Source organism: Alteromonas sp. KUL106 (genome assembly GCF_009811415.1).
GTDB lineage: Bacteria > Pseudomonadota > Gammaproteobacteria > Enterobacterales > Alteromonadaceae > Alteromonas.
In genome coordinates this window covers 57,672-115,342 of the sequence record NZ_BLIG01000047.1, presented here as the reverse complement: position 1 = coordinate 115,342, position 57,671 = coordinate 57,672, and the positions used below count along the sequence as shown (strand labels likewise).

At 45.6% G+C, this 57,671-nt stretch carries 52 protein-coding genes (2 of these 52 cut by a window edge); 22 read left to right on the top strand and 30 right to left on the bottom strand.

Features of this window, described 5'->3' with window-relative positions:
• The 4 genes in view from cyoE to GVO63_RS16485 are tightly spaced (at most 5 nt apart) and all read right to left on the bottom strand, a layout consistent with a single transcriptional unit that may run on beyond the window.
• On the bottom strand, positions 1–178 hold the 5' portion of the coding sequence (gene cyoE / locus GVO63_RS16500; protein WP_159491747.1) for a heme o synthase. Its footprint begins 740 nt before the window's first position; only the first 178 of its 918 coding nucleotides appear in the window; it begins with the start codon at positions 176–178; the stop codon falls past the left edge of the window.
• Positions 171–1,400: a heme A synthase gene (locus tag GVO63_RS16495; protein WP_159581328.1), complete on the bottom strand. Its 1,230-nt coding sequence runs from the start codon at positions 1,398–1,400 to the stop codon at positions 171–173. Before GVO63_RS16495 ends, cyoE begins: the two co-directional genes overlap by 8 nt.
• Before the next feature lie 5 nt (positions 1,401–1,405).
• Positions 1,406–1,945 carry a hypothetical protein gene (locus GVO63_RS16490; RefSeq protein ID WP_159491751.1) on the bottom strand — a complete coding sequence of 180 codons (540 nt, stop codon included), beginning with the start codon at positions 1,943–1,945 and terminating at the stop codon, positions 1,406–1,408.
• The gene (locus GVO63_RS16485) at positions 1,938–2,642 is read right to left on the bottom strand and encodes an SURF1 family protein (RefSeq protein ID WP_159581326.1); all 705 of its coding nucleotides are present in this window, start codon (positions 2,640–2,642) and stop codon (positions 1,938–1,940) included. Before GVO63_RS16485 ends, GVO63_RS16490 begins: the two co-directional genes overlap by 8 nt.
• 45 nt (positions 2,643–2,687) lie before the next feature.
• Here GVO63_RS16485 and GVO63_RS16480 point away from each other — a divergent pair, with 45 nt between their 5' ends.
• Positions 2,688–2,897 (top strand): DUF2909 domain-containing protein, encoded by a 210-nt coding sequence (locus GVO63_RS16480; protein WP_159491885.1) that lies wholly within the window; start codon positions 2,688–2,690, stop codon positions 2,895–2,897.
• A gap of 16 nt (positions 2,898–2,913) precedes the next feature.
• On the opposite strand, the gene GVO63_RS16475 is transcribed toward GVO63_RS16480, so the two are convergent.
• The 6 genes from GVO63_RS16475 to GVO63_RS16450 all read right to left on the bottom strand — a co-directional run bounded on the left by GVO63_RS16475 (position 2,914) and on the right by GVO63_RS16450 (position 10,941).
• On the bottom strand, positions 2,914–3,807 hold the full coding sequence (locus tag GVO63_RS16475) for a cytochrome c oxidase subunit 3 (protein ID WP_159491754.1): 894 nt from the start codon (positions 3,805–3,807) through the stop codon (positions 2,914–2,916).
• A 23-nt stretch (positions 3,808–3,830) separates the two neighbouring features.
• The gene (locus GVO63_RS16470) at positions 3,831–4,418 is read right to left on the bottom strand and encodes a cytochrome c oxidase assembly protein (RefSeq protein WP_159491756.1); all 588 of its coding nucleotides are present in this window, start codon (positions 4,416–4,418) and stop codon (positions 3,831–3,833) included.
• A 147-nt stretch (positions 4,419–4,565) separates the two neighbouring features.
• Positions 4,566–6,194 (bottom strand): cytochrome c oxidase subunit I, encoded by a 1,629-nt coding sequence (gene ctaD, locus GVO63_RS16465; RefSeq protein WP_201281922.1) that lies wholly within the window; start codon positions 6,192–6,194, stop codon positions 4,566–4,568.
• A 9-nt stretch (positions 6,195–6,203) separates the two neighbouring features.
• Positions 6,204–7,367 carry a cytochrome c oxidase subunit II gene (gene coxB / locus GVO63_RS16460; RefSeq protein ID WP_159491758.1) on the bottom strand — a complete coding sequence of 388 codons (1,164 nt, stop codon included), beginning with the start codon at positions 7,365–7,367 and terminating at the stop codon, positions 6,204–6,206.
• A gap of 582 nt (positions 7,368–7,949) precedes the next feature.
• Positions 7,950–8,576 (bottom strand): transcriptional repressor LexA, encoded by a 627-nt coding sequence (gene lexA / locus GVO63_RS16455; RefSeq protein ID WP_159491760.1) that lies wholly within the window; start codon positions 8,574–8,576, stop codon positions 7,950–7,952.
• Positions 8,577–8,655: 79 nt separating this feature from the next.
• Complete coding sequence (locus GVO63_RS16450) at positions 8,656–10,941, bottom strand: diguanylate cyclase (protein WP_159491762.1); 2,286 nt, start codon at positions 10,939–10,941, stop codon at positions 8,656–8,658.
• A 266-nt stretch (positions 10,942–11,207) separates the two neighbouring features.
• Here GVO63_RS16450 and plsB point away from each other — a divergent pair, with 266 nt between their 5' ends.
• Entirely contained in the window at positions 11,208–13,664 is a 2,457-nt protein-coding gene (gene plsB / locus GVO63_RS16445; protein WP_159491764.1) for a glycerol-3-phosphate 1-O-acyltransferase PlsB, read from the top strand.
• Between the two features lie 255 nt (positions 13,665–13,919).
• On the opposite strand, the gene ilvA is transcribed toward plsB, so the two are convergent.
• Both ilvA and ilvD read right to left on the bottom strand, forming a co-directional pair.
• Positions 13,920–15,467, bottom strand: coding sequence for a threonine ammonia-lyase, biosynthetic (ilvA, locus tag GVO63_RS16440; protein WP_159491766.1), 1,548 nt, complete (start codon positions 15,465–15,467; stop codon positions 13,920–13,922).
• Positions 15,467–17,317: a dihydroxy-acid dehydratase gene (ilvD, locus tag GVO63_RS16435; protein WP_159581324.1), complete on the bottom strand. Its 1,851-nt coding sequence runs from the start codon at positions 17,315–17,317 to the stop codon at positions 15,467–15,469. Before ilvD ends, ilvA begins: the two co-directional genes overlap by 1 nt.
• A 405-nt stretch (positions 17,318–17,722) precedes the next feature.
• On the opposite strand from ilvD, the gene GVO63_RS16430 reads away from it, so the two are divergent.
• Entirely contained in the window at positions 17,723–18,340 is a 618-nt protein-coding gene (locus GVO63_RS16430) for a trimeric intracellular cation channel family protein (protein WP_159491770.1), read from the top strand.
• A gap of 197 nt (positions 18,341–18,537) precedes the next feature.
• Positions 18,538–20,064 carry a YifB family Mg chelatase-like AAA ATPase gene (locus tag GVO63_RS16425; RefSeq protein WP_268891656.1) on the top strand — a complete coding sequence of 509 codons (1,527 nt, stop codon included), beginning with the start codon at positions 18,538–18,540 and terminating at the stop codon, positions 20,062–20,064.
• 20 nt (positions 20,065–20,084) lie between these two features.
• On the opposite strand, the gene ilvY is transcribed toward GVO63_RS16425, so the two are convergent.
• Positions 20,085–20,957 carry an HTH-type transcriptional activator IlvY gene (ilvY, locus tag GVO63_RS16420; protein WP_159491891.1) on the bottom strand — a complete coding sequence of 291 codons (873 nt, stop codon included), beginning with the start codon at positions 20,955–20,957 and terminating at the stop codon, positions 20,085–20,087.
• Between the two features lie 157 nt (positions 20,958–21,114).
• Here ilvY and ilvC point away from each other — a divergent pair, with 157 nt between their 5' ends.
• Positions 21,115–22,593, top strand: a complete 1,479-nt coding sequence (gene ilvC / locus GVO63_RS16415; protein WP_159581322.1) for a ketol-acid reductoisomerase — start codon at positions 21,115–21,117, stop codon at positions 22,591–22,593.
• Positions 22,594–22,692: 99 nt separating this feature from the next.
• On the opposite strand, the gene GVO63_RS16410 is transcribed toward ilvC, so the two are convergent.
• Both GVO63_RS16410 and GVO63_RS16405 read right to left on the bottom strand, forming a co-directional pair.
• Positions 22,693–23,940 carry a multidrug effflux MFS transporter gene (locus tag GVO63_RS16410; protein WP_201281921.1) on the bottom strand — a complete coding sequence of 416 codons (1,248 nt, stop codon included), beginning with the start codon at positions 23,938–23,940 and terminating at the stop codon, positions 22,693–22,695.
• A 144-nt stretch (positions 23,941–24,084) separates the two neighbouring features.
• The gene (locus tag GVO63_RS16405; protein ID WP_159581320.1) at positions 24,085–26,073 is read right to left on the bottom strand and encodes a S9 family peptidase; all 1,989 of its coding nucleotides are present in this window, start codon (positions 26,071–26,073) and stop codon (positions 24,085–24,087) included.
• A gap of 287 nt (positions 26,074–26,360) precedes the next feature.
• On the opposite strand from GVO63_RS16405, the gene GVO63_RS16400 reads away from it, so the two are divergent.
• Together GVO63_RS16400 and GVO63_RS16395 are read left to right on the top strand one after the other, a co-directional pair.
• On the top strand, positions 26,361–28,199 hold the full coding sequence (locus tag GVO63_RS16400) for an autotransporter assembly complex family protein (protein ID WP_159581318.1): 1,839 nt from the start codon (positions 26,361–26,363) through the stop codon (positions 28,197–28,199).
• A complete protein-coding gene (locus GVO63_RS16395; protein ID WP_159581316.1) occupies positions 28,196–32,053 on the top strand; it encodes a translocation/assembly module TamB domain-containing protein in 3,858 nt (1,285 codons plus the stop codon). Before GVO63_RS16400 ends, GVO63_RS16395 begins: the two co-directional genes overlap by 4 nt.
• A gap of 84 nt (positions 32,054–32,137) precedes the next feature.
• On the opposite strand, the gene GVO63_RS16390 is transcribed toward GVO63_RS16395, so the two are convergent.
• Positions 32,138–32,758 carry a hypothetical protein gene (locus GVO63_RS16390; RefSeq protein ID WP_159581314.1) on the bottom strand — a complete coding sequence of 207 codons (621 nt, stop codon included), beginning with the start codon at positions 32,756–32,758 and terminating at the stop codon, positions 32,138–32,140.
• On the bottom strand, positions 32,751–33,257 hold the full coding sequence (locus tag GVO63_RS16385; protein WP_159581368.1) for an RNA polymerase sigma factor: 507 nt from the start codon (positions 33,255–33,257) through the stop codon (positions 32,751–32,753). Before GVO63_RS16385 ends, GVO63_RS16390 begins: the two co-directional genes overlap by 8 nt.
• 210 nt (positions 33,258–33,467) lie before the next feature.
• Here GVO63_RS16385 and GVO63_RS16380 point away from each other — a divergent pair, with 210 nt between their 5' ends.
• The gene (locus tag GVO63_RS16380; protein WP_159491782.1) at positions 33,468–33,743 is read left to right on the top strand and encodes a hypothetical protein; all 276 of its coding nucleotides are present in this window, start codon (positions 33,468–33,470) and stop codon (positions 33,741–33,743) included.
• A 57-nt stretch (positions 33,744–33,800) separates the two neighbouring features.
• Here the strand turns inward: GVO63_RS16380 and GVO63_RS16375 are convergent, their stop codons facing one another.
• The 4 genes from GVO63_RS16375 to proB all read right to left on the bottom strand — a co-directional run bounded on the left by GVO63_RS16375 (position 33,801) and on the right by proB (position 37,347).
• Entirely contained in the window at positions 33,801–34,703 is a 903-nt protein-coding gene (locus GVO63_RS16375) for a DMT family transporter (protein ID WP_159491784.1), read from the bottom strand.
• A 9-nt stretch (positions 34,704–34,712) separates the two neighbouring features.
• The gene (locus GVO63_RS16370) at positions 34,713–35,642 is read right to left on the bottom strand and encodes a D-2-hydroxyacid dehydrogenase (RefSeq protein ID WP_159581366.1); all 930 of its coding nucleotides are present in this window, start codon (positions 35,640–35,642) and stop codon (positions 34,713–34,715) included.
• Positions 35,643–35,691: 49 nt separating this feature from the next.
• A complete protein-coding gene (locus GVO63_RS16365) occupies positions 35,692–36,129 on the bottom strand; it encodes a thioesterase family protein (protein ID WP_159491786.1) in 438 nt (145 codons plus the stop codon).
• A 120-nt stretch (positions 36,130–36,249) separates the two neighbouring features.
• Complete coding sequence (gene proB / locus GVO63_RS16360) at positions 36,250–37,347, bottom strand: glutamate 5-kinase (protein WP_159491788.1); 1,098 nt, start codon at positions 37,345–37,347, stop codon at positions 36,250–36,252.
• Between the two features lie 195 nt (positions 37,348–37,542).
• On the opposite strand from proB, the gene GVO63_RS16355 reads away from it, so the two are divergent.
• The 4 genes from GVO63_RS16355 to GVO63_RS16340 all read left to right on the top strand — a co-directional run bounded on the left by GVO63_RS16355 (position 37,543) and on the right by GVO63_RS16340 (position 42,961).
• Positions 37,543–40,005 (top strand): M1 family aminopeptidase, encoded by a 2,463-nt coding sequence (locus GVO63_RS16355; RefSeq protein ID WP_159491790.1) that lies wholly within the window; start codon positions 37,543–37,545, stop codon positions 40,003–40,005.
• The gene (locus GVO63_RS16350; RefSeq protein ID WP_159581312.1) at positions 39,995–40,579 is read left to right on the top strand and encodes a DUF6702 family protein; all 585 of its coding nucleotides are present in this window, start codon (positions 39,995–39,997) and stop codon (positions 40,577–40,579) included. The genes GVO63_RS16355 and GVO63_RS16350 overlap by 11 nt, the downstream gene beginning before the upstream one ends.
• Before the next feature lie 233 nt (positions 40,580–40,812).
• A complete protein-coding gene (locus GVO63_RS16345; protein ID WP_159581310.1) occupies positions 40,813–41,211 on the top strand; it encodes a hypothetical protein in 399 nt (132 codons plus the stop codon).
• A 382-nt stretch (positions 41,212–41,593) separates the two neighbouring features.
• A complete protein-coding gene (locus GVO63_RS16340) occupies positions 41,594–42,961 on the top strand; it encodes an AarF/ABC1/UbiB kinase family protein (protein WP_159581308.1) in 1,368 nt (455 codons plus the stop codon).
• 28 nt (positions 42,962–42,989) lie between these two features.
• Here the strand turns inward: GVO63_RS16340 and GVO63_RS16335 are convergent, their stop codons facing one another.
• Complete coding sequence (locus GVO63_RS16335; RefSeq protein WP_159491796.1) at positions 42,990–43,298, bottom strand: DUF6482 family protein; 309 nt, start codon at positions 43,296–43,298, stop codon at positions 42,990–42,992.
• Positions 43,299–43,420: 122 nt separating this feature from the next.
• On the bottom strand, positions 43,421–43,813 hold the full coding sequence (locus GVO63_RS16330) for a hypothetical protein (protein ID WP_159581306.1): 393 nt from the start codon (positions 43,811–43,813) through the stop codon (positions 43,421–43,423).
• 368 nt (positions 43,814–44,181) lie between these two features.
• Between GVO63_RS16330 and GVO63_RS16325 the strand changes: the two genes are divergently transcribed.
• From GVO63_RS16325 to GVO63_RS19635, 6 genes are all read left to right on the top strand, one after another.
• On the top strand, positions 44,182–45,042 hold the full coding sequence (locus GVO63_RS16325) for a DUF3014 domain-containing protein (RefSeq protein WP_159581304.1): 861 nt from the start codon (positions 44,182–44,184) through the stop codon (positions 45,040–45,042).
• Positions 45,029–45,613, top strand: coding sequence for a DUF1285 domain-containing protein (locus GVO63_RS16320; RefSeq protein WP_159581302.1), 585 nt, complete (start codon positions 45,029–45,031; stop codon positions 45,611–45,613). The genes GVO63_RS16325 and GVO63_RS16320 overlap by 14 nt, the downstream gene beginning before the upstream one ends.
• A 208-nt stretch (positions 45,614–45,821) precedes the next feature.
• The gene (locus tag GVO63_RS16315; RefSeq protein WP_159581300.1) at positions 45,822–47,114 is read left to right on the top strand and encodes an amidohydrolase family protein; all 1,293 of its coding nucleotides are present in this window, start codon (positions 45,822–45,824) and stop codon (positions 47,112–47,114) included.
• Positions 47,115–47,138: 24 nt separating this feature from the next.
• Positions 47,139–47,726, top strand: a complete 588-nt coding sequence (locus GVO63_RS16310) for a YqaA family protein (RefSeq protein ID WP_159491806.1) — start codon at positions 47,139–47,141, stop codon at positions 47,724–47,726.
• 181 nt (positions 47,727–47,907) lie between these two features.
• Positions 47,908–48,369: a hypothetical protein gene (locus GVO63_RS16305; protein ID WP_159491808.1), complete on the top strand. Its 462-nt coding sequence runs from the start codon at positions 47,908–47,910 to the stop codon at positions 48,367–48,369.
• 375 nt (positions 48,370–48,744) lie between these two features.
• The gene (locus GVO63_RS19635; RefSeq protein ID WP_268891655.1) at positions 48,745–48,879 is read left to right on the top strand and encodes a DUF1206 domain-containing protein; all 135 of its coding nucleotides are present in this window, start codon (positions 48,745–48,747) and stop codon (positions 48,877–48,879) included.
• A gap of 126 nt (positions 48,880–49,005) precedes the next feature.
• On the opposite strand, the gene tusA is transcribed toward GVO63_RS19635, so the two are convergent.
• Genes tusA through rph form a run of 3 tightly spaced genes read right to left on the bottom strand, consistent with a single transcriptional unit; the run spans position 49,006 to position 50,670 of the window.
• Positions 49,006–49,266, bottom strand: a complete 261-nt coding sequence (gene tusA, locus GVO63_RS16295; protein WP_159491814.1) for a sulfurtransferase TusA — start codon at positions 49,264–49,266, stop codon at positions 49,006–49,008.
• Positions 49,256–49,897, bottom strand: a complete 642-nt coding sequence (gene pyrE, locus GVO63_RS16290; RefSeq protein ID WP_159491816.1) for an orotate phosphoribosyltransferase — start codon at positions 49,895–49,897, stop codon at positions 49,256–49,258. The genes tusA and pyrE overlap by 11 nt, the downstream gene beginning before the upstream one ends.
• A 59-nt stretch (positions 49,898–49,956) precedes the next feature.
• Positions 49,957–50,670: a ribonuclease PH gene (gene rph / locus GVO63_RS16285; protein WP_071817690.1), complete on the bottom strand. Its 714-nt coding sequence runs from the start codon at positions 50,668–50,670 to the stop codon at positions 49,957–49,959.
• Positions 50,671–50,965: 295 nt separating this feature from the next.
• Here rph and GVO63_RS16280 point away from each other — a divergent pair, with 295 nt between their 5' ends.
• The 3 genes from GVO63_RS16280 to GVO63_RS16270 all read left to right on the top strand — a co-directional run bounded on the left by GVO63_RS16280 (position 50,966) and on the right by GVO63_RS16270 (position 54,085).
• Positions 50,966–51,829: a YicC/YloC family endoribonuclease gene (locus GVO63_RS16280; RefSeq protein WP_159491818.1), complete on the top strand. Its 864-nt coding sequence runs from the start codon at positions 50,966–50,968 to the stop codon at positions 51,827–51,829.
• A gap of 487 nt (positions 51,830–52,316) precedes the next feature.
• Entirely contained in the window at positions 52,317–53,318 is a 1,002-nt protein-coding gene (locus GVO63_RS16275; RefSeq protein WP_159491820.1) for a LacI family DNA-binding transcriptional regulator, read from the top strand.
• A gap of 302 nt (positions 53,319–53,620) precedes the next feature.
• Complete coding sequence (locus GVO63_RS16270; protein WP_159581298.1) at positions 53,621–54,085, top strand: nuclear transport factor 2 family protein; 465 nt, start codon at positions 53,621–53,623, stop codon at positions 54,083–54,085.
• Between the two features lie 52 nt (positions 54,086–54,137).
• Here GVO63_RS16270 and GVO63_RS16265 read toward each other — a convergent pair whose 3' ends face one another.
• From GVO63_RS16265 to GVO63_RS16255, 3 genes are all read right to left on the bottom strand, one after another.
• Positions 54,138–54,779, bottom strand: coding sequence for an OmpA family protein (locus GVO63_RS16265; RefSeq protein ID WP_039221278.1), 642 nt, complete (start codon positions 54,777–54,779; stop codon positions 54,138–54,140).
• A 369-nt stretch (positions 54,780–55,148) separates the two neighbouring features.
• Positions 55,149–56,351 (bottom strand): HD-GYP domain-containing protein, encoded by a 1,203-nt coding sequence (locus GVO63_RS16260; protein WP_159581296.1) that lies wholly within the window; start codon positions 56,349–56,351, stop codon positions 55,149–55,151.
• Between the two features lie 49 nt (positions 56,352–56,400).
• On the bottom strand, positions 56,401–56,739 hold the full coding sequence (locus tag GVO63_RS16255; protein ID WP_159491901.1) for an MGMT family protein: 339 nt from the start codon (positions 56,737–56,739) through the stop codon (positions 56,401–56,403).
• An 83-nt stretch (positions 56,740–56,822) separates the two neighbouring features.
• Here GVO63_RS16255 and GVO63_RS16250 point away from each other — a divergent pair, with 83 nt between their 5' ends.
• On the top strand, positions 56,823–57,407 hold the full coding sequence (locus tag GVO63_RS16250) for a tRNA-uridine aminocarboxypropyltransferase (protein WP_159491828.1): 585 nt from the start codon (positions 56,823–56,825) through the stop codon (positions 57,405–57,407).
• Positions 57,408–57,427: 20 nt separating this feature from the next.
• Here GVO63_RS16250 and GVO63_RS16245 read toward each other — a convergent pair whose 3' ends face one another.
• On the bottom strand, positions 57,428–57,671 hold the final stretch of the coding sequence (locus GVO63_RS16245) for a glutathione S-transferase family protein (RefSeq protein WP_159581294.1). The gene runs 356 nt beyond the window's last position; the window shows 244 of its 600 coding nt (coding positions 357–600); the start codon falls outside the window, past its right edge — the gene reads right to left on this strand; the stop codon is at positions 57,428–57,430.

The following is a 57,671-nucleotide window of genomic DNA, read 5'->3' as shown; positions in this document are numbered from 1 at the left end:
AGCCGCAGATGAGCACGCTTGCGTTTACCCATGTCGGCGTGGCTAAACACATCCCCACTAACGCGGTGAGTAACAACAGCATGACCACATTAGGCTTGGTCATTTCATAGTAATCACGCCATGTTACCGCATTGTGCTGACGCGAGGCGCGTGCATGTAAAGAGACTGACTTAGCCATGGAAACCTCCTGGAGCTTTGGGGAGAATGTGAGAAGACGCAGACCCGGTAAAAGGGTCATGTATAGGATCGTGTAAAGGCTTTTCGTAAGTTTTATAAGCACTTGCACTGTGCAGTGATTTATCACTGGTGATTGTAAAACCCCTTTGCTTTTCCGTATGGGTCACTGGGCCATTTTCTAGCGCCAGAAAAACCGTAAAAATAAGGTTGAGTAACGAAAGCAGCAGCACAGCCGCAACAGCATTATGGAGCACAGCAACGGCCAGTGGCAGCATGAAGACGATATTGCTAAGTCCCAGTGCTACTTGCGTGCACAATGCGAGCAGCATAAATGCCCCCACATATTTTTGTTTCTGTGAAACGTGACGACTTATCAATACGCTTACACCTAGTGCCAGCAAGTATAAAAACGTAACGACTGCGCCGAACCTATGGACAATATGCATGGTGACTCGCTCGCCATAATCGTGCGCACCAAATTCATAATTATCTGCATCAGGTACGCTAAATGCACCCGCTATATCAATTCTTTCCTGCCACCCACTTTCACATACCGGCATTTCCGTGCAAGCCAGCGCCGCATAATTCGCAGACGTCCATCCGCCCAGCGCAATTTGCGTGACAAGCACGCCTAGCCCTATGAAAGCGAAGCGTTTCAGATTTCGCTGAAATCCCATGCTTTGAGGTGAATCGCCTATGACTGAGTCATGCGTAGCGTGAGGAAAGGATGCGTCTCTATTTTCCGGAGCATCATCTGCGGTGTGTCGCAAACGAAGATAAAGAATAAACAGGCAAGAGAGCACAGAAAAGCCTCCCAACAAGTGCCCCATGACGACAACCGGTAGCAGGTTAAGCGTCACGGTCCACATTCCAAGAGCAGCCTGAAAGATGATAAGCCCCAAAAGCAATAAAGGGAGTTTAACGGGCGTACCTTTATGGCGCTGTCTCACTGCAATAATGGCGATCGCTAGCACACACAGCCCTAGTGTTCCCGCAAAATAGCGGTGAATCATTTCATTCCACGCTTTAAATGCCTCTACCGGACGCTCAGGATACGCAGCATTGGCTTGTGCCACCTTTTCCTCGCTTAACGGCACAGTTAAATTTCCGTAACATCCTGGCCAATCCGGGCACCCGAGCCCTGCATCAGTTAGGCGCGTGTACGCCCCTAAAATAATAACAACCGCCGCTAAGAAAAGACTAAATAGAGTTAATTTTTTCATGACTGTTATCCTATGCGTGATAGCTTTAGAAGCTTTCTCATATCGGCCAGCATATTTCGGCTTTCCATCACAGCGTCTTTTCTATCATCCTTAATTTCATAAAAGAGCATGGCGTTATTTTGGGTATCAACAATGTAAACACTGCTAGAAGCGAGTGAGGTGGGTGACATAACTGTTAAGGTTTCTACAAATGGGTAGTCTGCGAGTGCGGCTATCGCGCTTTGGTCGCTTGAGGACGTAGTGACTACCAATGCTTCAGCCCGATCAGATTCTTTACCCAACGCTAGCCAAACTTGGTTAATACTAAAAAGTGCGTTCTCACATACCGAGTCGCATTTATCAGGCATGACATAAAGTAAGCGCCACTTTGGTTCGACGTCCCCCAAAAGGGCACTCATGTCGATTGTCGGAGCGAGCAGCTGACCTTTATTGGTAGCCCCTTTCGTAAACCAGTCGTTATCAAGTGCAAGCTTTGCCAATACAACCGGCAAAACAAACACCGCTACCATAATGATTAATGTTTTTTTCGAAGCAGCATTACTCATAACTACGTCCTTTTTTACTAATTGCAAAGCCACCAATGGCCGCGGCGGCAATGGCTAAGCCAAACCATTGAACGGCATAGCCAAGGTGCTTTTCAGGAGACATTACAACAGCCTGATGCTCGCGAATAAACGCGGGATCAGGCGTGGTAAGGTGAAGAATGAAGGGTAAAAACTTGCGCTCTAAGGCATTGCTTAGTGCTGGAAATTCGATGTGCTGTATCAGCGCTGGGCTCTGAGACAACGTCATGTTGGTTTCTTTAACCAAAGGGTTAATACCCGGCACGTTGATAACGCCAGTGAACTCGCGCATTTCGCTTGTAAAAGTGATCTCCGGTAAGGTGCGCGCTAAGTCTGGTGCAGGTATCCAGCCAAAGTTGACTAATAACCATCCGGCATTGGTAAAAACGGGAGCTATCACGTCGAAACCTACCCGTTGATTGTGAATCTGGTTATCTAAAAGCAGAACATGATTCCCATCTAATGCCCCATTGAATGAAACAGTAATGTCCTGAGGATCATCAACAGACAGAGCCTCTTCCAAACTCAAGGTTCCATTGCGCTCCTTTTGCGCTATGCTAGCTAGACGTTGTTGCTTTTGGACCATGCGATCAAGTTGCCAAAACCCTAAACCGCACATAATCGCCACACTGACACCCGTGAGTAACCAAGGAATAACGAGACGAGTGCGAGACGACATGACTATCTCGCTCCGGGCAAAACTAAAATAAAAACAGAGGTGAGTATGTTGATAAAAATAGTCCTTGTTGCTTTGGTTCTATACATGATTGTGAATTTGTTCATGGCAATGCGCATCATGATGAAAAACGACACGTCAAAGGGACCTATGAGTAAATATATTGGTCGACGTGTGCTCACTTCCGCCATCATCGTTGTTATTATTCTAATCGCTATTGGTACGGGCCTAATTACCCCAAACCCTAGGCCCTATTGAGTTTGGGGTTCTGCGTTTAAAGCACGTATACAAAGAGGTAGAGCATTACCCACACGACATCAACAAAGTGCCAGTACCAGCTACCTGCTTGGAACGCGAAGTGGTTGTCGGGTGTAAAATGACCTTTTAGCACCCTGAAAAACAAAACAATAAGAATAATGGTGCCAAGGGTCACATGCATGCCGTGAAACCCTGTGAGCATAAAGAAGGTATTGCCGTAAATGCCAGACTGAAGAGTTAGGCCTAAGTCGCGATAGGCGTGGATATACTCTTGAACCTGAAGAACCAAAAAGACACACCCAAGTAAAATAGTCACACCAAGCATTGCCGTGAGTTGCTTGCGTTTATTTTGCTCTAAACCCACGTGAGCAAAATGCAGGGTGATAGAAGAAATAAGTAAAATCACCGTATTTATCGTCGGTAGCCCTGCCGCACTCATTTCTTGTGTGGTTATGCCTCCAGGCGTACTTACAAGCGGCCACATAGCTTCAAAGGCCGGCCACAATACCTCGTTAGTCATGGCATTGTTCGATGCGCCGCCAAGCCATGGAACAGAGATAAATCTGGCGTAATATAAAGCGCCAAAGAACGCGGCAAAAAACATGACTTCAGAGAAAATAAACCAGCTCATTCCCTGACGATATGAACGCCCTAATTGATCGCTATAAAGTCCTGCCATTGACTCGTCAATTTGGTTTTTAAACCACCCAACCAACATGACTAATAAAACCGTGAAACCCGCAAGAAGGATATGACCTCCATATCCAGCCTCGCCTTTCGTTGCCTCAACCACAAAATTGCCTGCGCCTACGGCGATTAAAAACAGTGCGACGGCGCCTACAATAGGCCATGGACTTTGTGCGGGTACATAATATTTTTGGTATTCGTGATTCTGTACTTCGGTTTGCATTTTTATCTCCTTACCCCTTCGGTCTATTCGCCAGTTGATGGTGTCGAGGCCATAAAGGGATTCGGTGTTGTCGTTAGGTCACTGGCTCGCGCCGTGACGTCATAGAGTGTGTACTGCAAGGTAAAAAATGTAATTTCTTCAGGTAGCTGGGGGTCTACGTAGAACTGCATAGGCATATAGGCTTCGCTACCTGCGTCTAAAGGCTGCTGATTGAAGCAAAAGCATTCCGTTTTGTTCAAATAAAGGGCTGCCATACCGGGCGATACCGAGGGAATAGCCTGCGCAACTATGTTGCTTGATGCTGGGTTTCTCACATAAAAAGACACCGTATTTAATTCACCAGGGTGCACTTTTACGCGCTTGGTTTCAGCTCGAAACTCCCAAGGCATGCCTGAATTTGTGCGGGTTATAAACTCGACAGTCACTTCTCGCGATTCATCAATCTCAACGGATTGATAAACCGCAGCCGTGCCCTCAGTTTTGCCGTTGATCCCTGTTACGTCACAAAATACGTCATATAGGGGAACAAGGGCGAAACCGAAGCCAAACATGCCAATAACAATGGCAACAAGTTTGATAACCATCTTGTTGTTTGCACTTTGCTGTGACATCACGCGACCTCCAGGTAAATCAAAAGGTAAGGGTTAGTAAGCGCTCATAGCAACTTATCTACCCCACCATTTGTAATGTGTGAATGCCATTCCAATCCCTGTCAATCTGCGGTTAAAGGAACAATCTATTCACAGCTCAACCTATCGTTATTTAACAACGGGCGGTGTTTCAAACGTATGGTAGGGAGCAGGTGATGGAATTTCCCATTCCAAACCTTCTGCACCATCCCAAACCTGTGCTGATACCGCTTCACCCTGCTTCTTGCACGCTTTGATAAGTAGAGCAAGGAAGATGAGCTGAGATAATCCAAAAGCAAAACCACCCACACTTATCCACTTATTAAAATCAGCAAACTGCAATGCGTAGTCGGGGATGCGGCGCGGCATGCCCGCCAAACCAACAAAGTGCATAGGGAAGAACAACACATTTACCGACACGAGTGAGCACCAGAAATGCCATTTCGCCAAGGTTGTGTCGTACATTTTACCCGTCCATTTTGGCAACCAATAATACACCGCTGCCATAATAGAGAAGACCGCTCCAGTCACCAGAACATAGTGGAAATGGGCCACAACAAAGTAAGTATCGTGGTACTGGAAGTCCACAGGCGTAATCGCTAGCATCAGACCAGAGAGTCCGCCAATGGTGAACAGTACGATAAAGGCAATAGCGAACATCATTGGCATTTCAAAGCTCAGTGAGCCTCGCCACATAGTCGCTACCCAGTTAAACACCTTAACTCCGGTTGGCACTGAGATAAGCATCGTGGCAAACATAAAGAACATTTCCATGTACACCGGCATGCCCGTTGTAAACATATGGTGAGCCCATACTACGAAAGACAGCAGCGCGATCGACGCAGTGGCGTACACCATAGAGGCATAACCAAACAGCTGCTTTCTAGAGAAAGTAGGAACAATCTGCGAGATAATGCCAAACGCGGGCAAGATCATAATGTAGACTTCAGGGTGACCAAAGAACCAGAAAATGTGCTGGAACATGACAGGGTCGCCGCCGCCAGCAGCATCAAAGAAGCTCGTACCAAAGAACTTGTCAGTTAGCACCATGGTCACCGCACCGGCAAGTACGGGCATTACCGCAATAAGCAAGAACGCTGTAATAAGCCACGTCCAAACAAACAACGGCATTTTCATCCATGTCATGCCTGGGGCACGCATGTTAAAGATAGTCACTATTACGTTAATCGCGCCCATGATGGATGAAATACCCATGATGTGAACGGAAAACACGAACAGCGCCGTTGAATCGCCGCTATAGGTGGTAGAAAGAGGTGCGTAGAAAGTCCAACCGAAAGCAGGGCCGCCGCCTTCCATAAAGAGTGAACTTAGCAGTATTAAAAAGGCCCCAGGTAAAATCCAAAAACTCCAGTTGTTCATGCGAGGCAACGCCATATCTGGCGCACCTATCATCATTGGAATTAGCCAGTTTGCGAGCCCTGTAAAGGCTGGCATTACGGCACCAAACACCATAATAAGCCCATGTACAGTGGTCATTTGATTGAAAAAATTCGGCTCTACAATTTGCAGGCCTGGCTGGAATAATTCAGCGCGGATCACCATGGCCATCGCGCCACCGACTAAAAACATAATAAAGGCAAACCAAAGATAAAGTGTGCCTATGTCTTTGTGGTTAGTGGTGAACAGCCAGCGCGTGATCCCCTTTGGAATATGGTCGTGGTGCTCATGTTCGTGGTGCGCGTGCTCATCGTGAGGCGCAGTGGTATCTGGCGAAATAACTTCAGTTGCTTTGCTCATTGTCTGCTCCTAATTCCCGTTTGCCACTGCGTTGACGTCTTTGGCCTGAACCATATCGCCAGTGTTGTTGCCCCACGCATTGCGCTCGTAAGTCACTACTGCAGCAATTTCTTTAAGGCTTAGCATTTTGCCAAATGCCTGCATAGCCGTACCTGATTTACCGTGAAGCACGATATCAATATGACCTTGTTGATCTTCGAGTGCCATTTTGCTCCCTTTCAATGCTGGGAATACGCCGGGTAACCCCTCACCGTTTGGCATATGGCACGCTGCACAGGTTGCGTTGTAAACACGCTCACCTTCTTTCATTAATTCGTCCATAGACATATTCATCGACAGCAACCGCTGCTCTTCTTCTTTGGCCTTACGAACTCTTTCTTCTTGTTCGCCCATCCATTTGTCAAACTCTGCAGGCTCTTTCGCAATGACGACTACGGGCATATAGCCATGGTCTTTTCCACAAAGCTCTGCGCATTGACCGCGATAAATACCCGGCTCGTTAACCTTGGCCCAAGATTCATTAATAAATCCCGGATTCGCATCTTTTTTCACTGCAAAGTCTGGTACCCACCAAGAATGGATAACGTCATCAGAGGTAATGAGAAAGCGTACTTTTTTCCCCGTTGGAATGACTAACGGACGGTCAACTTCTAGCAAATAGTTGTCTGTTTTTTGGAATTTGTTTTCTATTTGCTCTCGCTGTGTAGCGAGAAGAGAATAGAACTCTACATCGCTGTCCATGTATTTGTAGTGCCATTTCCATTGCGAACCAGTAACAACTACCGTCATATCAGGCTCTGATGTATCTTCCATGGCGATAAGGGTGTTCGCTGCAGGCACAGCCATAAAAATAAGGATAAGGAAAGGGATAACAGTCCACGCTATTTCCACCTTCACATTTTCGTGGAAGTGAGCAGGCTTGGCGCCACGAGACTTCCTATGCAAATACATTGAGGCGAACATCACGCCAAACACTACAACCGCGATGCCAACACAAATAAAGAACATCAGCATATGCAGATCGTAGACCTGTCCGCTGATGTCGGTGGCACCGCGTCTCAAGTTAAGCGAAGAGGCTTCTTCACTGGCTTCTTGCGCGAGAAGCAAAGGAGAAAGAAGCAAAAATGGTATGGTAGAACACCATTTTGCAAAAACGGTCGTTAGTTGTTTCACTCAGCACCTCCGGAATGGCGAGGCCAAAGACGCAGGTTAGACTGCGCTATGCCCTACCAAATGGTTCGCGAACGATTGGCTCATAACCGCAACTTGTAAAACAAATTTAGAGCCATTGTTATTATTTTGTTAATCTCTGTATAAGAATTGCGCAATAATGTCGTGCCGTCTAGTCTTTTCTATTAAAAATTTAACGAAGTGGTTAATTTTTAATCATTTAGTATGGCAGTCTTGCGTTACACGATCAGTGAAAGCGGTGTTAAATAGGGATGTAAGGTAAGTAAAATTAAACGCGCATTTGGAACACGACCTAGAACGACATGTGTTTTGATTTGGTTATAAAATCAACAGGTAACAACTTGCCGCAATGTATTTTTAAACAAAATATCAAATAATGAGTGCAGATTTGGCGGCTCATTCATCAGCTAAATAGTGTTGTTTTTTTAGTCGACATTTTTTGTATGTCATAGAACTGAGAGACGTACTACTGAAGTCTAACTTAATAAATCTGGCAATAATGAAGCAACAAAAGACATAAAAAAAGCGGCTAATGCGCCGCTTTTCATTGAACATGCTAAAACCTTACATCCAGTCTGCGTTTCTGATAACGCCTACTGCAATACCTTCAATAGCGAAAGGCTCGTTTGCCAAGTCAACACGTATAGGAGCAAACTCTTCATTTTCAGCATGGAGTAGTACTTCACGACCACGCTTTTCCAAACGCTTTACTGTCACATCTTCGTCTACACGCGCCACCACTACCTGACCATTGTGTACGTCTGTAGTGCGATGCACGGCAAGAAGATCTCCATCCAATATTCCGATGTCTTTCATACTCATGCCGTTGACACGCAGTAGAAAATCCGCGCGAGGTTGAAATAAGGCAGGGTCGACTTTGTAGTGTGATTCTACGTGCTCTTGCGCCAAGATGGGCTCTCCGGCCGCAACACGCCCAATTAAAGGAAGACCTTCTTCTTCTTGCACCTCGTCATCAAGGGGGATGTTGAGCTTAATGCCTCGTGACGTACCGGGCAAAATTTCAATCACTCCCTTACGCGCCAGTGCTTTCAAGTGTTCCTCTGCAGCATTAGCAGAACGGAAGCCAAGTTGACGAGCAATTTCCGCACGCGTAGGCGGCATTCCCGTTTCTTGCATGGTTGTCTTGATAAGTTCTAAAACTTCAGTTTGTCGTGCTGTGAGTGGGCGCATAAAAGACCTGTCTGTTCATACAGTTCCTGTAAGTATATACACCTAAAAACAAATAACAAGCACTTCTAGACTTTCGGTCCTAGTTTACCCAAACCACCTTATTTCTTCCGTCTTCTTTTGCCAAATACAAAGACTTATCAGCTTCAGATAAAAGTACACTAAAGTCTGCACCGAAAGTATCTTCAATAAATGCAGCGCCAATGCTGATTGTTAGATTTATTACATCCTTTCCATAAGTGAGCGCACTTTCCTCAACTGCGACGCGGAGTGCCTCTAAATGCACATTGATTTCGTCTTTAGTTTCTCCAAAAACCACGACTGCAAACTCCTCCCCACCAAGTCGCGCAACCACGCTTGGCGCAAGATTATGCTTAGCAATTTTATCTGCAATCATAATCAGTGCTTGATCGCCAGCGTCATGCCCATAAGTGTCGTTTACCATCTTGAAATAATCTACATCAATAAGGGCGATACATGCGCATCCGTGCCGTTGTGATACGGTACTACACTCATCTAAAAACGCGCGCCGATTATACAACCCCGTCAAAGAGTCGGTCATTGCTAAAAAACGCAGCTTCTCTTCAGCAATCGCTCTAGCCTCTTCTAGTTCAACTGCATAGAACAACCCAGCAAGTGCATCTAATAATGGCTGCAAAAATTGAGCATCTTGCACAGTATAAGCATCAAACTTATTTGCTAAGCCAATCATACCTACCACTCTCTCTTTAATTTTGATGGGCAAGCCTAAAAATCGGCTTATGCGCGGGTGACCTTTGGGTACGCCTTTGGAATTGGGATGGCTTCCTGATACATTGCTGATCGTCACTTCACCCGTCACAATTGTTGTGCCGAAAAGATTGTCGAAACTACTGAAATACAAGTTTCGCTTTTTGTACTCAGCATATTGAGTAAAGCTACTGCTATCCCATACTATCTCGGATATAGCATGTATGAAGAGCCTTGACGATTCACCCGTGCCTTTCATTTGACCTATAAATGCAAACTGACTGTCGGATATATCGATTAACTCAGGCAGTACCGTCTGGCTCGCTAACGTTAAATCATTACTTTCAAGGTATGATGCCCGAGTTTTATTAATAAACTGAAGTAACTGCGTCTTTTTTTTCTCGTGAAGTTCTCGCTCCATCCTATCGGTGATATCACGATGAATACCTGCTATACGAATTGGCTTACCGCTTTCATCTGTTTCAACGGTTTTCCCATAGCTTTCCACCCACACCCATGATTCATTGGTATGCTTCATGCGGAATGTAGTATTAAAAACACTTGTGTGGCCTTTTAAATGGTCATGAAGCTTTTTTTCAACATGGACGTAATCTGCGGGGTGAATAAGCTGTCGAAAAAAACGCGAACTGGTGTCGTAATACTCATATTCAATGCCAACGATATCGCACCACCGCTTATTGACCTGGTTGATATCTGCGGCTAGGTTCCAATCCCAGGTACCAAGCTCCGACGCTTCCAGTAATAAACGCATGCGTTGATTTGTCTTATTAAGCTTATCTTCTACGTATTTTTGATCGCTAGTATCAAACAGAAACGCCTGCACAGAATACAATGCGCCATCTTCGCGAAAATTCGCCGTCGAAATCATGCTTACCCAAATCGTTCTGCTTGGCGTTGTTATTTGTAAACGGCAGGAGTGAGATTCAACTCCCTCCATGTGCGCCTGCATAGCAAAGGTAAATGCGTTTTCCGCTTCTTGTGTTATGACATCACTAAATTCTACAGAACCGCTAAGCAAATCATTGGCAGAAATACCCAACACTCGTTCACTATTTTTTGAGATATGAACTAATTTTAGCGATGTATCATACCGCCATGTCGCCAGCACAATTGGAGATTTTTCTATTAAACCATGCTCCCGTTTGAGAGCTTCATGCTCTCTGGAAAGAGTGATGTGTTGACTGACTAATGCCCCCACTCTTTCTAATAGCCTCAAACGCTTCTCATCTATTTCTCTCGGCTCAGTATCGATAAGGCAGACTGCGCCAACAACTTGATTATTTATCTCTATGGGCGTACCCGCATAAAAACAAATATGAGGTTCACCAGTCACTAAAGGATTATTGGCGAAACGAGGGTCTTCTTTTGCATTTTTCACAACGAGGGGTGTTTGATTGTCTACCACGTGACCACAAAAAGCATCCTCACGATTAATACGGCTTAGATCTGTGCCATATCGAGCTTTAAAGGTTTCTTCGTACTGCCCTACAATACCGATAAGAGCAATGGGTACGCGATATGCTTCTGCTAAAATCACCATTAAGTCGTCTAAATCCAATGGCAATTCAGTATTAAGCATGAAGTCATCAATGGTTTTTAAACGGGTTTGATCGTCCACAATAGCTAACTCATAAATTTTTACCTATATAGAAAGTAGTAACTGTATATGGGTATCGCAACAAAATACTGTATATCATGTGTAACAAGAAGGTATGCGTAAGACATTTAACAACGCTTGCTGAACAAAAGGACAACAAGTTTTTGAACTTGTGAGGTAAGATCAAGTCATTAAAGCAATTACAGCGGTGATAATGGCATATCGCGAGATCGTAAGGCGATTATGTTACACTTCATCTGTTTTTATTTCATAGGACTACAGAATTCATGTCGTGGATGCGAAAAGCCCTTCTGTCGGTATTTCATTATCCTGTTAAGTTACTGGTTAAAGCCCATAGCATACCGGTCAACGTTGAAACCGAACTTGGGATAGATAAGAGTAAACCTATTGTTTATCTGCTTCCCACCAACTCAGTAACAGACCAACTTGCACTGAGGATGTCGACTAAAGCGTTAGGTTTACCTAGCCCAACAGAAACCCTCACATTAGCTGGGCGGGAATATTCGTCGACGCTGTTTCTGCGGAAAACTCAACCAATTTTTCGATCATCAGCAAAAGATACAGGCATAGAAGAAGTCTTCACCGATCTTTTTCACTTGCACAGAGACCACGAAAACCTAGATTTACAGGTTGTACCTGTCTATGTAACGTGGGGAAGAGCCCCGGGTCGGGGGAACCCTGGCTTGGGCGATTTGATCACTGAAGCCGCAGCGCCAAGCTGGCTTCGCAAGCTGTTTATTGTACTGTTTCTCGGCCGCGACAATTTTATCAATTATTCAAAAGCCGTATCAGCACGGGCCATGTCGAACCAGCACGGAAGCGATCAAAGTATTGCACACAAGCTTGTACGCGTAGCAAGTACTCACTTCCAGAGAAAGCGTCAGAGTATGACTGGCCCTACACTGCTAGAACGCCAAGAACTTAATAACAGCGTATTGGGTTCTGATGCCGTGCGCCGCGCCATTGCTGAAGAATCGAGAAGCAAAAAAGTATCTCACGAAAAAGCCAAAGAAAGGGCGCAAAGTTACATTACGGAAATAGCCGCCGATTATCGAGAAGGACTCATCAGGTTTGGCGATAGATTGTTAACGCGCATTTGGAACAAAATATACAACGGGATTAGCGTAGGTCATGCGGACCGTATTCGCGAACTTGCCGCAAACGGTCACGAAATTATCTATGTGCCTTGTCACCGAAGTCACATGGATTATCTGTTGCTAACTTACGTAATTTATCACGAGGGTATGGTAACGCCGCACATCGCTGCCGGTATCAACCTTAACTTTTGGCCTATTGGTAAAGTGTTCCGCCGTGGTGGTGCGTTCTTCCTACGCCGCAGTTTTGCTGGAAACAAATTGTATACAGCGGTATTCAGAGAATATTTAGAACTCTTATTTAACAAAGGTTATTCAGTAAAATACTATCCTGAAGGTGGCCGCAGCCGAACCGGACGCCTAATTCCACCCAAAACAGGTATGTTAGCCATGACCATTCAAGCCATGCTAAAAGGGGTTAATCGCCCGGTAAGTATCGTGCCTGTTTACATCGGTTATGAAAATGTAATGGAAGTGAAGAGCTATCTGAACGAGCTTAAAGGCTCTAAGAAGAAAAAAGAGTCTAACCTTCAGGTGTTCTCTGCCATTCGCAAGCTTAAAAATTACGGCCATGGGTATGTAAACTTTGGTGAGCCCATCGCGCTTAACCAATTTCTTGAAACTCACGTACCGAACTGGCGCGATTGTCGAGATGCTGAGCCAGAGAAGAAGCCTGCATGGTTAACGCCTGCGGTAAATGAACTCGCCAATAATGTAATGACGCGCATAAACCGTGCGGCAGCGTTAAATGGTATGGCATTAACCTCGCTGTGTTTGCTGTCGTCAAAAACACAGACCATGAGTGAATCTGAGCTAAAACAAGCCATAGGTGACTTTATGGATTTGTTTAAAGCGGTGCCATTCAGTGAAGACGCAACCATCCCGGAATCAACGGCTGAAGAACTGCTGCGTGATACGATTAAACTTGGTCGCTTTGATATAAAAGAAGATGACTATGGGAAATTAATTAGCCCTCAGCCTCAATCAGCGGTCTACCTTACGTATTATCGAAACAATATTTTGCATTTATTTGCTATTCCGGGCCTGATTATGGCGTCTGTTTTCGCCAAAAAAGGCGTGAGCAAAAATGAGATACTGCAGCTAATCGCGGCACTTTATCCCTTGCTGCAAAAAGAACTGTTTTTGCACCTTACACAAGATGAAGCCCTTGCTCATACCGATGCCCTCATCACTGCGTTGTTAAATAACGGCCTTTTACGTCAAAAAGACGGAGAGCTTCTTCCGCCTGATGCACACTGTAAGCAATTCCACTCAGCATGGCTGTTGAGTCGCTGTATGCAGGAAACATTACAACGTTATGCCGTGGTACTGACCATCCTTGAAAAAGAGAAGGTGATAAGTCGAGGAGTGCTAGAAAGAGAAAGCAAACAAGTGGCAGAGCGTCTGTCAGTCCTTTACGGGCTAAGCTCGCCAGAGTTTTATGACAAAAACGTGCTATCGAGTTTCATTGGGGCCCTGAAGGAAAATCATTGGCTAGATTCTGAAAAAGATGGCAGCCTCAAGTACTCAGAAGAGTGCGAGGCCCTTCGCCAAGACGTAATGGCGCTCATATGGCCAGAAATGATGCAGCACTTAGAAAACGTCGCGTTAAATGGGGCAAGTGAGTAAGGCTTTATACCGCAAGCGTCCATTTACATACTCGATAATATTAACCCCCACTCGTCGGCATGTCTTACTTTTGGGGGTTTTTCATTTAATACCAGTCCGCATAGATAATTGCTTGTAATTTTTTGCTCACAGAATGAAAAACACTGCATTTTCAATGGGGGGCGCTTTGCATCGCTCCCCGGTAAGCCTCGGCTTAACGCGAAACAATGCAAAGCGATAACATGTCATGCCAAGTACATTTGCTTGGCATTGTGTTTAGGCTGTTTGCGACAAGAAAAAGCGATAAGCTGGGTTATCTGTGACTTCTTCTACTTTATATCCCAATTCGATAACGTGCTGATTAAAGTCGTCTCGGCTTTCAGGTGCTATATCAAACCCTGCCAACACAAGACCTTCCGCTGCACCATGGTTGCGGTAATGGAACAACGTTATATTCCACTGCTCGCCTAACGTATTTAAGAAATTTAATAGCGCTCCCGGACGCTCCGGGAACTCAAAGCTGAACACCTGCTCGTTCAATAAGGTAGGAGGACGTCCGCCCACCATATGACGCACATGTAATTTTGCCAGCTCGTTATCGCTTAAGTTCACGCAATCATAACCCTTACTCTCAAGGTCATTTTGTAGTGCAGCGAACTCCTGTTGACCGCCTTTAAGCTTCACACCAACAAAGATATGTGCTTCACTTTCGCTGGCATAGCGATAGTTGAATTCGGTGATGGCTTTCGCCCCAACACATTCGCAAAACTGTTTAAATGCGCCTTTGGTTTCAGGAATTTTAACCGCAAATACGGCTTCTTTCTGTTCACCTAACTCACAGCGTTCAGATACGTAGCGCAGAGTGTGAAAGTTGATGTTCGCTCCGCATAAAATACCGCCCAGCTTTTTCCCTTTAAGGTCGTGCTGCTTGGCGTATTTGCGAATTGCCGCCACTGAAAGGGCGCCCGCGGGTTCTGCAATAACGCGAGTGTCATCAAAGATATCTTTGATCGCACCGCAAATTTCATCATTGCTTACGGTAATCGTTTCATCAATTAAACGGTTACACAGGCGAAAGGTTTCTTGCCCCATAATTTTTACGGCTACGCCATCAGCGAAGATACCTACGCTTTCAAGCTCTGTAGGTTCGCCTTGTGCTTTGGCCTTAATGAAGCAGGCTGACTCTTCAGACTCCACCGCCACAATCTTTATGCTGGGTTTTAGCTGTTTCAAATACACAGCAATACCTGCCGCCAGTCCACCGCCGCCAACGGCGATAAACAATATATCCAGGTTGGGATTTTGCTCTAACAGCTCCCGTGCAACCGTTCCTTGACCGGCAATCACATCAGGGTCGTCAAAGGGCGGCACAAAGGTATAGCCGTGTGTTTCACAGAGCGCTTTCGCGTGGTTACTCGCTTGGTCAAAGCTGGTACCGTGCAAAACAACATTGACATTTTCACCGCCAAATCGACGCACTGCGTCGACTTTAATGTCAGGCGTGGTTTCAGGCATAACGATTGTAGCCTGAATTCCTTTCATTTTTGCGCTGTACGCCAAGCCTTGAGCGTGGTTCCCCGCCGAGGCACCGATCACTCCGGCTTGCAATTGTTCATCGCTCAGCGAGCAAATGCGATTATACGCACCGCGCAGCTTAAAACTTTTAACCGGCTGCTGATCTTCACGTTTGAGAAAAATATCATTACCCAGCTCGGCTGAAAGCAATGACATATAAGAAAGCTCACTGGCTACCGCTACATCGTAAACCGGGGCCAGTAAGATCTTCTTTAGATATTCGTGGTCGCTTACGTGCTCACCTACCATTACAAACCTTCCAGCTTACTCACATCGCGAACCGCACCTTTATCGGCACTGGTTGCAAGCGCTGCAAAGGTTTTGAGGGAAGTCGACACTTCGCGCACGCGATCTTTAGGTTTCCATGGCTTATCGCTCGCTTCCATCTTCGCACGACGCTCGGCAAGTTCTTCGTCGCTGATGGCGATATTGATGCTTCTATTTGGAATGTCGATTTCAATTTTATCGCCATTCTCAACAAGCCCAATGCCACCGCCGCTCGCGGCTTCTGGTGAGCAGTGTCCAATAGACAAACCGCTGGTACCGCCACTGAAACGACCGTCGGTAACCAAGGCACAGTGCTTACCTAACCCTTTTGATTTTAAGTACGATGTGGGATAAAGCATCTCTTGCATACCCGGCCCACCACGGGGGCCCTCGTAGCGAATAAACACCACGTCACCGGCTTTAACTTCGCCACCCAAAATACCTGCCACGGCATCATCTTGACTTTCGTAAATACGGGCCGTGCCGTTGAATGTTAAGATAGACTCATCCACACCTGCTGTTTTTACAATGCAGCCATCTTCAGCCAAATTGCCGTAAAGTACAGCAAGACCACCTTCTTGACTAAATGCATGCTCGATAGCGCGAATACAGCCATTTTCACGGTCGTCATCGACTGTATCCCAGCGGCAATCCTGACTGAACGCTTTAGTCGTTCGAATACCCGCGGGGCCCGCACGATAAAACGTGATTGCCTCTTTATTTTCAGGGTTGGTGATATCCCATTCGCTAATAACATCGGGTAGCGATTTACCCAAAACGTGATTAACATCAGTATTTAGTAAGCCTGCCTTGTTGAGCTCGTTCAAAATACCCAATACACCACCGGCTCGGTGCACGTCTTCCATGTGATACTTAGGCGTAGAAGGCGCCACCTTACATAAATGCGGCACTTTGCGAGACAATCTATCGATATCTGCCATCGTAAAAGGCACTTCACCTTCCATCGCCGCCGCAAGTAAATGCAAAATAGTATTCGTTGAGCCGCCCATTGCGATATCTAGGCTCATGGCATTTTCAAAGGCTTTGAAGTTTGCAATATTGCGTGGCAAAACACTTTCATCATCGTCACCGTAGTAACGCTTACATAGCTCAACTATTTGCTTACCTGCTTGTTTAAATAGGCCTTCACGGTCAGCGTGAGTCGCAAGCATTGAGCCGTTGCCCGGCAGTGATAGACCGAGCGCTTCGGTTAAACAGTTCATAGAGTTGGCGGTAAACATACCTGAACACGAGCCACAGGTAGGGCAGGCCGAACGTTCGATTTCATCGGTGTCCGCATCGCTAACTTTATCGTCTGCTGCAGCCACCATGGCATCGACCAGATCTAACTTAATAATCTGATCTGAAAGCTTAGTTTTACCCGCTTCCATGGGGCCGCCCGATACAAAAATAACCGGCACATTAAGACGCATTGATGCCATTAACATTCCGGGCGTGATCTTGTCACAGTTAGAAATACACACGATAGCGTCAGCGCAGTGTGCGTTAACCATATATTCCACTGCATCGGCGATGATTTCGCGGGAAGGTAGGCTATATAGCATCCCGCTGTGGCCCATAGCGATACCATCGTCTACAGCAATGGTATTGAACTCTTTTGCTACGCCACCCGCTTCTTCAACACTGCGCGCCACCAGCTGGCCGAGGTCTTTAAGATGAACATGCCCTGGTACAAACTGCGTGAATGAGTTTGCAATGGCAATAATAGGCTTTCCAAAATCAGAGTCTTTCATTCCAGTTGCACGCCATAGCGCACGAGCGCCGGCCATATTTCTACCTTGAGTGGTAGTTGCAGAACGTAACTTGGGCATAAATCCTTCCCGTTTATTGTAGGTACAAGACCTTTTTGTGAAACTTAAAAAACAGTGGTAAACCAGTCATGCTGTGGCTTATTTTCAATACGCGCTGTTTTACTCGACATTGCATGTCATACTGATGATGTACTAAATCATCTAGAGTCGTTCAAGCGAAGGGCAACAAAGCCCCGCTTTAAACATATCAGTAGCGCTTTGTTTTATATGATATATTTGACTTACAACGCCGCTTTCCGTTGGCATTATAAAAATGAAATGTTGTTCTTCAGAGACTATGGCTTTGTCTCTGCTCTCAATACGCGACAAAACGGCGAATCGATATTAGGCAAAGAAATAGCATGAAATGTACGGTTTGATCAAGTTTTTTGCGGCAGAAATAGTGAGCACTAAAGGGTAGTAGACATGTTTGATTGGTTTCATTGGCTGAACCTTGCGGGCGTTGCCGTTTGCGCAATTTCCGGCACCCTCATGGCCTATCAAAAGCGTATGGACGGTTTTGGCGTGGTGGTCCTCGCCAGTGCGACGGCCATTGGCGGCGGAACGCTGCGAGATGTGATGTTGGATGTACCCGTATTTTGGATTGCCGATACCGATTACTTATACACCACGCTTATCGCCGCCTTTATTCCCATAATATGGCTAAGAATAAGCCCAAGATTTCCTTTCCACTATCTACTTATTGCCGATGCGTTCGGCTTAGCATTGTTTAATGTGGTAGGGATAGAAAAAGCCTTGGCGAACGACACTGGCATGGCCGTAGCTGTGGCCATGGGAACCATTACTGGCGTTTTCGGGGGGTTGTTACGAGACGTTATTTGTCGCGAAGTTCCGCTGGTTCTAAACGGCGAGCTCTACGCGATGACCTGTATCGCAGGGGGCATTGTGTATGGTATTGGACTGCAATTCGAACTCGCTACACAGTGGTGCGGGATCGCTGCGCTTATTACAACGGTATTGTTTAGACTCGGCGCTATGCGTTGGCACTGGCAGCTGCCTGTTTTCTACAACGACCATCACTGATTCATATGAGACCGCGCAGCGCATAGTAACCACCCACTATGCGCTGTGAGCAGCCTAAGTAAATCCGGTCGTTAGTACAGTTACATCCTCGTTCCACTCTCATTACAGTTTTGCACTTGGGCGACAGCAGAATTCTCTGGCTGCGCCTCTACTTTTTTATATTCAATACCGTGAAAATTGGCAGTGTAGAGAAAGGAGTGGGCTACATTATGGGTATGGCTGTCGTTAAAACGTTTGCTGGCCAAGGTGTATCAGCGCCAGAGGTGAGTGTGGAAATTCATCTTGCTAACGGATTACCCGCATTTCAACTGGTCGGCATGGCAGAAACCAGTGTGAAAGAAGCCCGAGAACGGGTGCGAAGTGCGCTTATCAACAGCGGCTTTGAATTTCCCGCCAAACGAATAACCGTTAATTTAGCACCTGCTGATATTCCCAAATTCGGCGGGCGATTCGACCTTCCGATCGCCGTAGGTATTTTGGCAGCGTCGGGCTATATTTCAGATACCAGCTTATTAAACATCGCGTTTGTCGGCGAGCTTGCTTTGAATGGGGAAATCAAGCCCGTTAACGGCCTTATTCCTGTGGTAATGGCGGCCGCTAACGAAGATATAGCGTTGGTGTACCCTGGTGACAATGATATTGAAGCCGCGCTCGTCTCCCATGCAACACGCTTTCCCGCCTTTGATTTACTGTCAGTTTATGAGCATCTTACTGGGAACAAGAAGCTCGCGAAGGGCAAGCCGTTTGTCTCACAGTCACCCAGTACCACGCTTACGGGATGGGACGACATTATTGGCCAAGAGCAAGCTAAACGGGCACTCATTATTGCAGCAAGTGGCGCACATAATCTCTTGATGGTAGGGCCGCCCGGTACGGGAAAAAGCTTATTAGCAAGCCGTATGTTGTCGCTATTACCTGATATGAGCGAAGAAGAAGCCCTCGAAGTTGCTGCTATTCATTCAGTCAAAGGTGAAAAATTGCATGCAGAACGATTCTTAACCCGCCATTTACGCTCACCCCACCACACCAGTTCTGCCGTAGCATTAACTGGAGGCGGATCTCACCCAGTACCGGGTGAAATATCGCTGGCTCACAACGGCATTCTGTTTTTAGATGAACTGCCGGAATTTGGACGAAAAGCACTGGATGTGTTGCGCGAACCACTCGAAACCGGTGACGTGCATTTATCTCGAGCATCAGGAAGCGCCACATACCCAGCCAACTTTCAGTTAGTGGCGGCGATGAACCCGAGTCCGACAGGAGATATTGATGATAATCGGTTGACGCCACAGCAACAGCTTAACTACTTAAACCGATTGTCGGGCCCGCTACTTGATAGAATAGATATACAGGTAGAAGTACCTCGACTTCCTGACTACGACCTGCCAGAGCGCGCCAATAGGCCTAACGACTCGTTACACGCAACGCGAGAGCGGGTTATTGAAGCAAGATACAAACAAGAAAAACGGCAAGGAAAGCCCAATGGTGCGCTGCATGCCGGTGAGCTGGCGGATATTTGCTTGCTTGATGACGCCGACTTACGGTTTCTACAAGCGGCCGCTAAACAACTCAATTTATCCATGCGAGTATTTCACCGCACACTAAAAGTTGCCAGAACGATTGCCGATCTTGAAAATGAGCAAGCGGTATCACGAGCACATATGGCAGAAGCATTAGGTTATCGCGCCCTTGATAACCTCATTAAGCAGTTGAGCACTAGTTGAGTACTGCTTTTGCCTTACAATTACGCACGAGATTGCAAGTTTAGCTGCATAAACGCGTTAATAAGGGGGTCGTTTTGCTTGTCTTGCAAGCAACATAAACCAAGGGCATAAGGCTCAATATCTGCCACTGGTATTTGCGTTACCGCACCGGCCATGCTGGAATGATCGAGTACCACTTTTGGCACAAATCCCACACCACATTCAAGAGCCACCATGCTCACGATGGCCTCGTTGCCACCGACATAGGCATAGACATTGGGGCGAATACCGTGCTCGGCAAACCAGTGATAAGCCGTGCGCCGCGTTGGCCCGGTTTCAGGCATTATCACTTGATGCTTTGTCCAGTCTAACTGGCTCAGTTGAGTGAGTCGCCATTCTCTTGGAGCAATGAGCACCAAAGGCACATTATCAAGGGCAGTGAAATACAAATCTGTCGGCATATCTGGGGTGTAAATAGCAATAGATAAGTCGCACTGCTTGCCTTTTACTTTTTCAATTGCAAGGGCTGGATCGCCCGTAATTAGCCGTATATCCACGCCCGGATGCTGTTGCCTAAATTGCCTAAGCATCGCGGGCAAGTGGCTTTGACTGGCCGTTACCGAGCAAAATACGCTGAGTTCCCCCTGTAATGCATCGCTATCTGCTTTTAAATCTACCTTTAATTGCTGCCAATCTTTTAAGGCTTGCTTTGAAAACGACAGCAACTTATGCCCACTGTGAGTAAGCGCGACCTTGCGGTTATCACGTTTAAACAAGGTGCAGCCTAACTCGTCTTCAAGGCGTTGAATAACACGGCTTAACGTAGAGGGCGATACATACATGGCCTCGGCAGTAACACCAAAATGCAGGCTGGTCGCGAGGTGATTAAAGAGTTGTAAACTGCGAAAATCCATAAACATTTCACTTTTTGCAATATTATCTTGCAAATATATCATTTTCCAAAACAAAAGAAATCTTTTAGTCTCACTACCAAGTCGTCATAGACGAGGTCTGTCAGCGCCAAGGTCGGTGTTTGATATTGACAAAAATGAATGTTGTTCGGAAATTTTTATGGCTAATTATTTCAACACCCTGTCACTTCGCCAGCAGTTAGATCAGCTTGGCCGCTGCCGTTTCATGGCACGCGAAGAATTCGCTGACGGTTGTCAGTTCTTAAAAGGCAAGAAAATTGTCATTGTAGGCTGCGGCGCGCAGGGCCTTAACCAAGGCCTGAATATGCGTGATTCAGGGTTAGATGTTTCTTATGCGCTGCGTCAAGCGGCTATTGATGAGCAACGCGACTCATACAAGCGCGCAACCAGTAACGGATTTACCGTTGGTACATACCAACAGCTCATTCCAGAAGCAGATGTGGTTTATAACCTTACGCCTGACAAGCAGCACGCTAGCGTAGTAGAAGCCGTTATGCCGCTTATGAAAGAAGGTGCAACGTTAGGTTACTCTCACGGTTTCAATATTGTTGAAGAAGGCCAGCAAATTCGTAGCGATATCACAGTAATTATGTGTGCACCGAAAAGCCCAGGTTCTGAAGTACGTGAAGAATATAAGCGTGGCTTCGGTGTTCCAACACTTATTGCCGTGCACCCAGAGAACGACCCTGAAGGAAAAGGTTGGGAACAAGCCAAAGCACTCGCAAGTGCAACAGGCGGTGACCGCGCAGGTGTACTTGAGTCATCTTTTGTGGCTGAAGTTAAATCTGACCTTATGGGTGAGCAAACCATCTTATGTGGTATGCAACAGGTTGCAGCGGTACTTGCGTTTGAAAAAATGGTTGATGATGGTATCGACCCAGGCTACGCAGGTGCACTTATTCAGTACGGCTTAGAAGCCATCACTGAAGCACTGAAGATTGGCGGCGTTACTCACATGATGGACCGTCTATCAAACCCTGCGAAAGTGAAAGCGTTTGAGCTTTCTGAGCAGTTAACTGATTTACTACGTCCGCTATTTGAAAAGCACCAAGACGACATCATCAGCGGTGAGTTCTCTCGCACTATGATGGAAGACTGGGCAAATGGCGATGCTAACCTACTTAAGTGGCGTGAAGAAACCGGTGAAACCGCGTTTGAAAACGCACCGGCTTATGAAGGTGAAATCAGTGAACAAGAATTCTTTGACCACGGCATCTTACTGGTTGCCATGATCAAGTGTGGTGTTGAAGTTGCGTTTGACGTAATGGTTGAAGCCGGCATTCTACCTGAGTCTGCGTACTATGAATCACTGCATGAAACACCGCTTATTTCTAACACAATTGCGCGTAAGCGTTTGTATGAAATGAACGTGGTTATTTCAGACACAGCAGAATATGGAAACTATTTGTTTGCCAATGCAGCAATTCCGATTTTGCGCGAGAAGTTTATGCCTACCATTGATACCAGCGTTATCGGTAAGGGTTTGAATGTTACTTCTAATCAAGTAGAGAACAAACGCCTTGTTGAAATTAACGAAGCCATCCGTTCACACGGTGTGGAATCAGTAGGTAAGACCTTACGTGGCTACATGACTGACATGAAAGCTATAGTTGTGTAAAAACAGAGGTTAGGACAGTTTCTGTCGTTAGGTGCTTAACTAAGCCCTCTTGCCCGACCATTTTGGTCGGGCTTTTTTATGACCGCATTGCGGTATATTCTAAGCAACCGCTTCGCGTGCGCGCTCGGCATAGCGCACAGACCCATAAGCCAAAGCAAAAAAGATTAAAAATCCCCAGCCAATAGGCATTAAATTTCCATTTAAAAAACTATCCACAACAAGCGCCACGGGTACTGAAAACAAACTCGAAAAACAGCCAATTATAGCAGCGCCTAAACCGGCCATTTCTCCGAGCGGCTGCATTGCCATGGCATTTAAGTTTCCAAACAAAATACCTACAAAGAAAAAACCAATGAACATTACGGCGACAGTAGGAATTAACGGTGGCAGCCCGTCGTATACAAACAATAATGTTAAATACACTACAGCAAACCCATTCACGCCCTTAAACGCAAAGCGACAAAGCTTGCGCATACCAAACCGCATAACCATTTTTCCATTAAAGTAGGAGGCTAGCCCGATGGAAAAAGCCAGGGTTGCAAAGATATAGGGAAACCACTCTCCAACGTTGTAAAACACGGTAAATATGGTTTGAGAGGCACTTAAATACGCTAAAAATGCGCCAAAAATGCAGCCCATGGCAAAGGTGTAGCCCATCACGGCAGGGTTTGTCAGAATATACTTTGAAGAGGCAAAAAAGCGTGCCCACGAGAACTTTTTGCGACGAGCTCTTGGCAACGTTTCTCCTTGGCGGGAAAAAAACCAAATCCCCGCCATAGTGGCAACAACGAGGAACAGGGTGAAAATATGGAACCAAGAGGATAGCTCCATCACGGTTTGGCCAATAATAGGCGCCAACATAGGCACGAGTATAAACACCATCATGATAAACGACATGACCTTTGCCATAGCATCACCGACATATAAATCGCGGATAATTGCCATGGACGCAATACGAGGCCCCGATACTCCAAACGCCTGAATAACACGTCCCACCAGCATTGTTTCCAAGTTGGTAGCCAGCATACATACAAAGGTACCTAGAGCAAAAATACATAGCCCAACTAAAATAGTCAGGCGACGGCCTCGGCTGTCAGAGAAGGGGCCAAAAAACATTTGCCCGAAAGCCATACCTAAAAAGAATACAGTTACAATCAAATGGGTATGGTGTGCTTCTGCAACATTTAACGACTCACCAATTTGAATGAGTGCGGGCAGCATCGCATCGATGCTAAGTGCGACCAGCGATGTCATCGTGGCCATAAGAGCAACAAATTCAACAAGGCCAAGAGCTGGCTTTTGCACAACTGCCGTATCTTCAGATACGCCGTTTGATGTTTGGGGCATAAAGTCTCGAATATGAAATTAAGTGAGGGAAATCAAAAAGGCACGATAAAGCGTCGCGCCTTGACATTATATCTCAACTTTGGTTAAAAAGCCGCCAAACCTCGCCCATCTCATCTTAATTATTGGCGAATTTACCGGTTGCCATTAGGAATCAGAGGCCACCGTTGCCTTTGCGGAGTCAGCACCAGCGGGCGCTAAGTATTTGTCTAAAAATGCATCCATTTCCTTAAAAAAGAGATGGCGATTTCTCTGTATAGAAAGGTGATGATCGCCACTTTCCAACTCAACATACTTAAAGGCTTTACCGTAATCCTCTAACTCATCAGCCATGTAGCGACTATGGAGAGGCGGTACAATGCGATCCTCTTCTCCATGGACCAACAAAATAGGGGTTTTAATACCTTTGGCGTTGTAATAGGGTGAGCGTGCTTCCAAGTCATCGTCGTCATCGCCAAATTGATTTTTAACGAATTCATTATTTAGGAAGCGGCGAGAGTGGATAACGACATGCTTAAGCGAACTCACACCGGCAAAACTCACTGCGCATTTAAATAAGTCAGGTGTTTTAACCGTCGCCATTAAAGCCGCATATCCACCGTAGCTTGCGCCAACGATACACATATTATCTTTCTCTGCGTACCCCTTTTCTACCATCCAACCAGCAGCGTCGGTAATATCGTCTTGCATAGCCAGGCCCCATCCTTTCATTTGGCTTTGCGCAAAACTATAACCATAACCTCTTGAGCCTCTAAAGTTTGGCCTCAACACAGCGTAGCCTTTCGAGGTGAAGTATGCAGTCCAGTAGTCGAACCCACTGAAGTCTCGAGCCCCCGGTCCGCCGTGGGGGTGAATAATAGTAGGGAAAGGTCCATCACCTTTTGGTAGGGTTAAATAGGCTTCAATCTTGATACCATCCCTGGCTTCATACTCAATCAGTTTATGTTCTGATAATTGCGTAGAGTCTATTTGACTGTATTGCTGAAATAGCACGTTAAGTGTGCCTTCCTTGCGGTCACCTAATAAAAAAACACCAGGCAATACGTCAGATTCAGAGTAAACAATATAGGTCTGTTCATCGTCGCTAAAACTCACCAATGTATTGTCGTAATCGGGAAGACCATTATCAATTCCACTTTGTAAGGCAACATAACGCTCATCCCAATAATAACGTCCATTGTGACGCACTCCGATGGCATCTCGTGTAACCGGCGAGTAAATAAGACTGCCGTTTACGTCATACCCTTCATCGGCATACACCTCTTGTCGCTCGTTAGTTTTAAGATTTAGGGTATAGAGCGCGCGATAGTCGCCTTTGTAGCCTTTGAAATAGAGGATATTAGGGTCTTTTGCGAAACCAACAGGATACTCACCTTTTTCCGTCATAGTGTTGTAAGCGAACAAGGTACGCCATTCGTCACCTTCTTTTAAGAAAACCTCGCGTTCGCCATTGTCATAATTGAGTGAAATACCGATACGAACATTATTTTGTTGGTCAGTAAGCCAGTCTCTAATACCTTTTTTACCACGTAGAATTCGACTTAGGCTTCCATTATTTACATTGACTTTATATACCGAGGGTAGACCTAAAACTTCTACGTCTAACGCAATTAAAATATGGTCAGGATCATCAGGTAGCCAGTCTATGACGTCATCGTGAAACTGAGGAATATGATTAGGGTTACCTGCTCGATGCTTAATTCGCTCCCAATCAACCATATTGAACACGCCGCCTTCACCGTCAAATTTAATGCTCAGCAAGCGTGTATCGTGAACTTTTGTGGTGCCACGGAGTGTTTCGTAGCGAGCGCTAACCACTAGCCGCTCATTGTTCACCCAGTTGTACCAGTTTATTTTTACGCGCTCATTGTCCGAGCGCAGCAAATAGTGCTTTTCACCCTTTTTCAAGTCATACGTTGCGAGCATGGCAAAGGCTTCTTCTTGCTCAACGTTTTGAACAAAAGCGATTTTTGAGCCATCGGGTGAAAGTGACGGAGTCCAGTAAGTAGGCAAAGAACTGAAGGTTTCGTAAGTCGGTTCTCTCTCAATAGACTCTGCGCCCGATAACAAGAAAGGCATCATCAGCAAAAATAGGGCGATTATTGAGGTAGGTAAACGTGCCTTTTTGTAAAACATAACATTCCCTTGTTCTTTTTTAGTTTTAATGGAACTTCGTTAAAGCGCTGGCTTCGAAGAAAAACGAACATCGAGTATACAAATTAAAAGGGTATTGTACAGAAAAGCGTGCTTTATCACGTTGCGATGGTCGGTGTTTGTGGTATTAGCGCAATTATTTGATCTCTCGTCGTACTTTGGGGATACAAATTACAATTGTGGTATTATTAATTACGTACATTACATGGACTTTACCATTTAGCGGTATACGTCTTAGCCCAGCGTTACCTTAAGGATTTAGCCTTTTCATGCCTTCAATTTGGAGTAGGCTTGCCAATTTGCAAGACCAATGTTTCCGACAATTCATATCGAGAGTAAACAAATCTACCTCCGCTTTAACCTGTGGCCTAGTTTATATTGTTGTGTGCACCGTGGTACCGTTCGTTTATGCTCAAGCACCCATTACCTATAATATCCAAGGGGTAGAGGACGACAAACTGCGTAATAATATTCGCTTACATTTGAATAACTTAGATGTAGAAAAAGCGCTGCTCACTGACCCTTACTGGCAAGATGAAGTGGGTGGAACCGTAGCGACGGCTGTTCAACCCTTCGGTTATTACAACAGCGAGACCAAGGTGAGCATCGATGAAAGCGATAAAGTAACGGTCAATGTTACTTTGAATGCGCCACTCACCATCAATAAAGTCACTCGCGAAATTATAGGTGCAGGACGTGAAGACAAAGCGTTCAGAGCGCGATTCAATTCGCTAAAGCTTAAAGAAGGCGACGTGTTAAACCAAACTATTTACGAGTCGTTTAAGTCGTCCATGTTTAACTACGCCTTATCTAATGGTTATTTTGATTATTTTTGGCAGGCGACGCGTCTCGACCTAGTGCGTGACGAAAAACAAGCGAACGTGCTTTTGATTGCCCAAAGCGGTCCACAATATCAATTCGGCGAACTTAAGTTTATAGGCGATGACAAGGCGAGAGCCATCATTGAGCGGCTAAAGCCGTTTAAAAGTGGCGATGCGTACTCTTCTGCAACACTTGCCGACTTCAACAGAAGTCTTAATCAGTCTGGATATTTTACTCGGGTGATTGCCCGCCCAGTTGTGAGTGAGGCTGAGGGTTTGCTAGTACCAGTAGAAGTATCGTTACTTCACAGACCCACCGACGCATTTAATGTCTCAGTTGGCGCAGCCACTGACACGGGACCACGGGTTCGCCTAGGATGGGAACGTCCTTGGGTTAACAGTGAGGGGCACTCTGTCTCATCGGATATTTTTATTTCAGCACCTGAACAGTCGGTTACCGCCGACTATCGTATACCGATGAGAAACATTACGCGGGATTACGCCAGTATCGAGGCGGGTTACCAATTTATTGAATACAGCAATATCTCCTTTGAGAGTGAAACCCTGTCTTTGTCTGCACATCGATATTGGCAACAGGATGGATCGCCTTGGCAACAGGATTATTCACTCACTTACCTTAGAGAGACTTACGACCAAGGTGAGCTTGAAACTAATACCACATCGCTCGTATTACCAGGCTACTCACTAACCTATAGCAAAAAAGACAGTGAGTTGAATATAAGTAACGGCAACTATTTTCAAGTGCTAGCGCAATACGGAAAAGAAGGTTTCGGCTCAGACATCGACTATGTCAAAACGGTAGTTGAGGCTATGTTCATTCGTACATACAACAATAAACACAGAATAACTCTACGCGGGGAACTAGGCGCCATTAAAACAAATTCCTTTGATGATGTACCCGCATCACTGCGGTTTTACGCCGGTGGAGATCAAAGCGTTAGAGGGTTTCGCTTTCGTGACTTATCACCCAAAGCAGAGCTTATCAACCCAGAGACTGGTAAGTCTTACGTTGAGTCTATTGGTGGTAAATACTTGGCCACATCAAGCGTTGAATACGCATACTCGATTGCTGATAACTGGCGAATAGCAGCGTTCTTAGACGCCGGCAAAGCTGCCGATGATATCAGCGACTCCCTCGCTTATGGTATAGGACCAGGAATTCACTGGCTGTCGCCTATAGGTGCAGTTAGAGTTTATCTAGCCAGAGGACTATCTAAAGAAGGAAATGATTGGCGTGTTCACATCATCCTGGGGCCTGAGCTATGAGAAAACGTACGCTTTCGGCTATTTTACTCTCACCCGTTCTTATTTTAGTGAGCATATATGCTTTATTGATAAGCCCCTTGGGCGGGCCTACCGCTAAGTTACTGGCCAACACATTTGTTGAAAACCTCTCTATTGGTGCCATCGACGGCGGGTTTGCAGACACCTTGGAAGTACATAATGCGAAGTGGGAAAACCCGCAATGGAAGGTATCTGCACAATACGCCTATATTGATATTACGTGGCGTTGTCTGTTTGAGCCTAGAGTGTGTATCAACGAACTTACGTTAGAAAACGCCACGTTAACGCAACTTTCAAGTGCCCCCGAGTCTTTTGATGACACACCTACGGATGGTGAGATTACATTGCCGCTGCCTATTGATGTTGGGTATTTGGCGCTGACGAATATCAAACTCGCGTTACTTACAACAACAGTGGAAATTGATGAATTGGAGTTGGCCGATTTTGAAGGAAATAGCGCTCTCATACTCGACAGCATAGCTGCGAAAGGTGTGCGTATTGCTTTGCTAAACCAAGGTGAGGCTGCCAGCTCATCGCCCGCAGCCATGGCCAATACATCGGATACTAATATTGAGCAACCTGCTCCAAACCCTACCTCAAAGAAAGAGCAACCAACCGAACAACAAGCACCAAGCACTGATAACCCATTGCCTACGTCGTACTCACTAAGCTATGAGGTACCTGAACTACCAACTATAGCTACACCTATTCCTTTGTCTCTCGGTACTTTTCTAGTAGAAGATCTACAACTCATGCAAGGGGAGAGCAAACAACACATTGCACTCATCTCACTTTTGGAAGCGCAATTTAAAGGCAGTGATATTGCTGTTGAAGAAATGGCGTTAATACATGAGCAGGGTGAGATAAAAGGGAAGGTGAGCGCCACACTTGACGGTAGCTATCCATTAGAAGTGCTCGTTAACGCCAAAACAAAGTTAAATGAAGCGTTACAAGAAATAAGTCTGTCGGCCTCAGGCGCGTTAGACGATTTAACGCTATCGGTGACTGCTGAAGGGGCGGTAACGGCAAACGCGAATTTAGACGCCAATATTCTAGACAGTAACCTTCCCATAAAATTTAACGCAAACTGGCAAGAACAAGCCATACCCACAATGGAGAATACCACGCTTAAAGAGGGGCAATTAACGCTTACCGGTACCATGGGCGACTACGTGCTAAAAGGGTCGGGAGCCGCGACATTGCCTGATATTGGCAATGTGCCGGTATCGCTTGATGTGGTACTTAAAAAGAACAACATCTTTGTTAATCAAGCCAATATTGGCGCGTTGGAAGGAAGGTTAACCAACACGGGCACCCTTTATCTAAATGAAAGTATTGCGTGGGAAGGTAAGACTACGCTTGAGAACGTGTCAGGGCGACAATTCAGCGCTTATGCGCCTGAAAAAATTAACGGATCAATTGACAGTATTTTGCAATACTCCGCGCGCGGTGGATTGCATATGAGCCTCAGAGATATGACTGTCTCGGGTGTACTTCAAGGCAAACCGATTCAGGTAAAGGGAAACGCAGTTTATGCCGGTCCCAGTGATTTGTTTGTGACTAACGTCAATATCATTCAAGAGCATGAACAAGAAAGAAATACCATACGCGCCATTGCTCAAGTGCTAAACAAGCGGCATTTGAATGCAAATATGGCAATAAATGTTAATGCGATTTCAAGTCTTTACCCAGAAGTGACAGGCTCGGTAAGCGGCAATATCACGGCCACAGGTCCTTGGCAAAATCCCAGCGCTAACGGCACGCTTGCCCTATCAAATATCGCTGTGTCACCCAATTTAAGTGCCTCTGCCGCGCAGCAAGGGCCATTAAACGGCGAAATCAAAGTTAACGGTACCTATCGCGATCACACCGCAGATATCGACCTAGCCGTACCTAACACCGATATTGGGCTATCGCTAAAAGGCGCTTGGACGAATGATCACTGGGTGGGAGAAATTAGCGATACCGCATTGAAGCTCGCGAATATGCAGTGGACGCTATCAAGCCCGTTTAGCGTAGATATAGGCACCGCACCTGTAACGGCTAAAATCGGCCAGCACTGCTGGACGTCTCGAAAAGAAGGTGAGCTGTGTATTTCGAACGTGAATTATCAACAAAGCAAGGCCAGCTGGGATATTAGCGCAACGTCACTGCCCGTTGGGTTATGGGCGAATGAGTTAGCGCCCACTGTTGTTTCAAGCCCCTCACAAGCAACGCTTACCGTCAAAACTAAAGGTAGCTATTCAGCCAACGACCCCGTCGATGCCACGTTTACCGCATCGATGAGTTCAGCACCATGGCAGCTCGGTGAAACACGGCCGCTAACGCTGACTATTAACGCCATAGAAACTAAAGGAGAAATAAAGCAGGGGCAGTTAACGTCAACGTCCGTCATTTCTAGCCAAGATGTGGGAGATGCGACATTAACGTTAAATACCCGTCCTTTCGACTCGCGTATCCCACTTGACGGAAAGCTAGAGATGCAAGGGCTTAATGTTGCACCATTCAAACCCCTTTCCCCGGCTATCAGGACCCTTACTGGGAAATTGAACGGTAACATATCGTTAAGTGGCTACATTGACGACCCTACGCTTAACGGTGAGTTGACGATTTCAAACGGCGCTATCGATGTTCAAGATACACCTGTGACACTGGCCGATTGGAATCAAAAAGTAACGCTTAACGGCCAAACCGCAGCGCTAGACGGCACCTTCTTGCTGGGTGGTGGTAAAGGGGCGTTGAAAGGCAATTTGGACTGGTCAACCAACCCCAGCGCGACATTCAATTTAAAAGGAAACCGATTCGAAATTCGTCAGCCAAATATCCGCCTTAAGGTATCACCGAATATTGATGTCGCCGCAACAAAAGAAAAAGTGGACGTGAGTGGCGAGGTGAATATTCCTTGGGCGAGAATTGAAATAGAGTCGCTTCCTGAAAGTGCTGTTTCACCGTCAAAAGACGTACACCTTCGAGGCGAACCCGAAAGAGAAGAACCGCTAGATATCGTGCATGCTTCGGTATTAGTCAATATCGACAAAAACAAAACCGAAGAAGTAAAACTTGAAGCGTTTGGTCTTACCGCAAGTTTATATGGTGGCATTCGCGTGAACACCCAACCTGCACTCGTGGGCTATGGTGACCTTCAAATTTTAAATGGCCGTTACAATGCTTACGGACAACAGCTAATTATTCAAACCGGTGAAGTACAATTTAACGGCCCTATCGACCAACCCCTGTTGCTGGTTGAAGCCATTCGCGACCCAGTTAAAACCGATGACGACGTAATTGCAGGTATCCGAATTGATGGCGCGGCTGACTCGCCAAGTATTAACCTGTTCTCTGAGCCTGCAATGGATCAGCAGGGCGTACTGTCATACCTCCTCACAGGTTCAGGGCCAAACTCAGGTACACAAGATCCTAACTATACTGCGCTGCTGGTAGGCTTTGGCTTATCCAACACCAAAACCCTGACAGGGCAGGTAGGAAGCGCGCTGGGTATTGATGATATTAGTTTAAGCACTAACGAAGACTTACTGTCCGTAAGAGGGCAGATTAACGAGAGATTATCTGTGGTTTACAATGTGGATGTAGGACTAAGCAACAACGACGCCAATAGCACGCTTAGACGCAGACAACTACCGCCTGACCTGGCGGTAAAGTATCAGCTTCTCCCACGTTTATATTTGGAAGCTATTCAAACCACACTGGAAGACCAATCTGAGTTTGCCTTAGATCTCTATTATGAGTTTTTCTTGGGCGATAACAGAACCCGTAAAGATAGTGATGAAGACGACGGTGAATCTGACGATAGTAGTGAAAGCTCACAAAAAGAATAAAGTGGGCGTTCCTAACACTTCTAGTAATAACTAAGCGCCCAAACTCAAAACATCGCCCTGTCGCATTCTTGCCCCCTTGTGCCCTTAACGATGCTGCGCCAGATTCTCAAGCGTTTCGAGTTGACGTTCAAAGTGCTTTTGTCTTTTGTGTGCCCAAATATACCAAATCAGCATACCAATACTCATAGACGACACTGCGATGATCAATTTGCTGTTTTTTTCCGGAACAAGATCCCCCGAAAAATAGTGTTCCAATACAAAAGCGAACCCGAAAACCAGCGCTATCCAAGTTGAATGCTTAGTTATAAACGCTATCTTTACATTGTTTTTAATTTGCTTCGTTAGCTCCATTAAATGGTCAGCAGTTTGGCTATTTTTAGCGAATGCAGCCACTCGTCTTAACCATAGCTGATAGACCAGTAAGGGAAGCGATGTCGACAGCATAAACACAAACATCATCTGCGCGACTCCTGACATATTGCCCCAGTATTTCGTGAGAATATAAATAGCAGGAAGCACCATCAGAGAATCCAATACCATATACCAACGCTGCTTTTTCCGCTCACTGTGAAGGTTTGCTTTCACTTCATCTAAATTAATCGTCTTTACTGGCTGAGCTTGCCAGAGAAAAGAGAGGGTTTCATCTTGCTGATCGTCCCAATTTTCAGCAGATTTTTTTTGATTCTCTTTATCTGAATTATGCATGCGGTTGCTCCTGCATGATACTTTGCTTGGCGCGTTTTAATATCACACCAACATGGTTTTTCGTCAGACCACATACGTCTGCAATCTCATCGTAACTTAAGCCTTCTAAGGAAAGGGTAAGCACTTGTCTTGACTGTAATGGTAGTGCCCGTACTGCACGCATTAAGCGCTCCAAAGACTGGTGCTGACTAGACATTTCCTCTGGTGACTGGGTGTGACTCGCAAACCCGTCAGAGCCCAGATCATCATGGTCGTATTGATGGGTATCGAGACGCTTCACTTGATTTGCTACGTGGGTGACTGCGCGGTTATGGGCTATCTTCAAAATATAGGTTTTCACGCTACTGTCGCCTTTAAACCGAGACAGCCCCTGCCATACCGCAATAGCTATCTCTTGCAATAATTCTTGCTGCATCGCCTCGTTCGCTTCATAGCTGTTGGCTACACGGCTCAGTATTGCCCCGTATTGCGCAAAAACATCTTCAAAACCCTGCCCCAACGTCACATCCCTACTCACAAAAACGCTTGTTATTTTATTGTGTTATTTCTATCAGTCTGCCCCTACAAATTTTTATTACAAACTTTTTTCATCCACGTTGTAATTTTTTTGAACCCCAAATGACTATTTGAAACAGAGCGTGCAAAAACGCGCTTTTAGAACATGCCCGCTAAAGGCTTTAAACCTTGAAATTTGGATTAGGAAAACACTATGTCTACATTAAGTTTAGTTTTGTTAATTGGCAGCATCACGTCGCTTGTACTTTTAGCAAGCTACTTAGACGCGAAATTTCAGTGGCGATTAAACGACTGGATGAACGGCGAGTGCAGCAACCCGTTTGTAAAAGGCGTTACTGACAAACAGCTGCAGCGCTTGGAAGAAAAAGATGCGCAAATTAAAGCGTTAATGGCGCGTATTGAAACCCTTGAAACCATAGTGACAGAGCCTGCATATGAGCTGAATAAGAAAATCAACGCACTCAAATAAAAGGCTTCACCCAGGGTCTTTTATTCTTTGACGTACTTTTGTGCAGCGGTCTGTGTGCTAGCTCGACACTGGCGGGCGGCGCATAAAGCGGGGGACTTTTCCCATCGCAATGGCGTTGCCTACCAGCACAATTGCCACTCCGACTACAGAGAGCGTGCTCCAGGTGTAACCCTCAAAAAAGGTTGAAATAACCAGTGCCACCATGGGGTACACCAACACCACATAGGCCGCCTTGTCAGCCCCCATTTGCTTAAGGAGTTTCATATACGCACCAAAAGCAAATACAGAGCCAAAGACCGCTAAGTACAGCAACGATATGTAAAACGCGGTATCAGTAGGCATTATTAGCTCGCCAGGCATGATTAATGATGTGACAAAAAGCAGCACCATAGCGTAACTCATGGCATAAAAATTCATTTGAATAACGGGAGTACCGGAGGTCAGTATGCGTTCCGAGATAACATTGCCCGTCGAAGCACAAAAGAAACTGACAAAAGCGATGGCGAGACCGGTAGCCAGGGCTGCGTCCATAGATACTTTTGAAAACTCTGGCACGAATAAACATACAATGCCGAGTAAGCCAAAGGTAGCGCCAATAACCACTTCTTTTCTTATGGGCTCTTTAAGCCACCAGCGCCGAAGTACAACGTTAATATAGATAATGCATGAGCTCATTAGCGCTAACAGCGCACTGATAATGTGTGCCTGCGCCATATATAGCAACGTGTAGTTCAAACTGTATAGGAATAGCCCCACCGCTGCCATTTTCACATGAACATGCAAAGGCAATTTGAGCGGTAAACGTCTTAAAACGCAGTATGCCCCCAGACATGCTGACGCCAATAAATAGCGCAAAGCAATCGCAAAGGTTTCCGAGGTATGGCCGATCTGGTACGTAATCGCAATCCAGGTTGAGCCCCAGATCAGGCAGCACAGTGTAAATAAAGTTGCGTTGTTCATCGTCGCGTTTTATCCCAGGAAACCTGATAGATGGGCCAGCGTTTTATTCAGCAGCTTTTGCCTGGCGCCCTTGCCAATCCACGCATTATGCGGCGTTACCAGTAAGTTGGGTAATGACTCTTTAAGCAGTATGTGGTCAGCCGGTGGGGGCTCAACACTCAGTACATCTAAGCCCGCGCCACCAATTTTGTTGTGTTTAAGCGCATTGAAGAGCGCCTCTTCATCAATGAGCCCGCCGCGTGCCGTATTGATAAGAAAGGCCGTTGGTTTCATAAGCGATAGCGTATCAGCATTAATAAGTTTATCGGTGTCTTCCGTCAGTGGGCAGTGAAGACTTATCACGTCAGCGTCAGGCAAAAGGGATGCTAGGCTAGGGCGGGGGTCGTCATTTTTACCAGGTCGAGCAGCAATACTCACTTTCATGCCTATTGCACTAAACAATGCTTCAACGCGCTTGCCAAGCTCTCCGTGCCCAACGATCACCGCATGCTTACCAGCAAGCTCCATCACCGGGTGATTTAACAAGCAGAAATGGGAAGAAGCGGACCACGCCTGATTGCGCACATCGCGCTGGTAAGCTACAAAGTTCGTCGCCAGATTCAGCGCCAAGGTCAACGTATGTTGGGCGACACTGTCAGTACCGTAGCCTTCGACGTTTTGCACGGTAATACCTGCTTGCTGGCAATAGTCAATATCGATATTGTTCATACCTGTGGCTGTCACACCTATGTAACGAAGCTTTTTTGCCTGCTGTAGGTCTTCAGGTTTCAGTACGACTTTGTTAACCAAAATAGCATCGGCAGTGCGAATACGCTTCGCAACGTCGGCCCCCTCAGTTCGCTCATAAAGCGTAATCTCTGCGTTGAGGTTTTCTAATGCAGAGGTGTCAAGACTGGGCAAATCCATTGTTTCGGCGTCTAGAAAAACAACCGTTTTCATCATTTTTTATCTTCCATGCAGGTGGCTTCTATTGTCATTTAAAGACTACCTACATTACTTCCACAATGGATTCTAACGCTGCTTTCACGTTAACCGGAATGGGGATAGCCTTATCGGTTTTTCTATCTACAAACACGTGCACAAACTGACCATGAGCCACTCGTCGTTTATTCTCACCTGCATAGACCGATAGCCCATATGTTACTGAGCTTCGGCCAATTTTGATAACGCGTAAACCCACAAAGATGTCCTCAGGATACGCTGCCGGCGCAATATACTGACACTGACTACTCACCACATATGCCACGGTTTGTCCGTTATGAATATCTAACCCACCTTCCTCTATTAAAAAGCGGTTTACGGCAGTATCGAAAAAGCCGTAATACACCACATTGTTGATATGCCCATATGCATCATTATCTTGCCATCGCGTAGCTATTGTGACTTTGTAAGGGTAATCGGCAAGTGTTGGTGTAATATCAGTCATGATCTTCCCTTTGCATATGCGTTTTAACGGTTCGTGGGTATCACTATTTAACGCCGCAAGATACGGGGCGAGTAAAAAATCGCCCTCGCTGCTCAAACCGGCGAAGTAATGTTAAAGGTATTAATACAGCACCATGTCGTCGCGATGAATGGCAACGTCGGTGGTTTCATAACCTAACACATTGGCAATATCTTTCGACTTTTTCCCTTTTATGAGGGTTAAGTCTTTTGCGTTATACAGACAAAGTCCTTTCGCTATGAGCTGACCATCGCATATCACTTCTACGGCATCACCTTGTTCAAAGTGACCCGCTACATCGACAATCCCAGAGGGTAACAGAGACGCGCCTTTAGACGTTAATGCCTGCTTTGCGCCACTATCGACCTCAATCTTGCCTGCCGTTTTTAGAGTATGAGTAAGCCACAAACGACGTGCGCTTGCTGGCGAGCTGCTTGCAGTAAACAGCGTACCTGGTACTTTTCCTTCAGATAACGCGTCAAACGTTGCGCCTTTTCTACCATTTACAATAAGCGTCTGAATGCCGCTACTGGTGCATTTATCCGCGGCTTCAATTTTTGTGCGCATGCCGCCCGTTCCTACCGCCGTCCCAGCGCCGCCAGCAAGGGAATAAATCGCACTGTCTATCTTGTCCACCTGAGGAATAAGCGTAGCGGTAGCGTCCTTTCTTGGATCTGCGGTAAACAAGCCATCAATATCTGAGCAAATAATCAACGTATCGGCTTGCGCAACGAGGGCAGTGTAAGCACCCAAGTTGTCGTTATCTCCCACTTTTAGTTCATTTACCGCTACCGTGTCGTTCTCATTAACAATGGGTAAAGCATTGTGTTTCAAAATTTCTCGCAGCGTGTTTTTGATATTGACATAGCGCGTTCTATCGCGCAGATCATCGGCGGTTAAAAGTACTTGTGCGCAGGGAAAATCGAAAAAGCGTTGCCAGTTAGCCATCATTAGGTTTTGACCTATCGCAGCCATAGCTTGTTTCTCTGCAATAGACGCGTTGTGTCGAACCTTCACTTTGCTTCTTCCGGCCGCAACACTTCCAGATGAAACTAGAATAACTTCTTTGCCAGCTTCACGGCTGGCAGTAATAAAACGAGCAAGAGACAACAAGTAACGGCCACTGCATTCATTGCCTTCAGGGGCAATAAGTGCACTGCCAACTTTTATAACGGCACGTTGCCAACTAAAACGGTTCATAAGGGGGGAAGAAAAAAGAAAACAAGGATTTAAGAATACGACAGTTAAAGCGTGAAGCAAAACGTTCTGTTACAGTTTTTTTGCGTTAAAACATGGTTAGTTTACGGCCAAAAAATTGGATTGTGACAGGCATGCTTATATACTAGACGCTGTTATCTTATAACAATTCTAACTTACAAGTTGCAAGGAAACTGCATGAGCACCGCAAAACGACACTTTTTCTGGTTAGCGCCAGTGTTGTCTATGCTGATTTCTCTTCCTAGTACCGCCGCTATAAAACAAACAAAAGGCGATTTTGAAGATAAATTCCGTCAGCTGGACGAAGTACTTCCTACTCCGAACGTTTACCGCAACGCCGCCGGTGAGCCAGGTCATCAATATTGGCAGCAGCAAGTAGATTACGATATCGATGTAAAACTACTTGAAGACAAGCGCCGCATTGAAGCAAGTGAAACCATTACTTACCACAATAACTCGCCAGATACGCTTAAGTACTTGTGGATTCAGCTCGATCAAAACAAGTTCCGCGACGATTCAATGTCAGCGCTTACTACTACGTTTGGTGGCATCGGCAACCGTGGGCCAGGTACACAAGCAGCCAGCGGTGACGCGCCAGCTAAGTTAAGTATGGGTGCATTGCGCCGTCAGCAGTTTGTTGACGACAACGAGTTGGGCTACACCATCTCTCGCGTCGAAGACAAAGCAGGTAACGATTTACGTCACACTGTGGTTGGTACCTTGATGCGTGTTGACTTGGCTAAGCCATTAAAGCCGGGTAGCAAAGTTACGTTTGATATTGATTTTGCCTTCAATATTGTAGAAGAAGACGCCGTTTCAGCCCGTGCTGGTTATGAGCATTTTCCAGATGACGAACGTGAAGGTGGCAACGACATTTTCTTGCTTGCACAGTGGTTCCCGCGCCTAGCTGCCTACACTGATTACGAAGCATGGACAAATAAAGAGTTTATTGGCCGTGGTGAGTTCACGCTAGAATTCGGAAACTATGAAGTAGATATTACGGTTCCTGCGGATCATATCGTCTCATCAACCGGTGTACTTCAAAACCCGAAAGACGTACTGACTAAAACCCAGCGCGATCGTCTGAAAAAGGCAGAGACCGCTGACCGCATCGTATTCATCGTTTCTCCAGAAGAAGCCATTGAAAATGAAAAAGAGGGGACGACTAAGCTTAAAACCTGGACCTTCAAAGCGGATAATGTACGTGACTTCGCATGGGCCTCTTCGCGGAAGTTCGCGTGGGATGCACGTGGCTACCAGCAAGGTGGCGACACGCAGCCATTAGTGATGGCGATGTCTTTCTATCCCAAAGAGGGTGGCGAGTTGTGGCAGAAGTATTCAACGGAATCTATTATCCATACTATGGATGTATACAGCCGTTTTAGCTTCGATTACCCATACCCGGTAGCCCAATCAGTAAATGGCCCGGTTGGCGGCATGGAATACCCCATGATCACCTTCAACGGCCCGCGTACAGAGCTTCGTGACGATGGTTCGCGCACGTATTCCCTTGCTGAAAAACGCTTCCTTATCGGCGTAGTTATTCACGAAGTGGGTCATATCTATTTCCCTATGACGGTTAACTCTGACGAGCGTCAGTGGACATGGATGGATGAAGGCCTAAACAGCTTTCTAGACGGCGTAGCTGGCCGCGAGTGGGACCCAACGATTCCATGGGGCGTAGAGCCTCGTGATATCACGGGCTACATGAAGTCTCAGACGCAAGTGCCAATTATGACGCAGTCTGATTCCGTACTTCGCCTTGGCCCAAATGCTTACACCAAGCCAGCGGTAGCGCTGAACATTCTTCGCGAAACTATCCTTGGCCGCGAGCTGTTCGACTTTGCATTTAAAGAGTACGCGCAGCGTTGGATGTTTAAACGTCCTACACCGTCAGATTTCTTCCGCACGATGGAAGAAGCATCGGGCGTAGATCTAGACTGGTTCTGGCGCGGTTGGTTTTACACTACAGATCATGTAGATATCAGCCTAGACAGTGTGTACAAGCTGCGTTTAGATACTGAAGATCCAGATATCGACTTTGCTCGTGAGCGCGAAGCGGAAATGGAAAAGCCAAAATCACTTACCGATATTCGCAACAAAGAAGAAGGTAAAAAACTTTGGGTAGACCGTTTTGAAGATATCAGTGACTTCTACGACGAAAACGATCGTTTCACCGTAACCAACAAAGAGCGCAACAAGTACAAGAAGTTCTTAAAAGATCTTGAACCTTGGGAGCGTAAAGCGTTTGAGCGTGCGGTGAAAGAAGACAAAAACTACTACGTGCTAGATTTCAGCAACAAGGGTGGTTTGGTAATGCCAATCATTCTTGAGCTGACGTTTGAAGACGGCACAAAAGAAGAAATGCGCATTCCTGCGGAAATCTGGCGTCGTACACCTAAAGCAGTAAGCAAGCTTATTGTTACCGACAAAGACAAAGAGCTGGTAAGCGTAACGGTTGACCCGCATTGGGAGACTGCAGACGTAGATGTGGAAAATAACCACTATCCACGTCGTATCATTCCTTCGCGTATTGAAGCGTATAAGAATAAGCCGCGTAATACTTACGAGTACCGCGACCTTATGCACGATTCAAAAACCGAACTGAAAACCGACGATGAGGAAAAAGATGACGAATAAGTTATCTTTGACCCGCTTGCAGCAGAGCGCCCACGCTCTGCTTGCCAGCGTAGGTTCATTCGCTATTGTTGCTTCTGTTATAGTTTGTGCCCTGTCGTTCAGCACTGCCGCACAAGCGCATCAAATAAAAGCCGCAATTACCACTGTTCTGTTTAATCCTAGAACCGAAAATATTGAAGTGATGCACCGCTTTAATTTGCACGATGCTGAACACGCAGTTAAGGCTCTGTTCGACAAACACGCAGATATTATGGATGACGCAGAAACCCAGCAACAATTCGCTGATTATGTTGCCCACCACTTCGCTATCTTAAATGCTGTAGGCGAGCCCTTAAAACTTGCTGACGTCGGCTTCGAAGTTGAAGGTAAGCACTTTTGGGTTTATCAAGAAACGGCAGAACCACCGGTTCTTGAAGGCATTAAAATTCGCCATGATGCATTGCGCGACTTGTGGCCGAAACAAGTGAATACCCTCAATGTAGAAGGCAAAGGCGACATTAAAACCCTCACCTTTGCTGATAGTGTGAATCTGCTGGAAGTCAGCTTTAAACGTCAACACAGCGATCATCACTAATAGCTAAAAAAATGAGTGAATAAAAGCCCACCTGCACGCCTTGTTTTTAAAAGAGGATACAGGCGGGCCTTTTTTGAGCGATTAAGTGGGCGTCGTTTAACGCCAAACTCATGTCCTACATTCAACAGTCTCAGACACCATGTGAGACCGAAGTCTTATAGTTATTTGTCAAAACATGCTCTACCTTAACTGTGGAAAAATTCGTTATTAAAACCCAGTTAATGAGGTACATCATGACCCATAGCGCTGCAACACCGTTGCCTTCAAAGGTCAAGAAAACCCAATCAAGAAGTGAACGTAAAATGCGTTCAGCAAAAGCAGCACAGCGCGCTGAGCAAGCTAATGATGCCGATCAAAAACAAGACACAACACCGTCAACTAACGCGTTTGCTGATAAAAAAAACATCATGTGGGTGCTATTAAGCGGCGCCATGGCCCTGACGTTTATTACTATGCTGTTTTTGCCGGATACCGGTATGGGTAGCGGCCTTATATCCACCTATGCAGCAATGCTTTGGTGTGGCTTCTTTGGTGCAGCATTGTGGCGCTACAGAGCCGCCAATGGATGGGCTGGCTTTGCTTACGGCAGTGTAATAGGTTTGGTTATTCAGTTTATCTCTCAAATCATCTAGGCCTATTTGCTTATACGTACTATCGTTTAGCAATCTAAAAGCGACGCTGATGGTACGAGTATTTTAGCCTCAGTGATTTTAAGCGGTAACATTTGACGTAGTGCATGTAGATAGCACTCAAACGCTAGCATGGGTGCTTTTGACGTGACCGAACATAGCGAAAACACCGGATGGCGATACAACATAGAGTAAACACAACAGCAAAGTGAGGTATCACCGGTTATTGATAAAGTGAATCTTATTTAATTATGGCGCGGCTTCACGATCTAGATTTCTACTCTTGGAGTATTAAAGATAATAAAAGAAATAACATAATCCGCTAGTTCTCTTGTGCGTTTATGTTTGTTTTTATCTCGCCTTACAACCAAATCTGAGTCAGTTTATGGCAGAGAAATCTGATACTACCGATAGCCCATCACAACGTTCAAGTAAAGCGGTGCCTGCATCACGTCTCGCTCGTATTGGCAGGCTAGGCTCGTTAGCCGGAAAAATAGCAGGTAACGTTGTTAGTCAAGGTGCAGGCCAACTATTACGAGGTGAAAAGCCCGTGTTATCTGCACTGCTGCTCACGCCTACAAACATATCCAACATTGCCGATCAGCTTGCTAATATGCGTGGCGCAGCGATGAAACTTGGTCAGCTAATATCGATGGATGCAGGTGATTTCCTGCCTGAAGAGCTTGCCATCATCCTAGGTAGATTGCGAGAAGATGCCGACCCGATGCCTAAAGAACAGCTCCTAGATACATTGAGCGAAGCGTGGGGACAAACGTGGCAAGACGATTTACTCTACTTTTCATTTGCACCTGTTGCTGCCGCTTCCATTGGTCAGGTTCATAAGGCGATCACTATGGACGGCACGATGTTGGCGGTGAAAGTGCAGTACCCTGGGGTTAAAGAAAGTATCGACAGTGATATTGATAACGTCGCCACCCTCATAAAGCTCACAGGATTAGTTCCTAAGTCGCTAGATATTAACCCTTTGCTAGAAGAAGCCAAAGTGCAACTCCATCAGGAAGCCGATTACGAGCGCGAAGCGCAAATGCTGAACCGCTATCGTGAGCTGGTACAAACAGGTAACGCGAACATGTCGCTTGATTCAGCGTTTATTATTCCGAAAACTTATGCGCCTCTCACCACCAGCACAGTGCTCGCAATGGAATTTATAGAAAGCCAAAAACTAGCGGTGTTGGAGCAAGAGCCCCAAGAGGTTAGAGATGCCGTAATGACGGCATTAATGGTTCTATTCTTCAATGAAGTATTCAATTTCAAGCTGCTTCAGAGCGACCCAAATTTAGCAAATTACCAATTTAAAGCTGATACCAAGGAAATTGTCTTACTAGATTTTGGCGCCACCCGAGAAATCCCTGAGGCGATAGCAACAGCATACCTCTCTCTCCTCAATAGCGCAGCACACCATGACAAAGTCGCCATGCAGCAGGCAGCATTTTCAATAGGGTTGATCGATGATAGCCATTCTCAAGAGCAAATTGACGCGGTAATGAGCATTGGAATGGAAGCGTGTGAGGCAATCAGGCACCAAGGGCCTTATGACTTTGGTCAAAGCGACCTTGTTACTCGACTTCATGAAAAGGGTATGGCGCTCACATTGAAGCATAATTTTTGGCATACGCCCCCCGCAGACGCTTTGTTTATTCATAGAAAGCTAGGTGGCTTGTTTTTGCTGGCTAAACGGTTAAAAGCGAGAGTGGATATGCGAAAGGCCGCCAGCGAATGGTTGCAAAGCTAAGCGGCGTAATACCAGTCCGCCTAGATAACTAATAGGGTAAGTCCATACTGAAGGGTAATGCCATTTGCTCTTTACTTTTTGGGGGATTTCCAATCATTTCATCGTACGGCGTATCGTGCTTCATTACCGCACTTTTAACGTGGCAGTGTGCGAAAGTTTCGCGTATGTGGCCTGCGCTGAAAAAGCGCATGGGCTTATCTTTTTTGTCATAAAGCATGCCGCTTTGATTTCCAATCGACAAGTAGACCAGATACACGTTCATCTCATAGGACTGAACCTCTAAGTAGTCAATGGCCGTTGGTGTGTCCTCAATATCCCGAAAATAAAATTTATGCATTATGTACCTCTTGAACAAAGCTTACTCGCACAGAGCTCTCCCTCTCGCTGTGCGGCAAGTACTTATTTTTGCGCTACGCAACTGACAACATGCACGATCAGTGAAAAAGCGTAATAGATACGCTACGCGAGGTTTTCAGGTTCATTAGTGAGTTTAAGCGGGCGTCGATGGTTGCGATGTCGTACCGCATTCGCTAAAACAAATAGCGATGCCATTGACGACACGCTGTAGATTACTGCGGCCATGCCCATTCCAGAGGCTATCCACATAAGTGGAAACACAAGCAATCGCGGTCCTTCCATGGCTAATGCGACTTTTGCTTTAGACAAAATCAACCCATTTTGAATACTCATAACCACCACGGTAGCGACCGCAATAAGTTGGTGTTCAGTACTCAAACTTGTCATGTTTACAAGTAGATAGGCCGTGATACCGAGCATGACGATATGCTGCATAAGGCTATAACGTTTTACGGCGAAATGAAGCTTCGGGTGATATTGCTTAAATTTGTTCACTCTTATTTTCCTACACGTTGCGTGAAACATTTCCGCTTTAGAGATCCTGTCATCGTGTTTTAAATATGGCAGACAAACGACACTTTAACTCTACGAATCAACACATTAGTACATAAACCCTCCTTGTTAAACAAATGTTTTAAAAATATTTAATTTATTTACATAGATGGGTTGCGAGGCGTGTAAGAATGAAGGGGATATTTTTAAATTTTCGGGCAAACAAATCGAAAACCGGCTTTTTCACGTTATAAAGATGTTCAAAATAAGGAATTTACAGTGTCAGGGAACAATTCTCTTGATTGATTTTCTAAATTTGGGTGTTATGTCTGTTAGTATTATCCCAAGGATATTTTTGTAGCGGAGTCATTATGAGCGAATCGTCAGAAAAGAAATCGTTAGGCCCTCATTTTATTATTGTCGGCATTCTTCTTATCGTAATTCTGGCTGTAGTGTTTTGGCCCAGCGAAGAAGAGCCAGAGGCCGTGATTACTCCCGAGCCTGACATTACCGAGCCCGACGTCACCCCCACCGATGAGCCGGAAATCTTTGAACCCACTCAGCCAGCACCAACCGTTGAGCTTGAAGAAAAAGATGAGGTAGAGCCTCTTCCAGAGCCTGTAGAGCCGGACCCAGAACCGCTTGACACCAGTGATCCCGCAGTGAAAGCATCATTGATCGAAAGTTCGTCTGCAGATGAAGAAATGGTAAATCGCATGCTGGTCAACGAGGGCCTCATTCAGCGTTTCGTCGTATCAGTGACAAACTTAGCTAATGATGAGATGGCGCCGAATCATCAATTGCTCACGCCTCCCGAGCAGAACTTCCGCGTTTATTCTCAAGCAGGTAAGCAGTGGATAGATGCGGCAAGCTACAAACGATACACGCCTTATGTAAACATGTTGGAATCGTTTAATAACGAAGCACTTCTTAATATTTACGACATCTACAAGGAAGACATTCAAGCCAAGTTCTCAGAAATCGGGAATCCAGATGAAGACTTTAATAAAGTGCTTCTTCAAGCCATCGACCAACTTTTAGATACCCCAGAAGTTCCTGTTCCGGTAGAGGTGTATACAGACTCAGTCGCTTATAAATATGCGGATGAACGCTTGGAAAACTTAAATGAACCACAAAAACAGCTGCTTCGTACCGGCCCAGATAACATGCGCCGTATCAAAGCAAAGCTTCGTGAGTTAAAAGTTATGGTAGAAGAGCGTGGATCTAACTAGATTCCAACAGCAGCTAAAGGGCACGTCATCAAAGACGCGCCCCTTGCCGCCGGTAGAGCAGTGGAACCCTGACTTTTGCGGAAATATCAACCTCACGATTGCGCTGGACGGGCGGTGGGTTTATGAAGGGAGCCCCATAGGACGAGCAAGTCTTGTCCAGCTTTTTGCATCCGTTTTAAAGCGAGAGGAGGACAGCTACTTTTTAGTCACGCCTGTCGAAAAGGTAGGGATCACCGTTGAAGACACGCCTTTTCTCATTACCCAATGGAACATAGCAAAAGACGAAAAAACAGGCTGCGATATTTATGTATTCACAACGCAAACAGGTGATGAAGTACGACTAGAAAAAGTCGACCAGCTTGAATTGCGCGTGCCGCCTAAAGCGATTCAAGACCCTCAGGCTACGCCAATTCCCTACGTATGCGTTCGTCGAAATCTTTGGGCGAGGCTTCATCAAAATGTTTACTATCAATTGCTTGAACAAGCTACCGAGCAGCAAAGCGGTTCAGACACCTCGTTCTATATAACGTCGAATAACCACACGTTTGTGCTTGGCAAAATTTCTCAATAAATATCTTCGATAAACACCGTCGTAGGCACCTTACTACCCAACGATACATTCTATGTTTATTGTTCCATACGAAATAGTGATGTACATAAAGGTAAACCGTCACTCATCATTGAAAAACCGCCGTTAGTAGCGCTTTACTTTGCGTTATCGCAACGGGTGCATTACATTCGATGTAGTCTATAAAACAACCAACAAGAAGACCTACATTATGAATAAACCTCTCGTTTCGCTGGCCGTTGCTGGCGCCCTATTGTCATCCTCCTTTAGTGCAGCTGCAGCAACCTTAATCCATGCAGGCAAAGCATTTACTGGCACCTCAAAACAACTGCAGAACAATGTGACTATTGTTATTGAGGGCAGCACTATTTCTTCCGTGAAGAAGGGGTTTATTCAAGGCCAAGAGGGCGATACGGTTATTGATTTGAAAAACTCCACCGTAATGCCAGGTTTGATGGATATGCATGTGCATTTATCGTCACAGCATGGTGGGCCGCAAACTTACCTTGAGCGATTTTCACTGAATGAGGCTGACTATGCATTGCGCGCAGCCCACTACGCAGAAATAACGCTAAACTCAGGTTTTACTACCGTGAGAAATCTTGGCGACGGCCACAATGAAACCGTAGCGTTAAGAAACGCAATCGCCAAAGGCTATGCATCGGGGCCGCGTATTTATACCGCAGCTAAATCAATTGCCACAACCGGCGGCCACGCGGACCCAAGTAACGGCATGGCGCACTTGCTTCGTCCTGACGTAGGCCCAGAGCAGGGTGTAGCTAACGGCGAAGTTGAGGCTCGAGAAGCAGTAAGGGCCCGCTATCAAGACGGTGCAGACCTCATAAAAATTACAGCAACCGGTGGTGTACTCAGTGTTGCTAAGAGTGGTCAAAATCCACAGTTTATGACAGACGAAGTAGAAGCCATTGTGGATACCGCTAAAGACTATGGCATGACGGTCGCTGTGCATGCTCATGGAAAAGAAGGCATGAAGCGGGCTATTGAGGCAGGCGTAGATTCCATCGAACACGGCACGTTTATGGACGATGAAATTCGCGCACTTATGAAAAAGCATGGCACTTATTACGTACCCACCATTCTGGCAGGCAAGTTTGTTGCGGACAAAGCCAAGATTGATGGTTTCTTTCCTGAATTGGTCCGTCCTAAAGCTGCTGCCATTGGCCCCCTAATTCAAAACACCTTTGCTGAAGCACACAAAGCGGGCGTAAAAATTGCTTTTGGTACTGACAGCGGCGTGTCGGCCCATGGCGATAATGCTCAAGAGTTCTCACTGATGGTTGAAGCGGGTATGGCGCCGGCCGATGCCTTACTTAGCGCTACTGTCAATAGCGCTAAACTACTGGGTATAAGTGACATTTTAGGTTCGTTAGAACAAGGGAAATTAGCTGATATCGTAGCCGTTCCCGGCAACCCGCTAGACGACATTACGCTTATGGAAAGGGTGTCTTTTGTCATGAAAGATGGCGTTGTTTATAAGCAATAGAAACAATTTTGCAGTAGGGATTACATGGCACTCGGTAAAAAGGTTAAACAGAAAACCAAAAAGCTTGTCGATTCTAAACACATGCTTAAAGGCATAACGCTAGCGTCATTTTTAGAATCAACCATAGTGCCGGTTCCCCTAGAAGCCGTTATGGTTCCTTTAATGCAGGCAAGGCGTGAGTCGCTTTGGAAGATCGCACTCATGGCTACGATAGGCTGTATCATCGGGGCCATTTTTGGCTATGCATTGGGATATTATCTGTTTGATATAATTGGCCAGTGGCTGATTGACACATTTTTCAGTCAAAACCAATTCGAAAGCGTTAAACAACAAATGCAAAGCCAAGGCTTTTGGTTTGTTATGACCCTTGGCATTGCGCCCATTCCATTTCAAGTTGCCATGCTCGCTGCAGGCGCAACCCAGTTTTCACTGCCTCTTTTTCTGTTGGCTACCGTTATCGCGCGAGCAATCCGGTACTTTGGGCTTGCTATTGTGGTGTATTACGCAGGAGACAAAGCCGAGCAACTCATCAAACGTTACAAATTGAAAGCGGTAATTGTTATTACCCTTGTCGTGCTTTTGTTGTGGTGGCTGTCTAGCGTGCTTGGATAAATCGGGTGTGCAAAAAAGGCTTGTGACCTGAAGACACGCTTACCCGCTTATCCGATTAACCATGCATGACGCTTGGCTTATTCGTTTACTGAGATAGCAGTGAGTCGAGAATATTTTTAAACTTCTTATTTGATAATGATTCTTATTTGCACTAATGTATTAAAAAACAGGAGGTGCTTATATGAATGGTCAACGTTTATGTCCAGTTTACAAAAAATGGCTACAGTTAAATCCTTCGGATGCACGTATACATCGCCTGACAATGCAAGCGCAGGCCCAAAAGGCGCGTCAAGATGGCAGGTTAGATCTCGCGCGAGAACTTAGCTACCAAACCTTTGAAGCCGCCAAAATCGTTCTTTGCACACTACAACCTTTATCCGCTGATCAAGAGGGAGTGGTTAGAGAAGATATACTCGCGTTTGGCTCTATGGGAATGTATCTGTCTTCTATTCTGACCGAAGCACGAAGAAAGCATGAAGCGCATACCGTATTACAGGAGTGCCAGCAGCAACTCATGGCGATACTCCCCCTTCATGCCACTCGCCCCTATGTATGCAGCGTTATTTCTATTACTCAGCAAGCACTTGAGCATTTTGATTTACCTAAACATGCAGCTCACTCTGCGTCTAAGACGCTGCATTAAACAATAAGTGAAAAGGGGAACAATAATGGTGCCAAAACAATCGTCTGTTGACGAAGGCTTTGTTTCGCTCAACGTCAAAGCTTCGGTGTTGCAGAAAATGTTAAGCGGAGAAGTGTTACATATGACAGATATTCACTGCACTTGCGCTCGAAGTAAACGGGTTTTACAACAGCTCTTGCTCCAAGCTGCGGCGAATAGTCCAGAAAGTTAAAGGGTGAAGATCAATACGCCCTAATTCATACATAACGTGTATGAAATTTATTAATTTTGCCTACGAGTGATGAGTGAGGGGTCGATGATAACATCATCTAAATGGAAGAAAGTGACCGCGAAAGCGGGCTTTAGCGCAAAAACTGTGTCACGGTAACGGGAAGAGTGGGTTATACCTTAACAGGAGTGGTTTACTCCTTAATAGGAAGCTTTTTTATCCTAGCTGCATTACTCAGTAACCCGTCAGAGGAGGGTGGGCTACAAAAAGCGCTAAACACGTTGATGCAGCACCCCTTGTGACTTTATCTCATTGCTGCCGTTGGAGCGGGATTTATTCTTGCCGGGCTTTACTGCGCACGAGAAGCGAGATATCGAAAGGTGAAGTAAACGCACCCACTGTCTATCTTTGCGATGTAAAAGGGCGCATTAACTGCGCCCTTTCCTAATGACGTATTGGTAAGGCATCGTTTCGGTTTGAGACGCTACCAAACTATGCTCCATAAAGCGACAAAAGCTGGGAATATCTCTTGCCGTAGATGGATCATCTGCAGTAACAGACAGCGTCTCACCGTCCGCCAGCTTGCGGATGTTTAAGCGGACCATCATGACGGGCTCTGGGCAACGAAGTCCCAATGCATCTAAATGCTGGTTGGCCGCCTCAAATACGCTTTCGAAATCAGATGCCATAGTTTTTGCGATAATTATTTATGGCGTCGATGTCGCTTTCATGGCCCCCTTTCTCGGTGAGAAAAGCCACCACATCAGCCAGTGAAACAATAGAAATGACCTGCGTGTTAAAATCCCTTTCTACTTCTTGTATCGCAGATAATTCACCTTTACCACGCTCTTGCCTGTCTAGGGCTATCAGCACACCAGACAAGCTGGCCTGCTGCTGCTCAATAAGCGTCATCGATTCACGAATTGCCGTGCCCGCGGTAATGACGTCATCCACCAGCATTACCTTGCCTTCGAGCGGGCTACCTACCAAACTGCCGCCTTCGCCGTGCGTCTTCGCTTCTTTGCGATTGAAGCAGTATGGGACGTCGAGGTTATGGCTGTCAGCTAATGCTACAGCGGTAGTCGTAGCAATAGGAATTCCTTTATAGGCAGGGCCAAAAAGTACATCGAATTCAACGCCTGCATCTATGAGCGCGTCAGCGTAAAAACGCCCAAGCTTGGCTAAATCACCGCCGCGATTAAATAAGCCTGCATTAAAAAAATACGGGCTAACACGCCCTGATTTTAAGGTAAATTCGCCAAATTTAAGTACGCCACGGTCTATGGCAAACTCAATAAAATCACGCTGAAACGCTTTCATGATGACCTCTTAATTGATGGTTTTCGCGCTGACTACTTATCTGCGCTCTAACTGAATGTCTACGCAAGTGCCGCTTTTTGTATATCGAACAATTCACGCAAGCCATGCTTACCAATCTTCAACATTTCATCGAGCTCTTCAAACGAGAAAGGCTCGCCTTCAGCCGTACCTTGAACTTCAATCAGTTTACCTGTTTCCGTCATTACGATGTTCATGTCTGTTTCAGCTTCAGAGTCTTCAGTGTACTCAAGATCAGCAATAGGCATACCTTCGTAAATGCCAACTGAAAGCGCTGCAATCATATGCTTAAGGGGGTTAGTTTTGATAATCCCTTTCGCTCGCATGTAAGTGAGTGCATCAACAAGTGCAACACACGCACCCGTAATTGACGCGGTTCGCGTACCGCCGTCGGCCTGGATTACGTCACAATCTAGCGTGATCGTATTCTCGCCAAGTAACTTTAAATCTACCGCTGCACGTAATGAACGTGCAATAAGACGTTGAATTTCTAATGTACGACCACCTTGCTTACCACGCGCTGCTTCACGACCACTGCGCGTATGCGTTGCGCGCGGAAGCATGCTGTATTCAGCCGTGATCCAGCCTTTCCCTTGGCCCTTCATAAAGCGTGGCACACCTTCTTCAACCGTCGCGTTACACAACACCTTGGTGTTACCAAACTCTACAAGTACAGAGCCCTCTGCGTGACAAGTGTATTGGCGAGTAATAGTAACAGGGCGAATTTGACTGGCGGTTCTGCCGCTTGGACGCATAGTGTTCTCCACAACGTAAATGCTTAAAGGGTTAGCCCGATTCAGGTTTCGCAGCGTCGAAAGATAACTGTCAAAACACGGTGAAAACCTGAAAATAAAACAGGGCTATAAAATTACGCCTAAGTATAACGCAATACCCCCAAGCGTTAAAAACGAACTTTACATGTTTGCATATTGAAAATCGTAAATGTGGGTTAATATACAAAGTACAAGAAAACCTGCCCTCGATTTTCACGTATACAACACGACGTTCGGGTTGTTTTTGCAGGCTTTTAGAAAAATTTTAAGGATATTTATGATTTACAGCATGACAGCGTTCGCTCGCGTTGAAACCAAAAAAGATTGGGGCTCTGCAGTATGGGAAATACGCTCCGTTAACCAACGCTTTTTAGAAACTTATTTTCGTCTACCCGAACAGTTTCGTTCACTTGAACCTGTCTTACGCGAACGTTTTCGCAAAAAGTTAGCGCGAGGTAAAGTAGAGTGCGCGCTGCGTTTTACCGCGAACGATGCGGCTGTAACGAAACTTAGCTTAAATGAAGAGCTGGCGAAGCAAGTGCTTCACGCGGCAGACTGGGTGCAGTCTCATGGCCAATCTACTGGTGTTAATCCACTAGACGTTTTGCGCTGGCCTGGGGTAATTGCAGCAGAAGAAGCCGATATGGACACTATCCAAGGTGATGTAATGTCGGCGTTCGACCAGGCATTAGACGACTTTATTAGTGCTCGCGGCACTGAAGGTGAAGCACTAAAAGGCATGATCGTACAGCGTTTGGACGCCATTGAAGCTGAAGCGGAAAAAGTGGCTGCAAGGATGCCTGAAATTATGGTGTGGCAGCGTGAGAAGGTGCAGGCACGTTTTGAAGAAGCAAAAGTAGAACTTGATGCCGGACGTTTTGAACAAGAAATGATCATGCTGGCACAAAAGGTTGATGTAGCGGAAGAGCTAGACCGCCTCAACACTCACGTTAAGGAAACCCGCAACATCCTTAAAAAAGGTGGAGCAGTGGGCCGCCGTCTCGATTTTATGATGCAGGAATTCAACCGTGAATCGAACACTCTCGGCTCTAAATCAATCAGTACCGATATCACACAATCAGCGGTGGAGCTAAAAGTATTGATAGAGCAAATGCGAGAGCAGATCCAAAACATAGAATAGCTTTGCTGGATTAAACATTACCCGCCTCTAAATATCCCTCGCGCCCTGTTATTCAGTTATAGATACAGGGCCTTTTATTTTTCTTATCCAAATCATTTGGCCAATATCTGTCGCGGTTTGAGTGACTGCTGATGTTCACACATTGCAGAAGACGCAACGCCACCCTACAACATCACATAGAAGAGAACTGATACGCGGTTTTGTTATGAAGCCGAATAGAGAACACCCTGAAAGAAAGCCCTTTCTTCAAAAAAGAGAATTTTTAACTCAGTTAAGAAACCGCTTTCTAAGCCTGGCAGAAACCTACAAAGACTCACGTATTGCTATGATTTAATGGGCTTTGTTTTTCCCTCATGAAAAATCAAATTGATAAGTCTTGCGTCAGCAACATTGAGCTTAATAGTACAGATTCTACATAGCGAATAAGCCTTTATGGCGGCATAATACGAGTAACACTATGCATTAGTTGAGAGCGAGGTTTTATCAAGTGCCTACCATTTATCAAGTTGCCGAGCGCGCAGGCGTCTCACTTTCTACGGTATCCCGTGTTTTGAATGGTAAAGCCTCGGTAAACAAAGCATTGAAGGAACGGGTAGAGGAAGCCATTAAGGAACTCAACTACCGTCCAAACGCTGTAGCACGCTCTTTAGCTAATAATCGAACAGACAGTGTAGGTGTGCTTATTCCAAAACGTAACGCTTCAGTTTTTAGTGAAACGCTACAAGCATTAGAATGTACATTACGAAAAGCACATAAGCATGTCGTTATCGCAATGGGTGACCCAGGTATAGAAGCAGAAAAAGAGGCTGTAGAGTTTCTTGTTAGCCGTAATTGCGACGCGTTAATTATAGATTCAGAGACCTTATCTGACGAATACCTTGTGAATTTGAATCAAACCACCTTGCCCACCGTTTTATTAGATCGGCACATCGAAGAAATACCCGACGCGTGTTTCACATTTAATAATGAGAAAGGAGGTTATTTAGCCACTCGACATTTACTTGAGTTGGGCCATAAAAGTATTGCTTATTTATCTGGCCCTGTAAGTAAAGCAGCGGCAGGTTCACGTTTAACAGGGCATAAACGTGCACTTTTAGAAGCGGGACTTACGGTCAACCCACAACTCATATTCAACGGAGATGCTTCCGAGAATGATGGTGAGAGAGGGCTGCTTGAGTTAATGGCACGAGACTTACCTTTTTCGGCACTGGTCTGCGCAAGTAATGGCATGGCGTCGGGGGCAATAGGCTGTGCAAGAGACTTAGGAATGCGTCTGCCGCACGACCTATCCATTGTGGGTTACGACGACATGCTTATTGCACATCATCTTCATCCAAAATTGACGGCTGTCCATCACTCACGTGCAGACATGGCAGCAATAGCTGCCACGTACATTTTAAATAAAGTTTATGGACAGACTCACCACATTCAGCCGAGTTTTGAGCCTTCACTCGTTGTAAGAGAATCAACGTTAGAGTTCGCAAATTAATATCGTACGCATGAATTTCTGGCGAGCGAAATATAGGTTGATATACAGACAATAAGCGATGAAAAGTGCGTTAATCTAACGACATGCCCGCTATAACTGGTATCAGTTTACGTTTTCGACAGTTCATTCTTTCGCTACCGCTGTTTCATGTGAAACATATCTATGTGATAAAGGCAGATGCGGGCAAATAACGGGGCTCAACGTGTTGGTCGATAAAGTAAATATTCTGACTAGGCATGCTCAATGTAAAATTACATCTAAACACAATAGTGACGGGAACAATCTGGGAATGAGGAGATAAAATGAGATACATATTTGCAGCGCTGCTTTTAATGGTGTCGTGCTCATCAATGGCCAACAATGACGTAAAGTCGGTAAATGATGTGCTTGATTCATTACACGATAGCGCCTCGAAGGCGCAGTTCGATAGTTATTTTTCGCTTTATCATGAAGATGCCGTTTTTATTGGTACTGATGCGTCAGAAGTGTGGAGTAAAGAAGCATTTAAAGCTTATGCCAAACCTCATTTTGACAAAGGCAACGGATGGACCTATCACCCGAGAGATAGGCACGTGTACTTTTCACCAAACAAAGACGTAGCGTGGTTTGACGAACTTCTTGATAATAAAAAACTTGGCGAAACCCGGGGTACCGGTGTGTTGGTCAAGGAAGGAGATATCTGGCTAATCAGTCAGTATCATTTAACTATTCCCATTCCAAATCAAATTGCGGGTGCAGTAGCAGAGCAAATAAAAGCATTGCAATGACTAAAGCCCCCACTAGGGGGGCTTTGAGCCTAATATGAATGTGAGTACTTACTTAGGTGTTCGACTGAGTAAGTGGTTGAATTTCCATCTCAACGCGACGATTCATCGAACGATTGGCCGCACTATTGTTAGGTACTTTCGGGGCATATTCACCCATACCGACCGTTGTAATCCGAGTTGGGTTTACCGAATAATTAATAAGTAGGTTCTTCACAGCACCTGCGCGACGCTCAGACAATGACTGGTTATATTGCTCTGAGCCTGTATCGTCAGTGTGGCCTTTAATCATTAAAACGGTTTTTTCGTAATTATTAACTACCTTAGCAACGTCTTGAAGGACCGGATTGAAGTTAGGGCTGATGCTAGAACTGTCAGTGGCAAAGGTAATATCGCCGGGCATGATCAAGCGTAGGTTGTCCCCTTCACGGACCACCTGAACACCAGTGTCGGAAAGCTCAGTTCTAAGTTCTTCTTCTTGCTTATCCATATAGTTACCAATTGCGCCACCAGCAATTGCGCCTACCGCAGCACCCCAAGCATAGCGGCTCTTATCATTATCACCCGTTGCTTTGCCCAGTAACGCACCAACAACAGCACCGATCGCCGCACCTTTTTGCGTATTGTTAGGATCCGTCGCACAACCTGCAACCGTTAATGAAGCAGCAATTAAACTTACAGCGAGAGTCTTTTTCATAATGTCCTCTTCTCTAATTAAAAAGCGTACTGAAGACAGATTTTGTGAATCCGATAACATCGTCAGTAAGCGCTAATACAAAAGTGTCTTAACATACTAGTCAGCAAAAAATGTTCCACTCACCTAATACCCCCTGTGATATATCGTTTCAAACGAATAAACTCAGGCGAGATAGGTATGCGTTTTTTCCTTTGCAAAACAAATACAAAAGAAGGAATTAATCACTGTATTTGGACAATATTTTAAACCGTTCAACCTGAACACAGGCTAAACGAACAGGGTGGAGTAGAAAGTAGAAGAAGAATGTAAAGCCAATAAAAGTAACTCGACCTTTGTAAATCATACAAACTGTTGCCTAAAAGCAACGTACTACCCTACAGAAACTGAGCGTTCGAAGAATCCGTTCACGTCAATTTTGTAGTCAGAGGCAACAACTGCTTTCATTATGCTTATGGTTTTGTCTACAGAAAGGTCTATATCTCTGGGGGTTAAATAATGGCTATTGCGTACAGAATAAAACACTTTGACTATAGGAGTTAACGGAGACTCCTTTTGCTCTAGCACCATCGCCAACCGCTCATTTGACAGCAAAACCAGACTGCCAACAGGATAAACACCTAAGCACATAATGAATTGCTGAACTAACGCTTTATCTAAACGAGAAGGCGCGTCACTCATCAAAATTGAAAATGCCTTTTGGCTGGACATACCTGGCTTATATACACGATCAGCGGTGAGCGCATCATACATATCTGCAATCGCCAGCATTCGGCCAGCTTTACTGATCGCCTCGCCTTGTTTACCAGCAGGATAGCCCAAACCGTCTAATCTCTCGTGATGCTCACTAATCGTGCGAACGAGTGGAGCAGGAATATTCATACTCTGCAGGTAGTCAACACCGTGATTAACATGCCCTTTCATTATCTCCATTTCGCCTTCAGTAAGACGTCCTGGTTTATGGAGAATTTCGTCTGGAATTTTGATTTTACCTAGATCATGGAGAAAGCCAGCGTATGACAGGTCTTGCACTTCCTCTTCTGACATACCTAAATAGTTGCCAAAATTAGCCAGCAGAATAGCGACATTGAGGGAATGCTCTAAGAGATAGTCATCCTTTTCACGAATTTTAGTTAGACAGAGTAGAGCGTCAGGGTTTCTGTCCATTGACTCCACCAGCTTATTTGAAAAAGCTTTAGGTATGCTTGTATCAAAGGGCGTTTCTTTCTGAACGTTTTCAAGCAAGAGTTTTTGAATGTCTTTCCCTTGCTGATGTAATTTAGATGCTCTGGTAAGCTCTTTTTCTAAGGATACGGTTTTAGTTGGCGATAAGACGTTTTTAGAAGGCTCATCTTGCGTGTTCTCAGACGATGCAGAAGGAAATGCTTCCCCAACGTCAAAGCTTTTGTCTGTATCAATGGCCAACGTTTTTACACCGCGTTTTTTGAGTGTATTGACTACGTCTGCAGATGTGACTCTACCTTGACTTTTAACAGTCAATGCGCCTTTCTGTTCAAGTATTTGATGAACAAACATGCCGGGCACTAACTGATCAATAGTAATTTTTTTTATCATTATAAACGCAGTTTACCTTTATCTAATCACTCTTGCTTCCAAAGAGATGTTAGTACTTCAACTCAACCAATATAGTGTGTAAATCTGGAGACCAAGCGAAGGTTTTCATATTTACTCGATTATTTTCTACCACCACACCCTCTGAGAGTAAACGTTCTCGTTGCTCATTGCCACGGTCCGAATTATAAGGAAATGCGATTTTACCATCGGACCTGAGTACCCGATGCCAATTGCAGTCCGCTTTAATTTCCTGCAGGCATTTTCCCATCATTCTGGCTCTACCTGGAAGACCGCATAAATCAGCTAATAGACCATAACTGATAACAGAACCTTTAGGTACTATAGAAAGGGTATGTTCTACGCGTAATAATACTGCGCTATTGACCATCATGTATATTATTCTAGCAGTTAAATACTTACTGTATTCGCTGTACTCTATCATTATTAACGAAAGGTTTAAAAAGTCTGATTATGCGCCTTTATTGTGCTCGCTGTGGCTATCCACAAAATACCTGCATTTGCGACCATATTAATAGGGTTGATGTATCGTTAAATCTAACGGTTATTCAGCATGAAAAAGAAGCTAAGCACGCGAAAAATACGGTTAAGCTTCTCTCGCTGTGTATCCCCACTGCTCGAGTCGTGCCTGCAAATGACCACAACGCCATGACGGCATTGTCAATACAGTGTACTGAGAAGCACTGCGCGCTTGTTTATCCAAGTGAAAAGAGTATTGCTTTGGAAAGTATTTCAAGCGATAGAGCAAGTGACATTTCAACGCTTTTACTGATAGATGGAAGCTGGAAGCAAGCGTTTAGTATCGTCAAGAAAAACCCTTGGCTAGAAAATTTGCCAGCTTTTCATTTTAGCGCTGCGCCACCTTCAAACTACCTCATTCGCCATACTTCCGTTGATAACGCGCTTTCGACACTTGAAGCGACAGCTTATGCGATAAGCTGCCTAGAAAGGACTGATGTAAGCGCCCTGTACAACGCTCAAAACGCACTTCAAAAGCACTGGCAAAGCCCATTATCTCATCGAAGAAAGTTGCCATGAGCATCCATATAGATAACGTACTAAGCTTCCATAGGAATAAAGCCGTTCTGTTCCCTTATTAAACCTATCCAATTGCGAATAGCAGGATAGGGAGCAAGGTCGAATCCCCCCTCATGCGCAACATGGGTATAAGCGAATAAAGAAATATCCGCCAAACTAATCACATCACCTAGCAAAAACGGCGTAAGAGTAAGCTGATGTTCCATTACGGCGAGCGCGCGGTAACCGCCCGCTTGCTTAGAGGCATACTCTGCTTTTTTATCA

What these genes read in the sequence shown, in the direction of transcription:
- GVO63_RS16495 (WP_159581328.1), bottom strand. Translation starts at nt 1,400, where the DNA reads ATGAAAAAATTAACTCTATTTAGTCTTTTCTTAGCGGCGGTTGTTATT.
- GVO63_RS16490 (WP_159491751.1), bottom strand. Translation starts at nt 1,945, where the DNA reads ATGAGTAATGCTGCTTCGAAAAAAACATTAATCATTATGGTAGCGGTG.
- GVO63_RS16485 (WP_159581326.1), bottom strand. Translation starts at nt 2,642, where the DNA reads ATGTCGTCTCGCACTCGTCTCGTTATTCCTTGGTTACTCACGGGTGTC.
- GVO63_RS16480 (WP_159491885.1), top strand. Translation starts at nt 2,688, where the DNA reads ATGTTGATAAAAATAGTCCTTGTTGCTTTGGTTCTATACATGATTGTG.
- GVO63_RS16475 (WP_159491754.1), bottom strand. Translation starts at nt 3,807, where the DNA reads ATGCAAACCGAAGTACAGAATCACGAATACCAAAAATATTATGTACCC.
- GVO63_RS16470 (WP_159491756.1), bottom strand. Translation starts at nt 4,418, where the DNA reads ATGTCACAGCAAAGTGCAAACAACAAGATGGTTATCAAACTTGTTGCC.
- ctaD (WP_201281922.1), bottom strand. Translation starts at nt 6,194, where the DNA reads ATGAGCAAAGCAACTGAAGTTATTTCGCCAGATACCACTGCGCCTCAC.
- lexA (WP_159491760.1), bottom strand. Translation starts at nt 8,576, where the DNA reads ATGCGCCCACTCACAGCACGACAAACTGAAGTTTTAGAACTTATCAAG.
- plsB (WP_159491764.1), top strand. Translation starts at nt 11,208, where the DNA reads ATGTCGTGGATGCGAAAAGCCCTTCTGTCGGTATTTCATTATCCTGTT.
- ilvA (WP_159491766.1), bottom strand. Translation starts at nt 15,467, where the DNA reads ATGGTAGGTGAGCACGTAAGCGACCACGAATATCTAAAGAAGATCTTA.
- ilvD (WP_159581324.1), bottom strand. Translation starts at nt 17,317, where the DNA reads ATGCCCAAGTTACGTTCTGCAACTACCACTCAAGGTAGAAATATGGCC.
- GVO63_RS16430 (WP_159491770.1), top strand. Translation starts at nt 17,723, where the DNA reads ATGTTTGATTGGTTTCATTGGCTGAACCTTGCGGGCGTTGCCGTTTGC.
- ilvY (WP_159491891.1), bottom strand. Translation starts at nt 20,957, where the DNA reads ATGGATTTTCGCAGTTTACAACTCTTTAATCACCTCGCGACCAGCCTG.
- ilvC (WP_159581322.1), top strand. Translation starts at nt 21,115, where the DNA reads ATGGCTAATTATTTCAACACCCTGTCACTTCGCCAGCAGTTAGATCAG.
- GVO63_RS16410 (WP_201281921.1), bottom strand. Translation starts at nt 23,940, where the DNA reads ATGCCCCAAACATCAAACGGCGTATCTGAAGATACGGCAGTTGTGCAA.
- GVO63_RS16405 (WP_159581320.1), bottom strand. Translation starts at nt 26,073, where the DNA reads ATGTTTTACAAAAAGGCACGTTTACCTACCTCAATAATCGCCCTATTT.
- GVO63_RS16400 (WP_159581318.1), top strand. Translation starts at nt 26,361, where the DNA reads ATGCCTTCAATTTGGAGTAGGCTTGCCAATTTGCAAGACCAATGTTTC.
- GVO63_RS16395 (WP_159581316.1), top strand. Translation starts at nt 28,196, where the DNA reads ATGAGAAAACGTACGCTTTCGGCTATTTTACTCTCACCCGTTCTTATT.
- GVO63_RS16390 (WP_159581314.1), bottom strand. Translation starts at nt 32,758, where the DNA reads ATGCATAATTCAGATAAAGAGAATCAAAAAAAATCTGCTGAAAATTGG.
- GVO63_RS16380 (WP_159491782.1), top strand. Translation starts at nt 33,468, where the DNA reads ATGTCTACATTAAGTTTAGTTTTGTTAATTGGCAGCATCACGTCGCTT.
- GVO63_RS16375 (WP_159491784.1), bottom strand. Translation starts at nt 34,703, where the DNA reads ATGAACAACGCAACTTTATTTACACTGTGCTGCCTGATCTGGGGCTCA.
- GVO63_RS16370 (WP_159581366.1), bottom strand. Translation starts at nt 35,642, where the DNA reads ATGAAAACGGTTGTTTTTCTAGACGCCGAAACAATGGATTTGCCCAGT.
- GVO63_RS16365 (WP_159491786.1), bottom strand. Translation starts at nt 36,129, where the DNA reads ATGACTGATATTACACCAACACTTGCCGATTACCCTTACAAAGTCACA.
- proB (WP_159491788.1), bottom strand. Translation starts at nt 37,347, where the DNA reads ATGAACCGTTTTAGTTGGCAACGTGCCGTTATAAAAGTTGGCAGTGCA.
- GVO63_RS16355 (WP_159491790.1), top strand. Translation starts at nt 37,543, where the DNA reads ATGAGCACCGCAAAACGACACTTTTTCTGGTTAGCGCCAGTGTTGTCT.
- GVO63_RS16350 (WP_159581312.1), top strand. Translation starts at nt 39,995, where the DNA reads ATGACGAATAAGTTATCTTTGACCCGCTTGCAGCAGAGCGCCCACGCT.
- GVO63_RS16345 (WP_159581310.1), top strand. Translation starts at nt 40,813, where the DNA reads ATGACCCATAGCGCTGCAACACCGTTGCCTTCAAAGGTCAAGAAAACC.
- GVO63_RS16340 (WP_159581308.1), top strand. Translation starts at nt 41,594, where the DNA reads ATGGCAGAGAAATCTGATACTACCGATAGCCCATCACAACGTTCAAGT.
- GVO63_RS16335 (WP_159491796.1), bottom strand. Translation starts at nt 43,298, where the DNA reads ATGCATAAATTTTATTTTCGGGATATTGAGGACACACCAACGGCCATT.
- GVO63_RS16325 (WP_159581304.1), top strand. Translation starts at nt 44,182, where the DNA reads ATGAGCGAATCGTCAGAAAAGAAATCGTTAGGCCCTCATTTTATTATT.
- GVO63_RS16315 (WP_159581300.1), top strand. Translation starts at nt 45,822, where the DNA reads ATGAATAAACCTCTCGTTTCGCTGGCCGTTGCTGGCGCCCTATTGTCA.
- GVO63_RS16310 (WP_159491806.1), top strand. Translation starts at nt 47,139, where the DNA reads ATGGCACTCGGTAAAAAGGTTAAACAGAAAACCAAAAAGCTTGTCGAT.
- GVO63_RS16305 (WP_159491808.1), top strand. Translation starts at nt 47,908, where the DNA reads ATGAATGGTCAACGTTTATGTCCAGTTTACAAAAAATGGCTACAGTTA.
- tusA (WP_159491814.1), bottom strand. Translation starts at nt 49,266, where the DNA reads ATGGCATCTGATTTCGAAAGCGTATTTGAGGCGGCCAACCAGCATTTA.
- pyrE (WP_159491816.1), bottom strand. Translation starts at nt 49,897, where the DNA reads ATGAAAGCGTTTCAGCGTGATTTTATTGAGTTTGCCATAGACCGTGGC.
- rph (WP_071817690.1), bottom strand. Translation starts at nt 50,670, where the DNA reads ATGCGTCCAAGCGGCAGAACCGCCAGTCAAATTCGCCCTGTTACTATT.
- GVO63_RS16280 (WP_159491818.1), top strand. Translation starts at nt 50,966, where the DNA reads ATGATTTACAGCATGACAGCGTTCGCTCGCGTTGAAACCAAAAAAGAT.
- GVO63_RS16270 (WP_159581298.1), top strand. Translation starts at nt 53,621, where the DNA reads ATGAGATACATATTTGCAGCGCTGCTTTTAATGGTGTCGTGCTCATCA.
- GVO63_RS16265 (WP_039221278.1), bottom strand. Translation starts at nt 54,779, where the DNA reads ATGAAAAAGACTCTCGCTGTAAGTTTAATTGCTGCTTCATTAACGGTT.
- GVO63_RS16260 (WP_159581296.1), bottom strand. Translation starts at nt 56,351, where the DNA reads ATGATAAAAAAAATTACTATTGATCAGTTAGTGCCCGGCATGTTTGTT.
- GVO63_RS16255 (WP_159491901.1), bottom strand. Translation starts at nt 56,739, where the DNA reads ATGGTCAATAGCGCAGTATTATTACGCGTAGAACATACCCTTTCTATA.
- GVO63_RS16250 (WP_159491828.1), top strand. Translation starts at nt 56,823, where the DNA reads ATGCGCCTTTATTGTGCTCGCTGTGGCTATCCACAAAATACCTGCATT.